Annotated in this window: 52 protein-coding genes (2 of these 52 running past the window's edge); 22 read left to right on the forward strand and 30 right to left on the reverse strand. The window is 72.1% G+C overall.

Features of this window, described 5'->3' with window-relative positions:
* On the reverse strand, positions 1 to 907 hold the 5' portion of the coding sequence (locus tag BMY97_RS36595; protein ID WP_091626599.1) for a phosphotransferase family protein. The gene continues 170 nt to the left of window position 1, outside the view; only the first 907 of its 1,077 coding nucleotides appear in the window; it begins with the start codon at positions 905 to 907; the stop codon falls past the left edge of the window.
* Positions 904 to 1,656 (reverse strand): SDR family oxidoreductase, encoded by a 753-nt coding sequence (locus BMY97_RS36600; protein WP_091626602.1) that lies wholly within the window; start codon positions 1,654 to 1,656, stop codon positions 904 to 906. The genes BMY97_RS36595 and BMY97_RS36600 overlap by 4 nt, the downstream gene beginning before the upstream one ends.
* Before the next feature lie 332 nt (positions 1,657 to 1,988).
* On the opposite strand from BMY97_RS36600, the gene BMY97_RS36605 reads away from it, so the two are divergent.
* Complete coding sequence (locus BMY97_RS36605; protein WP_091626605.1) at positions 1,989 to 2,924, forward strand: hypothetical protein; 936 nt, start codon at positions 1,989 to 1,991, stop codon at positions 2,922 to 2,924.
* 4 nt (positions 2,925 to 2,928) lie between these two features.
* Here the strand turns inward: BMY97_RS36605 and BMY97_RS36610 are convergent, their stop codons facing one another.
* A complete protein-coding gene (locus BMY97_RS36610) occupies positions 2,929 to 4,575 on the reverse strand; it encodes an acyl-CoA synthetase (protein ID WP_091626608.1) in 1,647 nt (548 codons plus the stop codon).
* A 165-nt stretch (positions 4,576 to 4,740) separates the two neighbouring features.
* Between BMY97_RS36610 and BMY97_RS36615 the strand changes: the two genes are divergently transcribed.
* Positions 4,741 to 6,450 (forward strand): bifunctional 3'-5' exonuclease/DNA polymerase, encoded by a 1,710-nt coding sequence (locus BMY97_RS36615; RefSeq protein WP_091626611.1) that lies wholly within the window; start codon positions 4,741 to 4,743, stop codon positions 6,448 to 6,450.
* Positions 6,451 to 6,473: 23 nt separating this feature from the next.
* Positions 6,474 to 6,863, forward strand: coding sequence for a hypothetical protein (locus BMY97_RS36620; protein ID WP_091626614.1), 390 nt, complete (start codon positions 6,474 to 6,476; stop codon positions 6,861 to 6,863).
* 50 nt (positions 6,864 to 6,913) lie between these two features.
* Here the strand turns inward: BMY97_RS36620 and BMY97_RS36625 are convergent, their stop codons facing one another.
* From BMY97_RS36625 to BMY97_RS36640, 4 genes are all read right to left on the reverse strand, one after another.
* Complete coding sequence (locus BMY97_RS36625) at positions 6,914 to 9,274, reverse strand: ricin-type beta-trefoil lectin domain protein (RefSeq protein WP_245787689.1); 2,361 nt, start codon at positions 9,272 to 9,274, stop codon at positions 6,914 to 6,916.
* Positions 9,275 to 9,454: 180 nt separating this feature from the next.
* The gene (gene hrpA, locus BMY97_RS36630; protein WP_425425384.1) at positions 9,455 to 13,282 is read right to left on the reverse strand and encodes an ATP-dependent RNA helicase HrpA; all 3,828 of its coding nucleotides are present in this window, start codon (positions 13,280 to 13,282) and stop codon (positions 9,455 to 9,457) included.
* A gap of 103 nt (positions 13,283 to 13,385) precedes the next feature.
* Complete coding sequence (locus BMY97_RS36635; RefSeq protein WP_091626619.1) at positions 13,386 to 14,579, reverse strand: cation:proton antiporter; 1,194 nt, start codon at positions 14,577 to 14,579, stop codon at positions 13,386 to 13,388.
* A gap of 43 nt (positions 14,580 to 14,622) precedes the next feature.
* Positions 14,623 to 14,955, reverse strand: coding sequence for a hypothetical protein (locus BMY97_RS36640; RefSeq protein ID WP_091626622.1), 333 nt, complete (start codon positions 14,953 to 14,955; stop codon positions 14,623 to 14,625).
* A 120-nt stretch (positions 14,956 to 15,075) separates the two neighbouring features.
* Between BMY97_RS36640 and BMY97_RS36645 the strand changes: the two genes are divergently transcribed.
* On the forward strand, positions 15,076 to 16,236 hold the full coding sequence (locus BMY97_RS36645; RefSeq protein ID WP_091626625.1) for a saccharopine dehydrogenase family protein: 1,161 nt from the start codon (positions 15,076 to 15,078) through the stop codon (positions 16,234 to 16,236).
* A gap of 102 nt (positions 16,237 to 16,338) precedes the next feature.
* On the opposite strand, the gene BMY97_RS36650 is transcribed toward BMY97_RS36645, so the two are convergent.
* On the reverse strand, positions 16,339 to 16,857 hold the full coding sequence (locus BMY97_RS36650; RefSeq protein ID WP_218156964.1) for an SDR family NAD(P)-dependent oxidoreductase: 519 nt from the start codon (positions 16,855 to 16,857) through the stop codon (positions 16,339 to 16,341).
* Positions 16,838 to 18,304 (reverse strand): flavin-containing monooxygenase, encoded by a 1,467-nt coding sequence (locus BMY97_RS36655; protein ID WP_091626628.1) that lies wholly within the window; start codon positions 18,302 to 18,304, stop codon positions 16,838 to 16,840. The genes BMY97_RS36650 and BMY97_RS36655 overlap by 20 nt, the downstream gene beginning before the upstream one ends.
* Before the next feature lie 66 nt (positions 18,305 to 18,370).
* On the opposite strand from BMY97_RS36655, the gene BMY97_RS36660 reads away from it, so the two are divergent.
* The 3 genes from BMY97_RS36660 to BMY97_RS36670 all read left to right on the forward strand — a co-directional run bounded on the left by BMY97_RS36660 (position 18,371) and on the right by BMY97_RS36670 (position 20,763).
* Positions 18,371 to 18,976 carry a TetR/AcrR family transcriptional regulator gene (locus tag BMY97_RS36660; RefSeq protein WP_091626630.1) on the forward strand — a complete coding sequence of 202 codons (606 nt, stop codon included), beginning with the start codon at positions 18,371 to 18,373 and terminating at the stop codon, positions 18,974 to 18,976.
* Positions 18,977 to 19,153: 177 nt separating this feature from the next.
* Positions 19,154 to 20,008 (forward strand): chitosanase, encoded by an 855-nt coding sequence (locus BMY97_RS36665; RefSeq protein WP_091626633.1) that lies wholly within the window; start codon positions 19,154 to 19,156, stop codon positions 20,006 to 20,008.
* A gap of 71 nt (positions 20,009 to 20,079) precedes the next feature.
* The gene (locus tag BMY97_RS36670; protein WP_143086382.1) at positions 20,080 to 20,763 is read left to right on the forward strand and encodes a L,D-transpeptidase family protein; all 684 of its coding nucleotides are present in this window, start codon (positions 20,080 to 20,082) and stop codon (positions 20,761 to 20,763) included.
* Between the two features lie 11 nt (positions 20,764 to 20,774).
* Here BMY97_RS36670 and BMY97_RS36675 read toward each other — a convergent pair whose 3' ends face one another.
* The 3 genes from BMY97_RS36675 to BMY97_RS36685 are packed head-to-tail and all read right to left on the reverse strand — an operon-like array spanning position 20,775 to position 22,955.
* Complete coding sequence (locus BMY97_RS36675) at positions 20,775 to 21,761, reverse strand: PHP domain-containing protein (protein WP_091626635.1); 987 nt, start codon at positions 21,759 to 21,761, stop codon at positions 20,775 to 20,777.
* Positions 21,762 to 21,780: 19 nt separating this feature from the next.
* Positions 21,781 to 22,284 (reverse strand): metallophosphoesterase family protein, encoded by a 504-nt coding sequence (locus tag BMY97_RS36680; RefSeq protein ID WP_091626855.1) that lies wholly within the window; start codon positions 22,282 to 22,284, stop codon positions 21,781 to 21,783.
* 5 nt (positions 22,285 to 22,289) lie between these two features.
* Positions 22,290 to 22,955, reverse strand: coding sequence for a GntR family transcriptional regulator (locus tag BMY97_RS36685; RefSeq protein ID WP_091626638.1), 666 nt, complete (start codon positions 22,953 to 22,955; stop codon positions 22,290 to 22,292).
* A gap of 231 nt (positions 22,956 to 23,186) precedes the next feature.
* On the opposite strand from BMY97_RS36685, the gene araD reads away from it, so the two are divergent.
* The 7 genes from araD to BMY97_RS36720 all read left to right on the forward strand — a co-directional run bounded on the left by araD (position 23,187) and on the right by BMY97_RS36720 (position 32,676).
* Complete coding sequence (gene araD / locus BMY97_RS36690) at positions 23,187 to 24,905, forward strand: L-arabinonate dehydratase (protein ID WP_091626857.1); 1,719 nt, start codon at positions 23,187 to 23,189, stop codon at positions 24,903 to 24,905.
* Positions 24,906 to 24,992: 87 nt separating this feature from the next.
* Positions 24,993 to 26,792 (forward strand): VanW family protein, encoded by a 1,800-nt coding sequence (locus tag BMY97_RS36695; protein WP_091626641.1) that lies wholly within the window; start codon positions 24,993 to 24,995, stop codon positions 26,790 to 26,792.
* Positions 26,793 to 26,852: 60 nt separating this feature from the next.
* Entirely contained in the window at positions 26,853 to 28,076 is a 1,224-nt protein-coding gene (locus tag BMY97_RS36700) for an MFS transporter (RefSeq protein ID WP_091626643.1), read from the forward strand.
* 325 nt (positions 28,077 to 28,401) lie between these two features.
* The gene (locus BMY97_RS36705) at positions 28,402 to 29,544 is read left to right on the forward strand and encodes a GGDEF domain-containing protein (protein WP_245787690.1); all 1,143 of its coding nucleotides are present in this window, start codon (positions 28,402 to 28,404) and stop codon (positions 29,542 to 29,544) included.
* A gap of 54 nt (positions 29,545 to 29,598) precedes the next feature.
* Positions 29,599 to 30,369 carry an ABC transporter ATP-binding protein gene (locus BMY97_RS36710; protein WP_091626646.1) on the forward strand — a complete coding sequence of 257 codons (771 nt, stop codon included), beginning with the start codon at positions 29,599 to 29,601 and terminating at the stop codon, positions 30,367 to 30,369.
* Positions 30,345 to 31,934 carry a hypothetical protein gene (locus BMY97_RS36715; RefSeq protein ID WP_091626649.1) on the forward strand — a complete coding sequence of 530 codons (1,590 nt, stop codon included), beginning with the start codon at positions 30,345 to 30,347 and terminating at the stop codon, positions 31,932 to 31,934. The genes BMY97_RS36710 and BMY97_RS36715 overlap by 25 nt, the downstream gene beginning before the upstream one ends.
* A 40-nt stretch (positions 31,935 to 31,974) precedes the next feature.
* The gene (locus tag BMY97_RS36720; protein WP_177231710.1) at positions 31,975 to 32,676 is read left to right on the forward strand and encodes a dienelactone hydrolase family protein; all 702 of its coding nucleotides are present in this window, start codon (positions 31,975 to 31,977) and stop codon (positions 32,674 to 32,676) included.
* An 87-nt stretch (positions 32,677 to 32,763) separates the two neighbouring features.
* On the opposite strand, the gene BMY97_RS36725 is transcribed toward BMY97_RS36720, so the two are convergent.
* Positions 32,764 to 33,312 carry a cupin domain-containing protein gene (locus BMY97_RS36725; RefSeq protein WP_091626651.1) on the reverse strand — a complete coding sequence of 183 codons (549 nt, stop codon included), beginning with the start codon at positions 33,310 to 33,312 and terminating at the stop codon, positions 32,764 to 32,766.
* Positions 33,313 to 33,400: 88 nt separating this feature from the next.
* Between BMY97_RS36725 and BMY97_RS36730 the strand changes: the two genes are divergently transcribed.
* Positions 33,401 to 33,964, forward strand: a complete 564-nt coding sequence (locus BMY97_RS36730; RefSeq protein WP_091626654.1) for a TetR/AcrR family transcriptional regulator — start codon at positions 33,401 to 33,403, stop codon at positions 33,962 to 33,964.
* A 4-nt stretch (positions 33,965 to 33,968) separates the two neighbouring features.
* Here the strand turns inward: BMY97_RS36730 and BMY97_RS36735 are convergent, their stop codons facing one another.
* Complete coding sequence (locus BMY97_RS36735; protein WP_091626656.1) at positions 33,969 to 34,517, reverse strand: GNAT family N-acetyltransferase; 549 nt, start codon at positions 34,515 to 34,517, stop codon at positions 33,969 to 33,971.
* Between the two features lie 76 nt (positions 34,518 to 34,593).
* Between BMY97_RS36735 and BMY97_RS36740 the strand changes: the two genes are divergently transcribed.
* The gene (locus BMY97_RS36740) at positions 34,594 to 35,544 is read left to right on the forward strand and encodes an NADP-dependent oxidoreductase (RefSeq protein ID WP_091626659.1); all 951 of its coding nucleotides are present in this window, start codon (positions 34,594 to 34,596) and stop codon (positions 35,542 to 35,544) included.
* Between the two features lie 12 nt (positions 35,545 to 35,556).
* Here the strand turns inward: BMY97_RS36740 and BMY97_RS36745 are convergent, their stop codons facing one another.
* Complete coding sequence (locus BMY97_RS36745; protein WP_091626661.1) at positions 35,557 to 36,117, reverse strand: ester cyclase; 561 nt, start codon at positions 36,115 to 36,117, stop codon at positions 35,557 to 35,559.
* Between the two features lie 122 nt (positions 36,118 to 36,239).
* Between BMY97_RS36745 and BMY97_RS36750 the strand changes: the two genes are divergently transcribed.
* The gene (locus BMY97_RS36750) at positions 36,240 to 36,914 is read left to right on the forward strand and encodes a TetR/AcrR family transcriptional regulator C-terminal domain-containing protein (RefSeq protein ID WP_091626663.1); all 675 of its coding nucleotides are present in this window, start codon (positions 36,240 to 36,242) and stop codon (positions 36,912 to 36,914) included.
* Positions 36,915 to 36,992: 78 nt separating this feature from the next.
* The gene (locus BMY97_RS48800; RefSeq protein WP_245787691.1) at positions 36,993 to 37,187 is read left to right on the forward strand and encodes an NADPH-dependent FMN reductase family protein; all 195 of its coding nucleotides are present in this window, start codon (positions 36,993 to 36,995) and stop codon (positions 37,185 to 37,187) included.
* 124 nt (positions 37,188 to 37,311) lie between these two features.
* On the opposite strand, the gene infA is transcribed toward BMY97_RS48800, so the two are convergent.
* Positions 37,312 to 37,533 carry a translation initiation factor IF-1 gene (gene infA / locus BMY97_RS36760; protein ID WP_091626666.1) on the reverse strand — a complete coding sequence of 74 codons (222 nt, stop codon included), beginning with the start codon at positions 37,531 to 37,533 and terminating at the stop codon, positions 37,312 to 37,314.
* Positions 37,533 to 38,327 (reverse strand): GNAT family N-acetyltransferase, encoded by a 795-nt coding sequence (locus BMY97_RS36765; protein WP_091626669.1) that lies wholly within the window; start codon positions 38,325 to 38,327, stop codon positions 37,533 to 37,535. The genes infA and BMY97_RS36765 overlap by 1 nt, the downstream gene beginning before the upstream one ends.
* A 238-nt stretch (positions 38,328 to 38,565) precedes the next feature.
* Between BMY97_RS36765 and BMY97_RS36770 the strand changes: the two genes are divergently transcribed.
* Positions 38,566 to 39,357 carry a PIG-L family deacetylase gene (locus tag BMY97_RS36770; protein ID WP_091626672.1) on the forward strand — a complete coding sequence of 264 codons (792 nt, stop codon included), beginning with the start codon at positions 38,566 to 38,568 and terminating at the stop codon, positions 39,355 to 39,357.
* A 114-nt stretch (positions 39,358 to 39,471) separates the two neighbouring features.
* Here the strand turns inward: BMY97_RS36770 and BMY97_RS36775 are convergent, their stop codons facing one another.
* Complete coding sequence (locus BMY97_RS36775; protein ID WP_091626865.1) at positions 39,472 to 39,870, reverse strand: RidA family protein; 399 nt, start codon at positions 39,868 to 39,870, stop codon at positions 39,472 to 39,474.
* Between the two features lie 862 nt (positions 39,871 to 40,732).
* Between BMY97_RS36775 and mtnA the strand changes: the two genes are divergently transcribed.
* Positions 40,733 to 41,719, forward strand: coding sequence for an S-methyl-5-thioribose-1-phosphate isomerase (gene mtnA, locus BMY97_RS36780; RefSeq protein WP_091626674.1), 987 nt, complete (start codon positions 40,733 to 40,735; stop codon positions 41,717 to 41,719).
* A 6-nt stretch (positions 41,720 to 41,725) separates the two neighbouring features.
* On the opposite strand, the gene BMY97_RS36785 is transcribed toward mtnA, so the two are convergent.
* The 11 genes from BMY97_RS36785 to BMY97_RS36835 form a co-directional block, all read right to left on the reverse strand.
* A complete protein-coding gene (locus tag BMY97_RS36785; RefSeq protein WP_091626677.1) occupies positions 41,726 to 42,154 on the reverse strand; it encodes a PPOX class F420-dependent oxidoreductase in 429 nt (142 codons plus the stop codon).
* A 32-nt stretch (positions 42,155 to 42,186) separates the two neighbouring features.
* Positions 42,187 to 43,266 (reverse strand): MSMEG_0565 family glycosyltransferase, encoded by a 1,080-nt coding sequence (locus tag BMY97_RS36790; protein ID WP_091626680.1) that lies wholly within the window; start codon positions 43,264 to 43,266, stop codon positions 42,187 to 42,189.
* 1 nt (position 43,267) lies between these two features.
* On the reverse strand, positions 43,268 to 44,098 hold the full coding sequence (locus tag BMY97_RS36795) for a carbon-nitrogen hydrolase family protein (protein WP_091626682.1): 831 nt from the start codon (positions 44,096 to 44,098) through the stop codon (positions 43,268 to 43,270).
* Positions 44,099 to 44,929 carry a carbon-nitrogen hydrolase family protein gene (locus BMY97_RS36800; protein ID WP_091626685.1) on the reverse strand — a complete coding sequence of 277 codons (831 nt, stop codon included), beginning with the start codon at positions 44,927 to 44,929 and terminating at the stop codon, positions 44,099 to 44,101. It abuts the gene before it with no gap.
* Positions 44,926 to 46,296 carry an MSMEG_0567/sll0787 family protein gene (locus BMY97_RS36805; protein ID WP_091626687.1) on the reverse strand — a complete coding sequence of 457 codons (1,371 nt, stop codon included), beginning with the start codon at positions 46,294 to 46,296 and terminating at the stop codon, positions 44,926 to 44,928. Before BMY97_RS36805 ends, BMY97_RS36800 begins: the two co-directional genes overlap by 4 nt.
* Before the next feature lies 1 nt (position 46,297).
* Positions 46,298 to 47,380 carry an MSMEG_0568 family radical SAM protein gene (locus tag BMY97_RS36810; protein ID WP_245787692.1) on the reverse strand — a complete coding sequence of 361 codons (1,083 nt, stop codon included), beginning with the start codon at positions 47,378 to 47,380 and terminating at the stop codon, positions 46,298 to 46,300.
* Positions 47,381 to 47,392: 12 nt separating this feature from the next.
* Positions 47,393 to 47,905: an MSMEG_0572/Sll0783 family nitrogen starvation response protein gene (locus tag BMY97_RS36815; protein WP_091626690.1), complete on the reverse strand. Its 513-nt coding sequence runs from the start codon at positions 47,903 to 47,905 to the stop codon at positions 47,393 to 47,395.
* A gap of 3 nt (positions 47,906 to 47,908) precedes the next feature.
* Complete coding sequence (locus BMY97_RS36820; protein ID WP_091626693.1) at positions 47,909 to 48,748, reverse strand: amidohydrolase family protein; 840 nt, start codon at positions 48,746 to 48,748, stop codon at positions 47,909 to 47,911.
* Positions 48,748 to 50,070, reverse strand: a complete 1,323-nt coding sequence (locus BMY97_RS36825) for an MSMEG_0569 family flavin-dependent oxidoreductase (RefSeq protein WP_177231711.1) — start codon at positions 50,068 to 50,070, stop codon at positions 48,748 to 48,750. The genes BMY97_RS36820 and BMY97_RS36825 overlap by 1 nt, the downstream gene beginning before the upstream one ends.
* Positions 50,071 to 50,242: 172 nt before the next feature.
* On the reverse strand, positions 50,243 to 50,458 hold the full coding sequence (locus BMY97_RS36830) for a ferredoxin (protein WP_091626696.1): 216 nt from the start codon (positions 50,456 to 50,458) through the stop codon (positions 50,243 to 50,245).
* Positions 50,459 to 50,462: 4 nt separating this feature from the next.
* Positions 50,463 to 51,653, reverse strand: coding sequence for a cytochrome P450 (locus tag BMY97_RS36835; protein ID WP_091626699.1), 1,191 nt, complete (start codon positions 51,651 to 51,653; stop codon positions 50,463 to 50,465).
* 130 nt (positions 51,654 to 51,783) lie between these two features.
* Between BMY97_RS36835 and BMY97_RS36840 the strand changes: the two genes are divergently transcribed.
* Positions 51,784 to 52,356: a TetR/AcrR family transcriptional regulator gene (locus tag BMY97_RS36840; protein ID WP_091626701.1), complete on the forward strand. Its 573-nt coding sequence runs from the start codon at positions 51,784 to 51,786 to the stop codon at positions 52,354 to 52,356.
* A gap of 40 nt (positions 52,357 to 52,396) precedes the next feature.
* Positions 52,397 to 53,329, forward strand: coding sequence for an aminoglycoside phosphotransferase family protein (locus BMY97_RS36845; RefSeq protein WP_091626704.1), 933 nt, complete (start codon positions 52,397 to 52,399; stop codon positions 53,327 to 53,329).
* Here BMY97_RS36845 and BMY97_RS36850 read toward each other — a convergent pair.
* Positions 53,326 to 55,946, reverse strand: the 3' portion of a protein-coding gene (locus BMY97_RS36850; protein ID WP_091626707.1) for an FAD-binding and (Fe-S)-binding domain-containing protein. Its footprint extends 175 nt past the window's final position; the window shows 2,621 of its 2,796 coding nt (coding positions 176–2,796); the start codon falls outside the window, past its right edge — the gene reads right to left on this strand; the stop codon is at positions 53,326 to 53,328. The two genes, BMY97_RS36845 and BMY97_RS36850, sit on opposite strands and share 4 nt — an antisense overlap.

The raw sequence follows: 55,946 nt of genomic DNA on the forward strand, positions 1-55,946 counted from the left end.
AATCGCCGACCTCGATGCCGGCGGCTTCGGCGTAGTGGGCGACGAACTCTTCGCGGGTGTACATGCCGGGCAGGTGCGTCGGCTGGCGCCGGCTGGCCTTCATCACGTCGTCGTCATCGGCCTGGACCCAGTAGGACAGGGTGCTGCCCAGCTCCATCAGCGGGTCGCCGAGGGTGGCCAGCTCCCAGTCCAGCACCCCGGTGACCTGAAGGGTCGCCGGGCCGTCGAGTACCAGGTTGTCGAGGCGGTAGTCGTTGTGCACCAAGCAGATCCGGGCCTCGCCGGGCTGGTTTTCCGTCAGCCAGCCGATCACCCCGGCGAAGTCGCCGACGTCGTCCGTGCGCGCCTTCCCGAAGCGCCCGGTCCAGCCGCGCACCTGGCGCTCGACGTAACCCGCGCCTTTGCCGAGGTCGGCCAGCCCGGCCGCGTCGACGTCCACCGAGTGCAGCTGCACCAGCCGGTCGACGACCCGGCCGGACAGCTCACGCGCCTGCCGCGGCGTCAGGTCGAGGCCCGCCGGCAGGTCGCCGCGCAGGATCAGGCCGCCGAGCCGCTCCATCACGTAGAAGTCGCCGCCCAGCGGGCCGTCTTCAGCCGTGCCGAACGCGAGCATCGCCGGCACGTACGGGAACACCGGCTTCAGCGCGCGCTGCACACGGTACTCACGCCGCATGTCGTGCGCCGAAACGGCTTTGCGGCCCGCGGGCGGGCGTCGCAGGATCAGCTCGCGGCCCGGGTACGCGAGCAGATACGTCAGATTGGACGCGCCACCGGGGAACTGCCGGACCACCGGCGGGCGGTCGCCGAGCCCCGATACGCGGCCGGACAGCCAGGCGTGCACGGCCGCGGCGTCGAAGGCGTCCTCGGCGCGGACGCCGACCGTTCCGTCGGCGTTTCCGGTGCTCACGCGAACCTCCTCAGCAGGCGCTCCGGGGCCAGCCGCACGGCCACCGCGAGCGGGACCCACGGCCACGACGGCACATACGCCAGCTTCGGCTCGGCCTCGACCGCTTTCGCCAGCGCGCGGGCACCGGCCTCCGCGGGAGTGGCCAGCGGGCTGCCGCCGGTCCGGTCGTACATCTCGGACTCGATGTAGCCGGGCCGGATCTCGGTGACCGCGATGCCCTTGCGGCGCAGTTCCGCCCGCGTGCCGGCCACAAACGCCGAGATGCCCGCTTTCGAGGCGGCGTACGCGGTGGAGTTCTTGGGCAGCCCGCGGATCGCCATGAACGAGGACAGCACCGCGAGGTGCCCTTCACGCTGCTCGCGGAAGATGCCGGCGGCGGCCTCGATCTGGGCGGCCGCGGCGACGAAGTTGGTCTCCAGCGTCTGCCGGTTGGCGTCGAACCGGCCGGTGCCGACCGGCCGGCCCTTGCCGAGGCCCGCGTTGACGATCACGCGGTCCAGCGAGCCGAGATCGGCGCGAAACCGGTCGAACACGGTGAAAACGCGGTCGTGCTCGTTCACGTCGAGGCTGCTGGTGAAGACCGTGATGCCCGGGTACGCCGCCCTGAGTTCGGCGGCCAGCGCGTCGAGCCGGTCGGTGCGCCGCGCGCAGAGCGCGAGGTTGCGGCCGCGGGCCGCGAACTGCCGGGCCATGCCCTCGCCGAGGCCCGAGCTGGCGCCGGTGATCAGGATGTTCTGCCGCAGGACCATGAAGCGGATCCTACCGGCTGGTAACCAAACCGGTGGCCCGGCGCTGGGGGCATCGCCGGGCCACCGGTACCAGGTACGGCCATCGGCGGTGCGCGGGGCGCGGTCCGGCAGCCGGGGCCGAAGAAGACGCCGCGCCGGGGGCCCGGGCGCGACGGGTACGAAGGCCATACAAACTCGACCGCCCAGGTCAGGGCAATGGTTCACAGTTGCCAGTACTAGGCCGTTCGCTCCAGCGACCGGGCCCTGAGCAGGGCGGGACCCTGCTAACGTCTGCGTGTCGGCTTGGGCACTCCAGGTGAACGGACCAGCGGCGGGGACGGTCGGATCAGGACATGGCGGGTGGAGCTGCGAACGGCGCCGGACCGGGCGCGGCGGACGCGCGGACCGCGTTCGCGACCGCGCTGCGGGCCGCCATCGCCACCAGCGGGCTCTCGCTCGACCGGATCCAGGCCCGGCTGCGGGCCCGCGGCACGGCGGTGAGCGTCACCGCGCTGAGCTACTGGCAGTCCGGCAAGCGCCAGCCCGAACGGTCCGGTTCCCTTTCGGCGGTGCGGGTGCTGGAGGAGATCCTCGGCGTGCCCACCGGTTCGCTGCTCGGCCTGCTGCCGCCGCCCCGGCCGCGGGGCAGCGCGGCGCGGCGGGACCGCGCCGGCGAGGAGCCGCTCACCTTCACCCGCGAGACGCTGCAGCCGCTGCTCGACCGCGTCGGCGCGCCGAACGCTTTGGACCAGCAGAACCAGCTGAAGCTCGTCGGCCTGCACGACCTGTGCGAGATCGCCGAGGACGGCGGCCAGCGCTCGGTCACCGCGCGGGCGGTGTTCCAGGCCGGCGCGGACGGCCAGGACCGCTGGCTTCTGGTGTACGCCCAAGGAGACGCGGCGACGGTGCCCGAGCTGCACGCGGTCCGCAACTGCCGCGTCGGCCGCGCCGAAGTGGACGACGCGCACGGAATCCTCGTCGCCGAGCTGCTCTTCGAGCGCAGCGTGGACCGCGGTGAGACGCATCTGATCGAGTACTCGCTGACCAATTCGGGCCCGCCGTACCCGGAATGCCGGAACACGCACTACCGCGAATTCCGGCGGCCCGTGCGCGAATACCTGCTGGAGGTCCGTTTCACGCCCGAAGCGGTGCCCGAGCGGTGCTGGCAGTACGCCCGCCCCAACGAGGGAACGCCGTCCCGCCGCCGTCTGGAACTCGACGGCGGGCACGGCGTCCACGCGGTGGCTTTGGACTTCGGGCCGGGCATCTACGGCATCGAATGGGAATGACGCCTCAGCTCAGCTTGGAGCGCAGGACCTTCCCGGTGGCGTTGCGCGGCAGCTCCTCCAGGAACTCGACGTCGCGCGGGACCTTGTAGCGGGCCAGGTTGGCCTTCACGTACTCGCGCACGCCCTCGACGTCCAGCGTCGATTCCCCGGTCCGCACGACAAAAGCCTTGAGGCGCTGGCCGAAGTCCGCGTCCTCGACGCCGATCACGGCCGCCTCCACGACGTCCTCGCGCTCGACGAGCAGGTTCTCCACCTCGATCGGGAACACGTTCTCGCCGCCGGAGACGATCATCTCGTCGTCGCGGCCGTCGATGAAGAGCAGGCCTTCTTCGTCGAAGTGGCCGACGTCGCCGCTGGAGAGCAGGCCGTCGATGATCTCCTTGTGCCGACCGTCGGTGTAGCCGCCGAAGCTGAGGCCGCTGCCGGCGAACACCCGCGCCGTCACGTGCGGTTCGGTGATCTTCTTGCCGGTCTCGTCATACAGCGCGACGCGGCAGCCCACCGGCGCGCGGCCGACCGTGCCGGGTGCGCGCTGCCAGTCCTCCGGCGTCGCGACGGTGACGACCGCGACCTCCGTGGAGCCGTACAGGTTGTGCACGACGGGGCCGAACTCCTCGTTCGCGCGGTTGCCGAGGTCCGGTGACAGCGCGGAGCCCGCGACGAAGATGATCCGCAGGCACGAGGTGTCGTACTTCGCGCGGGTCTGCGCGGGCAGGTCGACGATCCGCTGCAGCATCGTCGGCACCAGGACCAGCGCGGTGCAGCGGTGCTCGGCGATGCCCTTGAGCGCCTCCTCCGGGCTGAACTTCCGCCGCATCACCACGGTGCAGCCGAGCGCGAAGGACAGGATGAACTGCGAAAGCCCCGTGCCGTGGAACAGCGGAGCGCCCATGTACGTCGCTTCGCCGGCGCGCAGCGGGATGCGGTCCAGGAACTGGGCGGACGCCAGTGCCGAGGTGTGCGGCCGCGGCGCGCCCTTGGGCGTTCCGGTGGTCCCGCTGGTGAGCAGCACGAACCCGCCGGGCTTGACCGGTGAGGGCATCGGCCGGTCGTCGGTGCTGGCGATGATCTCGTCGAGCACCGGGATGGCCCGGCCGGCGTGGTCCTGGCCCTGGTCGACCCAGGCCAGGTACCGGTCGACCGACGGCGAGATCGCGTCCAGCAGGCCGGTGAACTCCTGGTCGTAGACGAGCGCCGTGACGCCTTCACGCTCCGCGACGTCGGCCAGCTGCGGCTTCGCGAACCCGGTGTTCATCAGCAGGAGGCGCGCGCCGAGCTTGCCGGACGCGGCCATGGTCAGCACCAGCCCGCGGTGGTCGCGGCACAGCGCGGCGATCACCGAGCCCGGGCCGAGGCCGCGCTCGGACCAGGCCCTGGCCAGCGCGTTCGACTGGTCGTCGAGCTGTTTGAAGGTGAGCGGGCCGAGCTCGTCGACGATCCCGACGGCCGTGGGGTCGCGGCGGGCGGCGATGTGGTTGGCCCCGGCGAACGGGCCGTACCGCCGGATGGCGACCAGCGACCGCACCCCCTCGTCGAGGCGGGGGAACGGCACCAGGCCGGCGCGGCGCATCACGTCGACGCTGCGGACGGTCTCCGTCACCTTGTCCGTGACCAGGCTGGCGAGCTCGGACACACCGGCCGGGTATCTCATCCGGGCACCTCCGTTGCTGCGGCGGGAGAGAGAGCCACACCGCCGTCGGCGTACCGGCGGTATGGGGGCTACTCGACAGTAGCCGAAGCCGGGCCGGGCCGCACCAGGCAGTCGCGGCCGGGTTCGGCGGCCGGAATTGTCGGTGCCTTCGCGCACAATGCGGGGGTGCAGGTGATCACCGGGCAGGAGGAGGACTCCGGCTACACGATCGACGACCCTTCGGGCCCGCTGACCGGGCTGTCCGAAGCCGAGTGGGTGGCCGAGGTGCGGCGGCGGGAGGCGGACGGGGCACCGCGGTGGGTGTTCCCGTCGGTGGCGGCGCTCTACCCGGTGCTGGTCGCGGCCGGGGTCCGGGTGCAGCGGTGCCACGACCTCAGCCTGGCCGAGGGACTGCTGCTGGCGTACGACGGAGAGGAGGGGCAGTCGCGGAGCCTGCGCGCGGCGTGGGCGCGGGCCAACAGGGAGGAGCCGCCGGACGACGGGCCCGCTTTCAGTGGCGGTGGCGCCGGCGAGGCGGCGCAGCCGACGCTGTTCTCACCGCGCGGGCCGGGGCTGCCGGCCGGGGTGACGGTGCTGGCTGCCACGCGGCGGGTGCTGGCGGAGCAGGAGAAGCGCGTCGCGGCCCTGCCCTCGCCCGGGCGGATGCGGCTGCTGCTGGCCGCGGAGTCCGCGAGCGCGCTGGCCGCGGAGGAGATGACGGCCGACGGGCTGCCGTGGCGGGCGGACCTGCACCTGGAGCTGCTCGAACGGCGGCTGGGGCCACGGGTCCCGGCCGGGCAGCGGCCGAAGGCGCTGGTGGACCTGGCCGCGCGGATCACCGAGGCGTTCGGCGGCCGGGCGGTGAACCCGGACTCGCCGCCGAGCGTGGTGCGGGCGCTGGCGCGCGAAGGCATCGAGGTGCCCTCGGCCCGCAAGCACTTCCTGCGAGAGATCGACCATCCCGCCGTGGAACCGTTGCTGGAGTACAAGGAGCTGTCCCGGCTGCACTCGGCCAACGGCTGGGCGTGGCTCGAGGAATGGGTCGGCGAAGGGCGTTTCCGGCCGCACTACATCGTGGGCGGCGTGGTGTCGGGGCGCTGGGCCACGCGCGGCGGCGGGGCGTTGCAGATCCCGAAGGTGCTGCGCACGTGTGTCCGGGCGGATCCGGGCTGGTCGCTCGTGGTGGCCGACGCGGCGCAACTGGAGCCGCGGGTGCTCACGGCGCTGTCCGGCGACCGCCGGCTCGCGGAGGTCGCCGCGGCCACGGACCTGTATGCCCGGCTGGGCGAGGCGCTGTTCTCCGGCGCGAGGTACGTGCCGGTGGTCGCCGGCGACACGCGTGACGACCGGTCGAAGGCGAAGATCGCGATGCTGTCGGCCATGTACGGCGGCACCTCGGGCGAGGCCGGTCCGCTGCTGGCGTTGCTGCGCCAGCGTTTCCCGGACGCCGTGTCCTATGTGGAGCATGCCGCGGCGGCGGGCGAACGCGGCGAGCGCGTGCGCTCCCGGCTGGGCCGCACCTCCCCCGCCCCGTCGGCCGCCTGGCGCGCGCTGACCGGCGGCGTCGCCGACGACGAGGCGGCGGAAACCCGCGCCCGCCGCGCGTCCCGGGGCTGGGGCCGGTTCACCCGCAACTTCGTCGTGCAGGCCAGCGCGGCGGACATGACCGCGGTGCTGCTCGCGACCCTGCGCCAGCGGCTCCCCGCCCCCGCCCACCTCGTGTTCTTCCAGCACGACGAGGTCATCGTGCACACCCCGGCCGCCCTCGCCGGCGAAGTGTCGGACCTCATCGAGGCCTGCGTGGCGGAAGCCGCCCGCCTCCTGTTCGGCGAGGCCTGCCCGGTCCGGTTCCCGATGCACATCGCCCCGGTGGAGACGTACGCGGACGCGAAGTAGGCGACCGCCGATCTGTTGGCAGAATGGTCACTCGGCCGACCTGGGGGGGGATCGATGGCGCGCACACCTTCCCGGACCGCGAACGCGCCCTGGACGGCCGTCCCGCTGTTGTTCGGGCTCCCCTGCTGGCTTACCTCGCGGGCGGCGCGCTCACGGCGGTCGGCGAAGTCCGGGAGCGGTGCGCGAAGGAGATCGTCCCCGCCAGTGCACCGCTCGATCACCTGGACGGCGGCTTCCTGCCCCTGCACTGGACCTGCGTCTTCCAGGACGGCACCACCTACGAGGGCGTCCCGTCCTGGACCAATCCACTGGTGTTCGGCGCGCTGGGCGGCATCGTGGCCTGCGTGGGGGCGAGCACCGCGCTGGATCGGCGTTTTCGGCGCAGGTCGGGAAAGCCTCCCACCGTGAAGTAGGCAGCCGGTGACGGTGCGGCGGGGAGGTCGTGCCTCCCCGCCGCACTGCCTCAGCTGGTCGGCAGGGCCCATTTCTGGCTGTCGGCCGCCGTGCAGGTGGTGATCACCAGTTGCTGCCCGTCACCCGGGTTGTCCAGGCATTTGCCGCTCTGCAAGGAAAGCAGTGTGCCGTCGGACTGCCCGAGCCAGGTCTGGTTCGGGCCGCCGTTGCAGTCCCACAGCTCGACCTTCGTCCCGTCGGCCGTGCCCTGCCCGAAGACATCGAGGCATTTGCCGCGTGAGGACACCGCGCCGTTGTCGACGGTCCAGGTCTGCTGGGCCGAGCCGGTGACACACGGGGCGGCCGTGACGGCGGCGCCGTTCGTCGCGGCGGGGCTGCCGTCGGCGCAGGCCGAGCCGGCGGTGATCGGCCCGGTCGGCGGGGTGGTCGACCCGCTGCCCGGGGTGACCGCGAAGTTGTCGAACTCCGCGGTCTGGTAACCGGTGAGCCCGATCCCGGCCTGGCCGCTGGTCCACCAGCCGTCGGTCGCGGAGCCGGCCGGCTTGCCGTCCACCGTGCCGGTGATCCGGTTGCCCTGGAAGGTGACCGAAAGGGTGTGCCACTGCCCGACGCCGATCGCCGTCGTCTGTCCACTCGCGATGGTGGTGTACGTGCCCTTGGTGTCACTGCGGACGATCGACCAGGCGCCGGCGTCGGAAACGCGGAACCAGTAGGCGTTCTGGTCGGCCTGCGGGCGGGACTGGGTGTTCGCCCGGCCGAGCAGCTCCGCGGTCCCCGGCTTCGCGAGCCGGACGTCGGCGGACACCGTGTAGTTGCCCCACTTCGGGTCGCCGATCATCGAGTACGCGTCGGAGTCGTCCTGCCAGATGATCGGCCGGATCGGCGCCATCTGCCGCAGGCAGCTGCCCGCGCGGCCGGTGCAGGGCTGGACCTCGTACGAGCCCTGCATGTCCGCGAAGTACTTGGCCTCCTTGCCCTTCGGGTAGCCGTTGAAGTCGTCCGCGTACGGCAGCTTCATGCCACCGGACGCCGGGCTGCTCGCGGTGCCCTTGCCCTGGCCCGTGGTGGTCGAGATCGTATAGACGGTGTTCGGCTGCAAGGTGAGCGAGAACCTGCCGTTGGCGGGACGGATGTCCTGCAGGTGCGCGAAGTCCGGGCCGGTGCCGAGATCGGTGGCCCAGACGTGCACGGTGCCGGTCGAGAGCCCGCCGGCGACGGTGAACGACGCCGTCTGCGCGGCGGTCGCGGTGGTGGTCTCGAGGATGGTCGAGTAATCGCGCCGGTTCGGCGACTTCAGGGTGACGTAACTGCCGTTGGCGCGGTCGCCGCCGAGGTAGCCGCTGGCGCTGTCGATGAAGGTCCAGCCCGGTTGCGTGAACTGCGTGACCTGCGCGGTGGCCCAGGTGCTCTTGCCGAGGCTGTACGCGCCGGACCACGGCTCGGGGGCGACGGCGAGCCCGACCGTGCTGTACGGCAGGTTCGGCGTGATCGCGGCGAGCAGCGGCCAGTTGAGGTAGGCGGTCATCTTCGCGTCGAGGTACCCGCGGGTGATCGACCGGATCAGCGCCGGTGTGCCCTGGCTGATGTCCTGCGAGCCGTTTTCACTGGCCCACAAGGGTTTTCCGGTCGCGGTGGCCGCGGGGGTGGTGGCGCAGGTGATCGCGTCGCCGCCGTCACCGCCGCTGCACGGGTAGTGCGCGCCGACGATGTCGACCGCCTTGGCCAGCGCCGGGTCCTTCACCATGTCGTCGGCGATGCCCCAGTCGGAGTCGGCGCCGACGACCTTGATCTTCGAGTGGCCGTTCGCGGCCAGCGCGGTGTGGAGCTTTTCGTACCACCCGGCGTCGTAACCGCGTTCGTTCCAGCCGCCGAGCAGGCTGATGTCCAGGTGGTGCTGCTTCGCGCAGCCGAGCCAGGTCATCAGGTAGCCGATGGTGTCCTGGGACCAGAAGTTGCCGCCGCCGAGCCAGCCGGGCGCGGTCCAGGCGAGGCCGTACAGCTCGATGCGCGGATTGCGTTTGACGGCCTGCTCGGCCAGCCACCATTCGTAACCGCCGTCGCAGTTCACCGCGCCCTTGGTGTGCTCGATCGAGGGCTCGGCGCCGTCGGTGGAGTTCGCGTCGCCGCCGATCTCGAGCTTCAGCAGCTGGAGGTCGGCGCCGTAACCGGGTTTGAACAGGTAGTCGAGGATCTGGCTGCGCTGCGGCTCGGGGTAGTCGATGAGCAGCCGCGAGTTGCCGCCGCCACCGCTGATCGCGCCGATTCCGTCGAACGTGCGGCCGCCTTGGGCTCCGTCGATCTTGACGGCGGTGGTGACGGCGGCCGGGCCGGTCCCGGTGGCGTCGGCGGGGGTCTGCACCGACGCGAGCATCAGCGACGCGGCCAGTAGAGCCAGGACTTTTCTGCGCATGAGGCTTCGTCTCCAGTCGTCCGACAACGTTGTCAACGGGACGTCCTCTTAGCGAAATACACCGGCGGGGTGGTGTCAACCCTCCGTGGGTCACCTTGCGACGAGCGGCCCGGAAGCCCGAAAACCCAGTCTTGTCAAGGGGTTCCGGCCATCCTGGCCACCAGTCTGGCCGGTGCCGGCCTACGCCTCGAGCGCGTCGTCCAAGGCCTTCGTGATGCGCTTCAGCGAGACCGGATGCGCGGTCCCCAGGGTCTGGGCGAAGAACGAAACCCGGAGTTCCTCGATCATCCAGCGCACCTCACGCAACGCCGGGGAAGACGTGCCCGGCGCCACGGCGGCCAGCGCCGCGCGGTACTCGCCGGTGATCCAGGCGACGTCGGCCGTGCGCTGGAGATCGCGGGTCGGCTCGGTGGGCAGCTTCTCCAGGCGGCGCTCGATGCCGCGCAGGTACCGGACCACGTGACGCAGCCGCGGCGCGCCGGTCTCGGTCACGAAACCCGCGTACACCAAGCCGTCCAGCTGCGCGCGGATGTCGGCCAGCGACTCCGCCGGGCCGCGCGCGTCCGGCAGCCGCGTCTCGACGTCGTTGGCGGCGCGCAGGATGCGCTCCACCTCCGTCAGCACGTCCAGCACGGCCGGGTTGAGGCCCGCGCGCACCTGCTCCAGCAGCTTCGCGAAACCGGCCTCGGCCCAGACCGGGCCGCCGGCCGCGGCCATCAGCGAGTCCACCGCGCAGTCGACGCAGTCCTCCAGCAGCGCGGCCACGCTGCCGTGCGGATTGCGGTTCAGCACCAGCTTCGAGGAGTTCGACAGCGAGCGGGTGATGAACTTCATCGGCGAGTTCAGGTTCAGCCGCAGCATCCGCCGCGTGCCGGCCCACATCGCGTGCTCCTGCTGCGCCGGGGTGTCCAGCAGCCGCACGGCCACGGACGCGCCCTCGTCCACCAGCGCCGGGTACGCCTTGACGTCGTGCCCGCGCTGCGTCGAAGCGAACACCTTCGGCAGCTCGCCGAACGCGGGCGCGGTCAGCCCGGCCTTCTCCAGGCTGTTCGCCGCCCGGGAGATCGTCTCGCGCACGCGCGGGGCCAGCCGCCGCTTGAGCTCCTCGACGTCCTTGTCCTCGGCGACCTTCTTGCCCCGCTCGTCGACGATCCGGAACGTCATCCGCAGGTGCTCCGGCGCCGCCGCGAGGTCCCACGCGGAATACGGCACCGCCACGCCACGCAGTGCCTCCAGCTCGTCCGACAGCACGTCGACCAGCGGACCGTCCGAAGGGGACACTCGCGAAAGGACGTACTTCGCGGTGTCCGGCGCCGGCACGAAGTTGCGCCGCAACGCTTTCGGCAGTGATTTGATCAGCTGCGTCGCCAGTTCCTCGCGCAGGCCGGGCACCTGCCAGTCGAAACCGTCGGCGGTCACCTGGTTCAGCACCGGCAGCGGGATGTGCACGGTGACGCCGTCCGCGTCCGCGCCCGGCTCGAACTGGTAGGTGAGCTTGAAGACCAGCGAGCCCTGCGTCCACGAGTCCGGGTAGTCCGACTCGCGCACCCCGCCCGCGGTTTCGTTGATCAGCATGGACTTCTCGAACGACAGCGCGTCCGGATCGTCGCGGCGGGCCTTCTTCCACCAGCTGTCGAAGTGCCGCACCGAAACCACGTCGGCCGGCACGCGCTGGTCGTAGAACTCGAACAGCGTCTCGTCGTCGACCAGGATGTCGCGGCGCCGCGCCCGGTTCTCCAGGTCCTCGACCTCGTCGAGCAATGCGCGGTTCTCGGCGAAGAACTTGTGGTTCGTCTGCCAGTCGCCCTCCACCAGCGCGTGGCGGATGAACAGCTCGCGCGAGAGCTCGGGGTCGATGCGGCCGTAGTTCACGCGCCGGTCCGCGATCAGCGGGACGCCGTACAGCGTCACCTTCTCCACCGCCATCACCGCGCCCTGCTTGCGCTCCCAGTGCGGCTCGGAGTAGTTGCGCTTGACCACGTGCGCGGCCAGCGGCTCGACCCACTCCGGCTCGATCCGCGCGTTGACCCGGCCCCACAGCCGCGAGGTCTCGACCAGCTCGGCCGACATCACCCAGCGCGGCTGCTTCTTGAACAGCGACGAGCCCGGGAACACGCCGAACCGCGCGCCGCGGGCGCCGAGGTAGTCGCCCTTCGCCGGGTCTTTGAGCCCGATGTGCGAAAGCAGCCCGGCGATCAGCGAGGTGTGCACCCGCTGCGGCTCGGCCGGCGTGGTGTTCAGCGCGATGCCCAGCGGCTTCGCGAGCTGACGGAGCTGGCTGAAGATGTCCTGCCACTCACGCACGCGCAGGTAGTTGAGGTACTCGCTGCGGCACAGCCGGCGGAACTGGTTGCCGGTCAGCGCCTTCTGCTGCTCGGCCAGGTAGTCCCAGAGCTTGAGGTAGGCCAGGAAGTCCGACGTGGGGTCGGCGAACCGGGCGTGCTGGGCGTCGGCCGCCTGCTGCTTCTCCGCCGGCCGCTCGCGCGGGTCCTGAATGGACAGTGCGGCGGCGATGATCATCACCTCGCGCACGCAGCCATTGCGCGAAGCCTCCAGCACCATGCGCGCCATCCGCGGGTCCACCGGCAGCAGCGCGAGCTGACGCCCGGTCTCGGTCAGGCGGGTGGTCTCGTTCGCGTCGAACGCGCCCAGCTCCTGCAGCAGCTGCACCCCGTCGGCGATCTGGCGGCGGTCCGGCGGCTCCACGAACGGGAACGCGGCCATGTCGCCGAGCCCGAGCGAGGTCATCTGCAGGATCACCGACGCCAGGTTGGTGCGCAGGATCTCCGGGTCGGTGAACTCGGGCCGGGCGTCGAAGTCGTCCTCGGAGTACAGCCGGATGCAGATGCCGTCCGAAGTACGGCCGCAGCGGCCCTTGCGCTGGTTGGCCGACGCCTGCGAGACGGGCTCGATCGGCAGCCGCTGCACCTTCGTGCGGTGGCTGTAGCGGGAGATGCGCGCGGTGCCCGGGTCGATCACGTACTTGATGCCCAGCACGGTCAGCGACGTCTCGGCGACGTTCGTGGCCAGCACGACGCGGCGGCCGGTGTGGCGCTGGAACACCCGGTGCTGATCCGCCGAGGAAAGCCGCGCGTACAGCGGCAGCACCTCGGTGTTGCGCAGGTCCATGCGGTTGAGCACATCCGCGGTGTCGCGGATCTCGCGCTCGCCGGAGAGGAACACCAGCACGTCGCCCGGGCCCTCGGCGCACAGCTCCTCGACGGCCTCGGCGATGGCCTGCGTCTGGTCGCGGTCCGGGTCGGCTTCGGGATCGTCCGGGTCGACGAGCGGCCGGTAGCGCACCTCGACCGGGTAGGTGCGGCCGGAGACCTCGACGATCGGCGCCTTGTCGAAGTGCTGGGAGAACCGCTCCGGGTCGATGGTCGCCGAGGTGATGATCACCTTGAGGTCGGGGCGGCGCGGCAGCAGCTGTTTGAGGTAGCCGAGGATGAAGTCGATGTTGAGGCTGCGCTCGTGGGCCTCGTCGATGATCAGCGTGTCGTACTGGCGCAGCATCGGGTCGGTCTGGATCTCGGCCAGCAGGATGCCGTCGGTCATCAGCTTGACCAGGGTGTCCTGTCCGGACTGGTCGGTGAAGCGGACCTTGTAGCCGACGGCCTCGCCCAGCTCGGTCTTCAGCTCGCCGGCGATCCGGTCGGCGACCGTGCGCGCGGCCAGCCGCCGCGGCTGGGTGTGCCCGATCTGGCCGCGGATGCCCCGGCCCAGCTCCAGGCAGATCTTCGGCAGCTGCGTGGTCTTGCCCGACCCGGTCTCCCCCGCGACGATCACCACCTGGTGGTCGCGGATCGTGTCGCCGATCTCGTCCTTCAACCGGCTGACCGGCAGCTCGGCCGGGTATTCGATCTTCGGCACGTTCTCGCGCCGCCGCCGCACGCGCAGCTCGGCGGTCTCGAAATCGGCCGCCAGCTTTTCGGCCACGGCGTGGGCGTCACGGGCCCGGCGGGCGCCGTCCAGCCGCCGCCGAAGCCGATGCTCGTCACGCGACATCAACTCGGGCAGCCGGGCGCGCAGCGCTTCGAGCGGGGATTGAGTGGACATACTTGTTACGAGGATAGCCGTGCGTGACGGACGGGGCTCCTGAATATGCCCCTCACGACAATGCCCGTGCGGACGCGGGCAGCAGACGCCGTGGCAGCAGCCAGGTCAGCCGGTCCGAGCGCAGCACCGCCAGCGGGCCGATCACCGCGAGGAGCAGGACGTAACCCGCGACGAACGGGGCCACCCGCTCGTCCAGGCCGGCCGTCGTGGCCATCGCCGCCAGCACCAGGGAGAACTCGCCCCGGGTCAGCACCGTCAGCCCGATGTTCACCCCCGCCTGCCGGTCGAACGAGTGCAGCCGGGCCGCGAAGGCGCCCGCGGCGAGGTTGAGCACCAGCGTCAGCGCGACGGCCGCGAGCACCGGCAGCACCACCGTCCCGACCGCCCGCGGGTCGATGGACAGGCCGAAGATGAAGAAGAACAGCGCGCCGAACGCGTCGCGCAGCGGCAGGACCAGCTTGTGCACGCGCGGGGCGACCTTCGAGCCGCCGAGCATCATGCCGACCATGAACGCGCCGATCGCGTCGGACACGCCGACCTCCTCGGCGACGGCGGCCCCGAGCACGGCGACGCCGACGAAGCAGACCGTCAGCAGCTCGTCGTCCGCCGAGCCGAAGAGCTTCGAGACCGCGCGGCCGCCCCAGCGGGCGAGCGCGGCCAGCACCAGGAGGAAGCCGAACGCCTTGCCGAAGTCGGCCAGGACCGCGCTGAAGCCGTCCGCCCCGCTGAGCACCGGCTGCAGCAAGGCCAGGTAGAGCGCCAGGAACAGGTCCTCCAGCACGATGATGCCCATGATCAGCCGGGACTCGGGGTTGTTCAGCCGCCGGGTTTCGAGCAGCAGTTTCGTGACGATCGCGGACGAGGAGATGCCGATGGCGCCGGCGATCACCAGCGCCTCGCGCGAGCCCCAGCCCAGCGTGAAGCCGAACGCGAGCCCGCCGCCGACGTTGAGCAGCAGGTAGCCCAGCCCGGCGCCGACGAGCCGTCTGCCGCCGCGCGCGAGGTCGTCGAGGGAGAATTCGAGGCCGAGGTAGAACAGCAGGAACACCAGGCCGAGGGCGGCCAGCACGCCGAGCTCGCCCGGGTTGTCCACAAGGGACAGACCGGGGGTGTTGGGGCCGAAGACGAAACCGGCCAGCATGAAGAGGGGGATCGTCGGCAGCCCGATGCGGGCGCCGAGGCGGGCAACGACTCCGGCGGCGAGGAACGCGCCGCCGACGGCCAGCAAAGCATGACCGTTGCTCATGGGGACTCCTCCGGAGCTTGAGTACGGGGCGGTCAGGGCGTACTCAGCTGAGCGGCGGACCGCGGGCCTCGGGCGCGCGCACCGGCCGGAAGGGGGCGGCCAGACGGGTTTCCGCGACGACCACGCCGACGGCCGGGCGCGGCGGCGGCACCACGGCGGGCGGTTCGGCGAATGGCAGCGGATGCGGCGCGTGCAGCGCCGGCCGGTGCCCCGGCACGGCCGCCGGGGCGGGCGCCGCGGCGCGTGCCGGGTGCGCCCCCGCAGAAGTATTCGAAACCGTTGCGGCGGAGGGGAAAGTGCCGCCCAGGACCAGGGCGAGCAGCATCAGCAGGAGGATGGACCGGTGCCGTGGCGCGGAGGCGACGGCAGCAGTCATCGTGCCACCACTTTACCATCTCTTTAACGTCCATTGTGGACCCGCTCGGCGAGAGATCGGTCACGTGCGGGAGCCGTTCCGGCGGTAGCATCGGCGCCACACCTACCGGGAGGCGGACCGATGGCCGACTACGACGTGGTCCTGTTCGGCGCCACGGGCTTCACCGGCGGTTTGACGGCGGAGCACCTGGCCCGCTCGGCCCCGCCCGGCTGCCGCTGGGCACTGGCGGGCCGCAACCCCGGCAAGCTGGAGGCGCTGCGCACCCGGCTCGCGGAGACCGACGACCGGCTCGGCGACCTGCCGCTGCTGACCGCGGACGTCACGGACGAGGCCTCGCTGCGGGCCGTCGCCGCGGCCGCGAAGGTCGTGATCACCACGGTCGGCCCGTACCTGGAATACGGCGAGCCGCTGGTCGCGGCGTGTGCCGCCGAGGGCACCGACTACGTCGACCTGACCGGCGAGCCCGAGTTCGTCGACCGGATGTACGTCGCCTACCACGCGAAGGCCGCCGAGACCGGCGCGCGGCTGGTCCACTGCTGCGGCTTCGACTCGATCCCGCACGACCTCGGCGCCCACTACACCGTCCGGCAGCTGCCCGAAGGCGTCCCGCTCCAGGTGGACGGCTACGTGCGCGTGGGCGCGCGGCCCTCGGGCGGCACCCTCCTGACGGCGATGACGTCGTTCGGGCGTTACCCGCAGATGACGCGCGCGGCCCGTGAACGCGCCGCGGCCGAGCCCGCGCTCGCCGGCCGAGCCGTCCACACGCCGGCGGGCACTCCGCACCGCGCACCCGGGACCGGGCACTGGGCCGTGCCGCTGCCCTCGATCGACCCGCAGATCGTGGGGCACTCGGCCCGCGCCTCCGAACGGTACGGGCCCGACTTCCGTTACCGGCACTTCGCCGCGTTCGCGCACCTGCCTTCGGTCGCCGCGGGTGCCGTCGGAATGGGCGCGCTCCTCGCGGCCTCCCAGGTGCCGCCGGCCCGCCGGGCGCTCTCGCGGCTGCTCGCACCCGGGCAGGGCCCGAGCCCGGAACGCCGGGCGCAGTCGTGGTTCTCGGTGCGCTTCGAGGGCACCGGCGGCGGTGAGCACGTGACCACGGAGGTCTCCGGCGGCGACCCCGGTTACGACGAGACGGCGAAGATGCTCGGCGAGTCCGCGCTGTGCCTCGCCTTCGACGAGCTGCCGGAGACCGCGGGCCAGGTCACCACCGCCACCGCGATGGGCGACGCGCTGATCGGGCGGCTCACCCGCGCCGGGATGACCTTCCGGACGCTGTGACCTGCGCGGCGACCCGGGTCGTGTAAGCGGACCGGGCCTCGGGGTCCAGCGCCCGGTCGTCACCGATCAGCGTGCGCGCGAGCGCCATCAGCGGCTCCGGCGTCAGCGCGGCGAGCAAGTCCCAGCCACCGACGTAACGCGGCACCGCGATCTCCGCGCGACGGCTGCGGCAGCTGCCGACCACGGCCTGCGCGACGTCCTCGGGTCCGCTGTGGGCAGTCCCCGGCCGAGCGGCACGCCGGAGGCCAGCCCGGTCCGGACGGCGCTCGGCAGGACCGCGCTCACGCTGACGCCGCTGGACGCGTACTCCCGGCGGACCGTGGCGGTGAGGCCCACCGCGGCGAACTTGCTCGCGTTGTACACCGCCATGCCGGGCAACGGGATCTTGCCCGCCATCGAGGCGACGTTCACGACGTGCCCGCGGCCGCGCGCGATCATGCCCGGCAGCACCAGCCGCAGGCCGAGCACCAGGCCCCAGACGTTCACGTCGAAGGTGGTGCGGCCCAGCTCGTCCGGCTCCTCCAGGAAATCGCCCAGCGGCATCACCCCCGGCCGCCGAACGCGGCCGCGGCCGGTCACGGCGACAACGCAGCGGCTCAGGTCAAGGACGGGGTAGTGCATCGGCAGGCTCCCCTTCGGACACCAGGTAGTCGGATTCGGCGAAGGCGCCGACCTCACCCCGCAGCCGCCCGGTGGAGAACGGCCAGCTGAAGCTGTTGCGCCCGTTGACATCCGTGTAGTAACTCGAGCACCCGCCCGACTGGTAAACGGTGCCCGGCAGCGCGGCCTGCACTTCGGCGTTGAAGCGGTCCTGCGCCTCGCGTCGCACTTCGAGGGTTCCCGAGCCAGTGCGCAGGACCGCCGCGACGACGTGCCGCAGCTGTGCCTCCATGATCATGAACGCCGAGGTGTGGCCCGTGCCGAGGCTGGGCCCGAGCAGCAGGTACAGATTCGGGAACCCGGCCACCGACGTCCCGCGATAAGCCTGCGGGCTGCCCTGCCAGTGATCGTCGAGCGAGCGGCCTTCGGCGTCGAAGACCCGGGCGGACACCGGCAGGTCGAGGATGTGGAAGCCGGTGCCGAAGATGATGGCGTCGACCTCGGCCGACGAACCGTCCGCCCCGATCACCCGTGAGCCCTCCACCGCGCGCACGGCCGTCGGGTGGACGTCCACAGTGGATCGGGTGAGCGCCCGGTAGTAGGTGTTGGACATCAGCAGCCGCTTGCAGCCCAGGGTGTAATCCGGGGTCAAAGCCCGGCGCAGCACGGGATCCCGCACGGTCAGCCGCAGGTGCGCGAGCCCGATCCGCTGCACCTGCCGCAGCAGCCACGGATGCCGGAAGCCGTAGCCGAGTGCCTCCATCAGCCCGTACTCGGTCGATCGCAGGGCCCGCCGCAGCGCCGGGAACTGCCGCAGCAGCAAGCGTTCCAGGCCCGGCACGACGTGGTCGGGCTTCGGCAGCACCCACTGCGCGGTGCGCTGGAACAGGTGCAGCCGCGCGAGGACCGGCGCGATTTCGGGCACGAACTGCACCGCCGACGCGCCGGTGCCGATCACCGCGACGCGCTTGCCGGCCAGCTCGTAATCGTGGTTCCAGCGGGCGGAGTGGAAGACCTCGCCCGGGAACGCGCCGAGCCCCGGCAGGTCCGGGATCCGCGGTTCGTGCCACGGGCCGGTGCCGGCCACCAGGATCCGCGCGGTGTAAGGACCGTCGGAGGTCTCCAGCTCCCAGCGGGCGCCGGTCCACTGCGCCCGCGTCACCTCGACCCCGAACCGGATGCGGCGGATCACGCCGAAGCGCTCGGCCGTTTCCCGCAGGTACGCGCGGATCTCGGCCTGGCCCGCGAACGCGCGGCTCCACTCCGGGTTCGGCGCGAACGAGTAGGAGTACAGCGCGGACGGGACGTCGCAGGCACAGCCGGGATAGGTGTTGTCGCGCCAGGTACCGCCCAGTTCATCGGCCTTCTCCAGCACCGCAAGGCTCTCCACGCCCGCCTGCGCCAGCCGGATCGCGGCGCCCAGCCCGGACGCCCCGGCGCCGATGACGAGCACTTCGCAGTCGCGCATTTTCGGAGACTAGCAGTATCTCAATACCGGTGGTACCCCGATTGGACGGACGTTTAGAGTGCTCCCATGGCCCGACTCACCCGCGCGGAAAGCCAGGCGCGCACCCGCGAGCAGCTCGTCGACACCGCGAAGGAGCTGTTCCTGCGCGACGGGTACTCGGTGACCTCGCTGGAGAAGGTCGCCGACGAGGCCGGGTACTCCAAGGGCGCCGTCTACTCGAACTTCCGCGGCAAGGACGAGCTGTGCCTGGCCGTGCTCGACCGGATCCACGACGAGCAGGTGAACCTCGTCGCGAGCGCGCTGGCGGGCGCCGAGGGGATGGAAGGCCTGCTCACGGCGTTCCAGGCCTGGGCGGAGCGCAGCATCGGCGACGAGGCGTGGACGGCGCTGGAGGTCGAGTTCGCCACCAACGCCCGCCGCGACCCGCACGTGCGCGCGGAGCTGGCGAGCCGCGACAAGGCCATCCGGGACACCATCGCCGGCCTGCTCGCCGGCTACGCGGAACGGTTCGGCATCACCCTGCCGATGCCGGCCGGCGACGCGGCGACGGCATTGCTCAGCCTGGGCATCGGCCTCGGCGTGCAGCGCGCGATCGACCCGGCCATCCCGGTGCACGTGCTGCCGGACGTCATCCGGCTGTTCGCGGGCGGCGGAGCGTCTACAAAGGACTGAACCGCGCCCGTCCGCCGAATTCCGTTTTGCCCCTTGCCGTCTGGGTCACGCTTGGTTATCGTAGCGCTACGCCGCAGCATCACCCGAAGCACCGTTTCCCCGGCCCGGCCAGGGAATTCGAGGCTTCGGCCGTCATGTCCACGTGTGCTTGACACTGCGGAAAGGGATCCCCAGCCCATGCGCAAGACGATGCGGCCTGTCCTCGTCACCGGCCTTTCGGTGGCCTCGGTCCTCGCTGTCGCGATCGCCACCCCCGCCCTGTCCTCGGCCGCCCCGGCGGCGCCGCCCGCGCTCTCGGCCGGCGCGTCGATCCTGGCCTCCGGCGGTGACCTCTCTTCGCCGGAGAAGAAGGAAATCGCGATGGAGCTGGTGTCGAGCGCGGAGAACTCCTCGCTCGACTGGAAGGCGCAGTACTCCTACATCGAGGACATCGGCGACGGCCGCGGCTACACCGCCGGCATCATCGGCTTCTGCTCCGGCACCGGCGACATGCTGGAGCTGGTGCGGGCGTACACCAACGCCGTGCCGGACAACCCGCTGGCGCAGTACCTGCCGGCGCTGGAGAAGGTGAACGGCTCCGATTCCCACGAAGGGCTCGGCTCGGCGTTCGAGAGCGCCTGGAAGGCGGCCGCGGGGACCTCGGAGTTCCAGGCCGCGCAGGACAGCGAGCGGGACCGCGTGTACTTCGACCCGGCCGTGAACCAGGGCAAGTCGGACGGGCTCGGCGCGCTCGGCCAGTTCATCTACTACGACGCCATCGTGATGCACGGCCCCGGCGACAGCTCCGACAGCTTCGGCGGCATCCGTAATTCCGCGCTCCAGCAGGCGAAACCGCCCTCCCAGGGCGGCGACGAGACCGCCTACCTCAAGGCGTTCCTCGACGCCCGCAAGGTGGTCATGAAGCAGGAGGAGGCGCACGCGGACACCTCGCGCGTCGACACCGAGCAGCTGGTTTTCCTCAACGACGGCAACCTGGACCTGCACACTCCGCTGAAGTGGCAGGTCTACGGCGACCCGTACGAGATCAACTGACGCCGCGGAAGGCCCGGGATTACTCCGCTCGGGCCTTCCGCGTCCGGCTGCCACCCCTAAGATCGCCGGGTATGAGGCGACTCCTGGTGGTGCTGCTGTGTGCCGCGGCCGCCGCGATCTTCGGCGCGGACGGGCTTTCCGACGCCGCACCGGGCGTCACCGCCGAACACCCGCCGCCGGCCTACCGCGGGCCTGCCGGGCAAGTGGTAACCGTGGTGGCCGCTTCGCCGTCTTCGACCACGGCTGTGCTGACGGCCTGGCAGAAGTCCGGCGGCCGCTGGGTGCGGGCGCTCGGGCCGTACCCGGCGTTCGTGGGCGCCGACGGCATCGGGACGGCCGGCGAGTCCACTTCGCACACACCCGCCGGGGTGTTCACGCTGACCGAGGCGTTCGGGATCCAGCCCGGCAACGGGACCCGGCTCCCGTACCGGCAGGTCGGCCGCTCGGACTGGTGGGTCTCCGACGTGCGGTCGCCGTTCTACAACCAGCACCGCTCCTGCGCCACGGGCCACTGCCCCTTCGACGAGTCGGCCGGCGAGAACCTCGGCGCGGCGGGCCCGGTCTACGACCACGCGACGGTGATCGACTACAACCGGAACCCGGTCGTCCCCGGCGCCGGATCGGCGTTTTTCCTGCACGTCTCCGCGGGCAAGCCCACCGCCGGCTGCGTCGCGATCGCGGGCGCGGACCTGGACGCCGTGATGCGGTGGCTGGACCCGGCGGCCCGGCCGGTGATCAGCATCGGGCTGGCCTGAAGACTCGGGAGTCACCGGGCGAGCAGGTCTTCCGCCGTGCGGGTGTTGATGATCCGGTCCGCGGCCAGCCCGGCCTGCTCGGCCCGGACACAGCCGTAGACCTGCCAGTCCAGCTGGCCGGGGGCGTGCGCGTCGCTGTCGATGGCGAAGTCGCAGCCGAGTTCGGCGGCCAGGCGCAGCAGGCGCATGGGCGGGTCGAGGCGTTCCGGGCGTGAGTTGATCTCGACGGCGACGCCGTTTTCGCGGCACGCCGTGAAAACCTTCTCCGCGTCGAAGGCCGACTCCGGGCGCCCCTGGCCGCGGACGAGGCGGCCCGTGCAGTGCCCGAGGACCCGGACGTGCGGGTTGGCCACCGCGTCCAGCAGGCGCGGCGTCATCTCGCGCGCCGGCATGCGCAGTTTCGAGTGGACGCTCGCCACCACGAAGTCCAGCCGGGACAGCAGCGCCTCGGTCTGGTCAAGGCCGCCGTCCAGCAGGATGTCGACCTCGATGCCGTGCAGCAGCCGGAACGGGGCCACCGCCTCGTTCACGCGCGCGACCTCGTCCATCTGGCTGCGCAGCCGCTCGGCGGAAAGCCCGTGCGCGACGGTGAGCCGCGGCGAATGATCGGTGAGGACCATCCATTCGTGGCCCAGCGCGCGGCCCGCCTCCGCCATCTCCAGGATCGGGCTGCCGCCGTCGGACCAGTCGGAATGGGTGTGGCAGTCGCCGCGGAGAGCGGCGCGAAGCGGGCCGCCATCGGGCAAATCCGCTTCGCTGACCTTCGCCGCGTACGCCGGGACGCGGCCCATCCAGGCGTCCTCGATCACGCCGGCCGTCGCCTTGCCGATGCCCTTCAACGCCTGAAGCGTGCCGGCCCGGACGCGGCTCTCCAGCTCCTCGGCCGAAAGCCGGTCGACGACCCCCGCGGCCTGCCGGAAGGCGCGGACGCGGTAGGTCGGCTCACCCGCGCGCTCCAGCTGGAACGCGATGTCGCGTAATGCCCGGGCCGGATCCATGGGTCCTGTTCTACCCCCGTCAACCACGCGGTGGCAGCTCGTGCAGCTCGACGTCCACCAGTTCGCCGTCGCGGATCTCGGCGGTCTGGTAGGTGCAGAACGGCTGGCGCCGCCGGTCCGTGGGCGAGCCCGGGTTGAGCAGCCGCAGGCCGCCGGGGGTCACCGAGTCCCACGGGATGTGGCTGTGGCCGAAGACGAGCACGTCGGCGTCCGGGTAGAGCGCGTCGCAGCGCTGCTCGCGGCCCTTGGCGTCGCCCGTCTCGTGCACCACGGCCAGCCGGATGCCGCCGACGTTCAGCCGCGCCACCTCGGGCAGCCAGGCCCGCAGCTCCGGGCCGTCGTTGTTGCCGTACACGGCGACCAGCCGCTTGCTCGCCACCGCGAGCTGGTCGAAGGTGTCCAGGTCGACCCAGTCGCCGGCGTGCACGACGACGTCGGCGAGCGCCACTTCGGCCCAGACCTCGTCAGGCAGCTCCTTCGCCCGTTTCGGCAGATGGGTGTCCGCCACGAGCAGCAGCCGCACGCCGGTCATGTTTCCTCGTCCCCGATCGCGTCGAGCACCCGTTCGAGGAACGAGCCGATGTGCTTGCGCAGCAAGTCTTCCGCGCCCGCGGCGTCGCCCTTCTTCGCGGCGTTCAGCACGGCCTTGTGCTCCGCCCACTCCTTGCGCCAGCTCGGGCTCGCGTCCCAGCCGACCACGGTGATCAGCGCGGCCCGGTCCTTGAGGTCGTCCAGGATGGACACCAGCAGCGGGTTGCCGCAGCCGAGGTAGAGGGCCCGGTGGAACCGGCGGTTGAGCAGGCTCAACGCGGCGTGGTCCTTGTCGGCGAGCGCGGCCGAGGCCTCTTTCAGCGCCTCCGCGGCGTCCTCGAACAGCGACGGGTCCCGAAGCTCCACCGAGCGCCGGACGGCCTCGGGTTCGAGCACCATCCGCACGTCGTAGACCGATTTCGCCAGTGCCGCGTCGACCACGCACACCGAAGCGCCCTTGTACGGGCTGAACGTGACGAGCCCCGAGTTCGAAAGCACCTTCAGCGCCTCGCGCACCGGTGTCTTCGACACGCCCAGCCGCTGCGCCAGCTCGGCCTCGACCAGCGGCTGCCCCGGCCGCAGCTCCCGGGTGAGGATGCCGCGCCGGATCTCCTCCAGCACCACTTCGGTCCGGGAGGCGGGCAGGCTGAACGTCGGTGGCATCGGGCGCTCCAGGCTCTCGCGAGATCTTGGCCTGACAAAAAGGCCGGAAGCAAGCCGCCCGGGGGAGCCGCCGACAACCGCGAACTGCTTGCTTTCGGCCGGTTTGGCATCTACCAACACAGTAACCAAGCGACCGGCGTGGTGAGCCGCGGCGCGCTGAGTGTGGATGATCGTATATCAGATGCCATACTCGGTGGGACGAGGAAAGGCGAGGTGGGAACGACCGTGGCCATCAGGAAACCCGAGGACCTCCGCAGCCACCGCTGGTTCGGCGGCGACGAGCTGCGCAGCTTCAGCCACCGGGCGCGGGCCCGCCAGCTGGGCTATCTCCCCGAGGAGCACCTCGGCAAGCCGGTGATCGCGATCCTCAACACCTGGAGCGACATCAACCCGTGCCACATGCACCTGCGGGAACGCGCCGAGCAGGTGAAGCGCGGCGTCTGGCAGGCGGGCGGCTTCCCGCTGGAGTTCCCCGTGGCGACGCTCTCGGAGACCTACCAGAAGCCCACGCCGATGCTCTACCGCAACCTGCTGGCGATGGAGACCGAGGAGATCCTGCGGTCCTACCCGGTCGACGGCGCGGTGCTGATGGGCGGCTGCGACAAGACCACCCCGGCCCTGCTGATGGGCGCCGCCAGCGCCGGGCTGCCCGCGATCTTCGTGCCCGCCGGGCCGATGCTGCGCGGGCATTGGCGGGACCAGACCCTCGGCAGCGGCACCGACATGTGGAAGTACTGGGACGAGCGGCGCGCCGGGCTGATCGGCGACGCGGAGCTGGCCGAGCTGGAGCGCGGCCTGGCCCGCTCCCCCGGCCACTGCATGACGATGGGCACGGCGTCCACCATGACCTCGGCCGCCGAGGTGCTGGGGCTGACGCTGCCGGGCGCGGCGTCGATCCCCGCCGTCGACTCCGCGCACCACCGGATGGCCGCGGCGAGCGGCGCGCGGATCGTCGGCCAGGTGTGGGAGGACCTGACCATCACGAAGATCCTCGACCGGTCCGCTTACTCCGACGCGATCACCACCGTGCTCGCGCTCGGCGGTTCGACCAACGCGCTGATCCACCTGATCGCGATGGCCGGGCGCAGCGGGATCGGCCTGACCCCCGCCGATTTCGACGCGCTCGCCCGGCGCGTCCCGGTGCTGGCGAACATCCGCCCCGGCGGCGCCTGGCTGATGGAGGACTTCTACTACGCCGGCGGCCTGCCCGGCCTGCTCTCGCGGCTGACCGACCTGCTGCACGTCGACCGCGTCACCGTCAGCGGGCAGACGCTCGGCGAGACGCTGGCCGAGGCGCGCGTGCACAACGACGACGTGATCCGGCCGCGGGACAACCCGCTCGCGGCCGAGGGCGGAATCGCCGTGCTGCGGGGGAATCTGGCGCCTTCGGGCGCGGTGATCAAGCACATCGCGGCGGCGCCGGAGCTGCTCGCGCACACCGGCCCCGCGGTGGTGTTCGACGACTACCGCGACCTGAAGAAGCGGATCAACGACCCGTCGCTGGGCATCACCGCGGACTCGGTGCTGGTGCTGCGCGGCTCCGGCCCGCTCGGCGGCCCCGGCATGCCGGAGTACGGCATGCTGCCGATCCCGGATCACCTGCTGGCCCAGGGCGTGCGGGACATGGTGCGGATCTCCGACGCCCGGATGAGCGGCACCAGCTACGGCGCCTGTGTGCTGCACGTGGCGCCGGAATCGCACGTCGGCGGCCCGCTCGCGCTGGTCCGCGACGGCGACCTGATCACCCTCGACGTGCCCGGCCGCGTCCTGCGGCTGGAGGTCGGCGACGCCGAGCTGGACCGCCGTCGAGCGCAGTGGACCGCCCCGCCGCCGCGGTACGAACGGGGCTACGGCGCGCTGTACTCCGACCACATCACGCAGGCGGACGAGGGCTGCGACTTCGACTTCCTCGCCCGCTCCGGCGCCACCCCGGAGCCCGACCCGCGCTGACCGGTTTGTGCCATGAGGGGCACTAGTCCGCCATGTCCGGCTCTGCCCGTACCCTGTAGCGCGGGACGCTGCAGGAGAGGTGGACAGTTGCCGTACGAACCGCGTTGGCCGGAACCCGAGGGCGAGCAGACGGTGGTCCTGCCCGTGGTGATGCCCGGCGACGTGCCACCGGGCCCGGTCCCCGAGCCGGCACCGTCCCGGCGACATCCGCGCCTGCGCCGGGCCGGCTGGGTGGCCGGCGGGGTGTTCGGCGTCCTGCTGGTCGCGTACCTGATCGACCTGCTGACCAGCCAGGGCAGTGTGCCGCGCGGGGTCACCGTGGCGGGCGTCGACGTCGGCGGGCTCGACCGGCCGGTGGCCGAGCGCGAGCTGCGCAGCCTGATCGAGCCGCGGCTCACCCAGCCGCTCACGGTGACCGCCGGCGAGGCCCGCTCCACCCTGTCGCCGACGCTGGCGGGGCTGCGCCTGGACTGGTCGGCCACCCTGGACCAGGCCGGCGACCAGCCGGTGAACCCGTTCACCCGGCTGTCCTCCTTCTTCACCAGCCACGAGATCGGCGTCGTCTCGCAAGCCGAGGCGGACAAACTCGACCCGGCGCTGGAAGACCTGCGCGGCCGCGTCGACCACGACGCGGTGGAAGGCACCGTGCGCTTCGAAGGCGCCACGCCCGTCGCGGTGCCGCCGCAGGCGGGGCAGAAGCTGGACGTCGCGGCGGCCAAGCAGGCGGTGCTCGCCGGGTGGGCGAGCGGGCGGGAACTGGCGCTGCCGGTCGTCCCGGCACCCGTGCGGACCACCGCGGAAGGCGTGCGGACCGCCCTCGAGCAGTTCGCGAAGCCCGCCGTGGCCACACCGGTGACGATCAGGGGCGAGGGCGCCGACGCGACGCTGCAGCCCAAGGACATCGCCGCCGCGCTGTCGTTCGAGCCGGCCGATGGCGGCGGGCTGACGCCGAAGATCGACCCGAAGAAGATCACCGACGTCGCCGGGCCTCAGCTCAAGGCGTCGGAGAAGGAAGGCAAGGAGGCCGCCGTCGCCTTCTCCGGCGGAAAGCCCGTCGTCGAGCCCTCGGTGGACGGCAAGGCCGTGGACTGGGAGCCCAGCCTCAAGCCGCTGCCCGACGTGCTCAAGCGCGCGGACCAGCGTGAGCTGAAGGCCGTGTACAAGAACAGCCCCGCGAAGGTGACCACCGAGCAGGCGAACCGGCTGGGTGTCAAAGAGGTCGTCGGCGAGTTCACCACCGGCGGCTTCGCGGCCGACTCCGGCGTCAACATCAAAGTGGTGGCGCAGAAGGTGAACGGCGCCATCGTGAAGCCGGGCGAGACCTTCAGCCTCAACGGGTTCACCGGACCGCGCGGGAAGCCCCAGGGTTACGTCGAGGCGGGCGTGATCGAAAACGGCGCCCCGGCGCGCGAGGTCGGCGGCGGCATCTCGCAGTTCGCCACGACGCTGTACAACGCGTCGTACTTCGCCGGCATGAAGGACGCCGGGCACCGCGAGCACAGCTACTACATCAGCCGCTACCCCGCCGCGCGCGAGGCCACGGTGTTCCAGAACCCCGACGGCGCCAGCGTGATCGACCTGAAGTTCACCAACGACTCCGACACCGGCATCGCGATCCAGACGATCTGGTCGCCGTCCTCGCTGACGGTGAAGCTGTGGGGCACCAAGCGGTACACCGTCGAATCGGTGCCGGGAAGCCGGTCGAGCCCGACCGACCCGCCGACGAAACCAGGCCCGGCCGAGAACTGCCACGCCTCGAACGGCGCCCCGGGCTTCACCACCACCGACACCCGGGTGCTGAAGGACGTCTCCAGCGGACGCGAGGTCTCCCGCCACACCCGGACCGTCCGCTACAACCCCCAGCCCAAGATCACCTGCGGCGCTTGAGCTTCACGCTCCGCGCCGGAGCGGGTACTCTGTGCGTCCTGCATCGATCGGGGGACGTCGATGGGCACCACGGACGGGAGTACCGCGCGGTTCCGCGAAATCCTCGCTGTCCGGGAGTTCCGCGCGATCTGGCTGGCCGAGCTCCAGTCCGTGCTGGGCGACCAGCTCGCCCGGGTCGCGTTGTCCGTGCTGGTGTTCCAGCGGACGGACTCGGCGGCCTGGCCGGCGCTGACGTACGCGCTGACCTACCTGCCGGACCTCGTCGGCGGCCCGCTGCTCGGCGGGCTGGCCGACCGGTTCCCGCGCCGCGCCGTGATGGTCACGGCGGACCTGCTGCGCGCGCTCCTGGTGGCGGTGCTGGCGATCCCGGGCCTGCCGCTGCCCGCGCTCGCCGTGGTGCTCGTGGTGGTGCAGCTGGCGAACGCCCCGTTTTCCTCGGCGCAGGCGGCGATGGTCCCGGTGCTGCTCGACGGGTCCCGGTACGTGCTCGGCCAGTCGCTGCTGAAGATGACCAACCAGCTGGGCCAGCTCGCCGGGTTCGCGCTGGGCGGGGCGGTCATCGCCCTGATCGGGCCGGGACCGGGGCTGGCCGCCGACGCGGTGACGTTCGGCGTGTCGGCTTTGGTGCTGGCGCTCGGCGTGAGCTCGCGGCCGGCCGCCGACGTCCGCGTGGACCGCGTTTCGACCGTGCGCCGGCTCGCCGCCGGTGCGGGCACGATCTGGCGTGACCCGCGGCTGCGGGTGCTGGTGGGGCTCGCCTGGCTGGCGGGGTTCGTGATCGTGCCGGAGGGGCTGGCCGTGCCGTACGCGGCGGAGATCGGCGGCGGCGCGGCGACGGCGGGGCTGCTGCTCGCGGCCCACCCGGCGGGCATCGTGCTCGGGGTCTTCGCGCTCGGCCGGTGGGTGCCGGACGCCGTGCGGCTGCGGCTGGTCGGCCCGCTCGCGGCGGGCGCCGTGGTGCCGTTGCTGGGATACGCGTTCGCACCCGGCCTTGGCGTGACTGTGGTGCTGCTGCTGGTTTCCGGCGCCTGCGCCGCCTACCAGGTCACGGCGAGCACGACGTTCATGCGGCTGGTCCCGGACGCCGAGCGCGGCCAGGCGTTCGGGCTCGCCGGCTCGGGGCTGATCGCCGTGCAGGGGATCGGGCTGATCGCCGGCGGGGTGGTGGTGGCCCGCCTCGGCTCACCCTCGGTGACCATCGCGGTGATCGCGGCGGCAGGGGTGGTCACCGCGGTCCCGATCGCGCTCGCCTGGCGGCGGACGTACCGCAGCGTGACGAGCTGAGCGGGAGCCGCGGCCCACGCTTCGTTTCACCAGTTCTGCCCGCGCATGTGCGCCACCCCCTCTCCCGGTCGGGCACGGTCGCCGATCACTGTAGGTGCATCAACCGACACCATCCGCACCCGGACAGCCGAGTGACAGCGAGTATCCAGGTAGCTACGGTGCTCTGGTGGCCGGGGGCGCACCTCTTGACGGAAACCCACGGACGGACCAGGACAGTCCGTACGAAGTTCACCATGCCAGGATCACCGGAGCAGGCCGCTGGGCACTATGGCGGTTACCGAACCGAGGCCTGATCGCCTTCGTTCTGGTCGCCGACGCGGCCGCAGTGGCCGGCGCGGTCTGGACCATTTGGGGGAACCTGCCCGGCCGGGCCGAGTTGTTCCCCGCGTTGGCACTGATCGGCTGCGTCCTGCTGCACACCGAGCTTTCCCGTCCGGTGGAGCAGCTGCGCGAGCGGTTCGCCGGGACGCCGCACATCAGCCTCGACACCGTGTGGACGTTCGCCGCGGTGCTGTTGCTCCATCCGGCCCTGGCGGCACTGGTCATCACGATCTCGTTCCTCTACCGCTGGCTCCGCGGGCGGCCGGCCCCGCTGTTCCGCCGCGTGTTCTCGGCCGCGGCCACCGTGCTGTCCGGTTACGCCGCCGCGGCGGCGCTGGCCCTGCTGACCACGGTCCCGTTCGCCTCGGCGGCGCGCGACGTGGCGGAGTTCGGCGGGATCGTGGTGGCCGGGCTGGTGTTCCTGGTGGTCAACACGGCGCTGATGACGGTGGCCGTCTACTTCGGCACCCCGCACGAGCGAGTGCGCGACGCGCTCGCCGGACCGGAGGAGTACGGGCTCGAGGCCGCGACGATCGGGCTGGGCGTGCTGCTCGCGTGGGCGCTGGCGGACTGGCCGGTCGCGCTGCTGCTGGTCGTCGGGATCACCTTGGCCCTGCACCGGAACGTGCTCATCCGCCAGCTGCGCCGCCAAGCCCGCAGCGACGCGAAAACCGGCCTGCTGAACGTCGCCGCCTGGCGCGCGGCCGCGACCGGGGAACTGGTGCGCGCCAAGCGGGCCGGGCGCACGACCAGTGTGCTGATGCTGGACCTGGACCGCTTCAAGCTGGTCAACGACCGGCACGGGCACCTGGTCGGCGACCGCTGCCTGCTGGCCGTCGCGGACACCCTGCGCACCGAGGTCCGCGCGGGCGACCTCACCGGCCGGTTCGGCGGCGAGGAGTTCGTGGTCCTGCTGCCCGGCACCGCGCCGGTCCACGCCCACGCCATCGCCGAGCGCATCCGCGGCCACATCGCCGCGCAGACCGGCGGCCTGCCGGAGCCGATCACCGTCTCGATCGGGCTCGCCTCGGCCCCGCCCGCGGCCACGGCGGACGTCGACGCCCTGCTCGAAGCCGCCGACAGTGCCCTGTACGAGGCCAAACACGCGGGCCGCAACCGGACGGCGGGACACCAGCTGGCCGGATGACCACGGGACCGGCCGGCGCCGGGTAGTCTCCCGACCCTACGGAAGGGGGACGCGGTGGCGGACGAACCGGCAATGGGCCTGTACGGGCTGACGAAGCGCTTCGGGACCACGCTCGCGGTGGACGACGTACGGCTGGAAGTGCCGAAGGGGTCGTTTTTCGGGCTGGTGGGGCCGAACGGCGCGGGCAAGACGACCTCGCTGTCGATGGCGGTCGGGCTGCTGCGCCCCGACGCAGGCCAGGCGCACGTGTTCGGCGTCGACGTGTGGCGGGAGCCGGAGCGGGCCAAGGCCCTGATCGGCGTGCTGCCCGACGGACTGTCCATTCCGGAGCGGCTGACCGGGCGGGAACTGCTGACGTACATGGGACTCCTGCGCGGTCTCGCGCCGGACACGGTGGCGGAGCGGGCGCAGGAGCTGCTCGGCGTGCTGGAACTGCTGGAGGCCGAGCGGACGCTGGTCATCGACTACTCCGCGGGCATGCGCAAGAAGATCGGCCTCGCCATGGCGCTGCTGCACGGCCCGCGCCTGCTGGTGCTCGACGAGCCGTTCGAGGCCGTCGACCCGGTTTCGGCCTCGACCATCCGCACCATCCTGCAGCGGTTCGTCGGCTCGGGCGGCGCGGTGGTGCTGTCCAGCCACGTGATGGCGCTGGTCGAACAGCTCTGCAGCCACGTCGCGGTGATCACGCGCGGCCGGGTGGTGGCCGCGGGCGCCGTCGACGAGGTCCGCGGTGAGGGCAGCCTGGAGGACGCGTTCGTGCACATCGTGGGCGGGCGCACCGGCGGAGCGGAAGGACTGTCGTGGTTGGCGTCCTCGTCCGACTGAAGCTGCGCGTCCTGCGCAATTCCCTGAGGGGCCGCCAGGTCGCCGGCATGCTCGTCGGCGGGGTGTTCGGCCTGCTCGGCGCCGCGGGGACCCTCGTGCTGGCGATCGTGCCGATCCACGGGCCGCAGGTGACGGTCGACCTGCTGACCTCGGTGTACGCGGTGTGGGTGCTCGGCTGGGTGCTCGCGCCGGTGGCCACCGGCGGCGGGGACGACACGCTGCGGCCGGAGCACTTCGCGCTGCTGCCGATCGGACGCCGCAAGCTCGCCGTCGGCCTGCTGGCCGCGAGTTTCGTGGGCGTGGCGGCGGTGGTCAGCCTGCTCGCGTTCCTCGGCCTGTTCGTCTACGGCCTGCGCCTCGGCGTCGGCCCGGCGGTGGTCGGGCTCGTGTTCACGGTGCTGCAGCTGGCTTTCGCCGTGTTGCTCTACCGCGTGGTGATGGCGGCGCTCGGCGCGCTGCTGACCTCGCGCAAGGGCAAGGAGCTGGGCATCGTCCTGGTCGCGCTCACCGGGCTTTCCGGGGTGGCGCTGAACTTCGCGCTCAACAGCCTGGGCCCGGCGATCGTGAACGGCACGGTGCCCGGCTTCGTCGGCGTGGTGCACGTGCTGCCGTCCGGCTGGGGCACGCTCGCCGTGCGCGCGGCGGGCGACGGCTCGTGGGGCACGGCCTTCGGCCTGCTCGCGGCGATGGTCGCGCTGCTCGCCGTGCTCGTCGCCGCGTGGGGCGCGTTGCTGACGAAGCGGGTGACCAGCCCGTCTTTCAACGGCTCCTCGCGGACCCGGGTGAAGGAGCCGGGCTCGCGGACCCGGCGGAGCCTGCTGCCGGCGACGCCCGTGGGAGCGGTGGCGCGCAAGGAACTCTGGACGTGGCGGCGGGACGCACGCCGCCGGGTCGCGCTGCTCTCGACGCTGCTGATCGGCATCGTCGTCACCGTGGTGCCGGCGCTGTCGGGCGGCAGCCGCCCGGTGCTGGTGCCCTACCTCGGCGTCGTGGTGATCCTGTTCTCCTGCATGCAATCGGGCAACCTCTACGGCTTCGACGGCAGCTCGCTGTGGCACACGCTGATCGTGCCGGGCGCCGAGCGCGCCGACATCCGCGGGCGGCAGCTCGCGTGGGCGCTGATCGTCGCGCCGGTCGCCGTGCTGCTGGCCGCCGTGCTGCCTGGCGCGGTGGGCAAGCCGGGCGCGTACCCGTGGGTGCTCGGCCTGGTGCCGGCGTTGCTGGGCGCGGGCGCGGGGGTGCTGATGCTGCAGTCGGTGTTCCTGGCGTTCCCGCTGCCGGACCAGCGGCGCACCTCGAGCCCGTGGTCGTCCGGCGGCCGCCCCGGCTGCGCCCGCCTGCTGATGATGTTCGCGACGATGCTGCTCATGGTCGTCGGCGTGCTGCCGGTACTGGTGCTGGGACTGGTCGGCGCGCTGGCGGACCTGCCGGTGCTGCAGTGGATCGGCGTGCCGGCCGGCATCGTCACCGGGGCGCTGCTCGCGTGGTGGTGGGGCGGCGTCGCCCAGCGGCGGCTGGTCAGCCATGGGCCGGAGCTGCTGGCCACGGTGAGCAAGGAACGCTGACACCGTCCACTATGGACACTTAACGACTCGGGAGGCCCCCTTGCCCACGCGTACCGACCAGCTCCGCCTGGACGACGGCACAGCCGGCCTGCCGGTCTGGCTGCCCGCATCCGGCCGTGGCCCGGGACTCGTGCTGATCCAGGAGATCTTCGGCCTCGACGCGTATCTCGCCGGGGTCGCCGAAGACCTCGCAGCGCTCGGTTACGTGGTCGCCGTGCCGGAACTGTTCCGGCGATTCGCCCCCGGCTGGTCCTCGGCGCACGACGAGGCCGGCGTGACCCGGGCGATGGAGGTCTCCGGCGCGTTCGACCCGGCGCGGGGACTCTCGGACGTCCTCGCGACACTCGCCCACCTGCGCGCCCTCCCGGAAGTGACCACCGGTGCCGGTGTCCTGGGTTTCTGCCTCGGCGGCTCCCTGGCCTTCTCCGCCGCCGCGGCCGGAACCCCGGACATCGCGATCTCCTTCTACGGCTCGACGGTGGCCTCGGACCTGGCGTCACTGGCCGAGGTGACCTGCCCGCTCCAGTTCCACTTCGGCGGGCAGGACCCGTTCATCCCGCGCTCGGACGTGCGCGCCGTCGAGGAGGCCGTGGCTTCCCATCCCGGAGCGGAAATCCACGTGCAGGAAGACGCGGGGCACGCGTTCCACAACAACGTGGCCCCGATGTTCCACAATCCGGAGGCCGCCGCCCGAGCCTGGGAGCTGACCACCGGGTTCCTGCGGCGGGCCTTGCCGGCCTGAAGCCTGCACGATCGCGGAAACCACCACCGCGATGATCGACAGGATCCGGGCGCAGACCTCCCTCGGCCGGTGCGCGCCGTTCCGGTGCTACACGCGCCGAGTGCGGTCCGCGCCGATGGCGACGCCGACGATCGTGCAGGTTCCGGTGCCGTGATTGCGCCAAGCGTGCCGCGTGCCGTTCTGGACGACCGCGTCGCCGGCCCGCAGCACCACCTGCTCGCCCTCGTCGAGTTCCAGCGTGACTTCACCCGAAACGACGAGGACGTAGTCGATGCTGTCGGTGGTGTGCATCCCGGGAACGCCGGGCTCCATGACGGCCGGCGCACCCGGCATCTGCCGTTCCAGCTCGGCCATGGCCTCGACCGGGTCGAGATCCGGAGACGGGACCAGCTCGCCCGGCGGAATCGTGTTGATCATGAACCGGGAGCCGTCCCGGGGCGGGTACCACGCCTCGGCGCTCCCCGGTGAGCCGTCGTCCGGGAAGGTCGGCCGCTCGTCACGGCCCCACAGCCGGTACGCCGCGCAGCCGGGCATCAGCCCGGAAGTGATGGGCCGGACGGCACTGTCGTCGACCACCCGGGCCCTGCCTTCGGAGTCGTGCCCGGTGACGACCCGGCGAATCTTCTGGTGGTCCATCAGCGCTCCTTGATACGGCGGCGTATGGATACGCCACCGTATCCCGCAGGCGGTGAACTCGTCAATACGGTGACGTATCCTGCTGCCCGTGGTGAACGAGTCGAGCCGCCTGTCCGCCCGGGATTGGGCGCGGGCCGCGCTGAAGGCGATCGCAGACGGCGGGCTGGCCGCGGTCGCGGTCGAACCGCTGGCGCGGACGCTCGGCGTGACCAAGGGCAGTTTCTACGCCCACTACCGGAATCGGGACGAGCTGATCACGGCGGCGCTCGAGGAATGGGGACGCAGCCACGGCACCGAGGGACTCACCGAGTTCGCGGCCATCACCGATCCGGCCGAGCGGTTGCGCGAGCTGCTCACCACTGTCGTGCGAGCCGTCCAGCCGCTGGCGCCGTCGGTGCACCTGAGCCTGCTCGGCGACCGCAACGACGCCCGGGTCCGGAACGCGGTTCACCAGGTGAACCAGGCCCGGCTGGAACTGCTGGCGCGGACCTACCGCGAGCTCGGCCTGCCGCCGAGCCGCGCCGAGTCCCGGGCGCGGGTCGCCTACGCGGCCATCCTCGGACTGTCACAGCTGGCCCAAACCGATCCGGACGCCCCGCGCTCCGCGGTACTCGCCGAGGAGGCCGCCGCGCTCTTCCTGACGCTCGGGTAGACCCTCAACCGGACGGCTCGGCCGGGGACCACACGCCGAACCACTGCTCGGCGCCGTACTCCTCGAACCGTTCCACCTCGGTGAATCCCAGCTTGGCCGCGAGGCGCAGGGAACGGTCGTTGGCGGTCTGGGTGCAGAGCACCACCGGCTCGCCCGGAATCGCGGCGGCGAACCAGCCGAGGGCCGCCGCGCAGGCCTCGGCGGCGTACCCGAGTCCCCACGTCTCCGGGAGGAAGAGGTAGCCGAGTTCGGCCTCCCCCGCGTCGGGGCCGAGGTGGCCCAGGCGCCCGGCGTCGCGCCGGCCGAGGGTGACCACACCGATCGCCGCCCCGTCGAGAGCGGCCACGAAAAGGCCGGGGCGCCGCCTGGGCGCCCCGGGCATCGCGCGCTCGAACTCGGCCCGCGGCCGCGGACCGCCGATATAGGTGCCCACCTCAGGCGAGGTGAACAGCTCGATGACCGCCGCGCGGTCCCGCGCCTCGGGCTCGCGGAGCACGAGACGCTCGGTCCTGATCGGGCCCGGCGGCCACGCGACGGAGCCAAGGTCAGCCACAGATGCAGGCTAACAACAGCCGCCGATCAATCGTGGTAGGCAGGGAGGCGATCGTCATCGCGAGGAGGCAAGAGCTGTGCGAGCCATCGGCCTGACCGAATTCGGCGGACCCGAGGTGCTGCGGGTCATCGAGCTGCCCGATCCCGTGCCGGGCCGCGGCGAGGTGCGCGTCCGGGTGCACGCGGCCTCGGTCAACCCCACCGACACGCTGTTCCGTTCCGGCGCCACGCGCGCTCGGTTCAACGGCCGCCCCGGGCCGTACGTGCCGGGGATGGACGCGGCGGGCGTGGTCGACGCGATCGGGCCGGACACCGACACCCCGCTCCGGCCGGGCGACGCGGTGATCGCGATCGTCCGCCCGTACGAGCCGCGTGGTGGCGCGTACGCGGAGCTGGTCGTGGTGCCCGCCGCGTCGGTCGTGCCGATTCCGTCCGATGTGGACTTCCCGGCCGCGTCGACGCTGCTGATGAACGCGCTCACCGCCCGGATGGGGCTGGACCTGCTCGCCGTGCCGGCCGGTGGCACCGTCGCCGTGACCGGGGCGGCCGGGGCCTTCGGCGGGTACGCGGTGCAGCTGGCCAAGAGCGACGGGCTGCGCGTGCTGGCCGACGCCTCGCCGTCCGACACGGACCTGGTGGCGGCTCTGGGCGCCGACGAGGTGGTGCCACGCGGTGACGACGTCGCCGAGCGGTTCCGCGCGCTCACGCCGGGCGGGGTGGACGGCGTGCTCGACGGGGCGATGCTGCACGAGCTGATCGTCCCGGCGATCCGGGACGGCGGCGGGATCGCCGTCATCCGGGGCTGGGACGGCCCGGCCGGTCGCGGGATCCGGATCCGCCCGGTCTGGGTCAACGAGGGCGCCACCGACCACGCCCGGCTGCTCCGGCTGCGGGACCAGGCCGAGGCGGGCGAACTGACCCTGCGCGTGGCCGGGGTGCTGCCCGCCGGCGAGGCGGTCCAGGCACACCGGCGGCTGGCCGAGGGCGGCCTGCGCGGGCGTCTCGTGCTGGACTTCACCGCCGTCTAGCGGCTCTTTCCCTCAGACGGACAGGTCCGGCGGGGTGGTGTCGAGCAGCCGCGGATCCGGCTCTTCGCCGGACATGGCCAGCAGCCCGATCACGGCGCGGCCGAGCGTGAGCAGGTCGCGGGGGTTCTTCTTGTCCAGGCCGCCGATGAGCTGCTTGAGCACCGTCAGCTGGTCGAAGTAGATGCGCTCGGTGACGAGGTGCTCGTTCTCGTCGAAGAGGAAGTAGGCCGTCATCCTGGTGCGGTGCTTGGCTTTCGTCGGCGGGATCTTGCCGAGGTGGCCGAGATGGGTGCCCCTGAGCCAGAACTCCACGATCACGGCGTCGTGGCTGTGCCGGAGCGCGATGATCTCGTGGTCCTGGTCGGGGAAGGCGACGCGGGTGTCGTGGTAGTAGCCCCGCACCTCGCCGTCGCCGTCGTGGACGGTCATCGACGCGATCAGCTCGTAGTGCGGGTGCGGGAACGTGGACAGGGTCTGGTCCCAGTCCTGCCGGACCTCGTCGGTGAAGTGGTCGAGGACCAGTTTCTGCCGGGCCCGCAGGACTTCTTCGGACGGAAAAGCGAAGGTGGACAAGGGTTCTCCCCGATCAGGCGGGACAGGAAACCTACACTGTAGGAATATGCGGGTGACTGTATCCCTACGGTGTAGGATTTGTCCACCGCCGCCACCGGGGAGCGGAACGTAGGGAGGCGCAGATGGCCGACGGCAAGCCGCGGCGCGGTCGCCCGGCGGGCGGCAAACCGGTCCTCACCGGGGAGCGCATCGTCGCCGAGGCGCTGGTGATGGTCGAGCAGGAGGGCCTCGACGCGGTCACCATGCGGGGGCTCGCCCGGCGGCTGGGCGTCGACGCGATGAGCCTGTACCACCACATCGACAACCGGGAAACGCTGCTCAACCGGATCGCCGAACTCGTGCTCGCCGGCATCGATTTGCCGCCCGCCACCGGAGTGTTCCGCGACGACGTGCACGCGATGGCCCAGGCGTTCCGCCGCGTCGCACTCCGGCACCCGCACTGCGCGCCGCTGGTTCTCACCCGTCAGCTCGGGTCGTTCGCGGCGCTGGCCCCGGTCGAGGCGGTGCTGTCCATCCTCCGCGACGCGGGTTTTCCGCCCGGCTCGGCCGTGCACGCCACGCGTTCGGTGCTGGCCTTCGTGATCGGCAGCCTGCTGCGCGAGGTCTCCGCCGGCCCCACCTTCAGCGGCGACGACCTGGGCGGCGTCGAACGGCGCTTGGCCGAACTGCGGGCCTCGTCCCTGCCGCACGTCGTCGAAGCGGCGCCGGACCTGGCCGTCTGCGAGCACGAGGCGGAGTTCGAGTTCGGGCTCGACCTGCTGATCGTGGCGTTGGAGCGGCAATTGCAGCGGCGGTGACCACATTCCCCCGATGTCACCTTCGCCGTCCCGGCGGTGTCCTGGAGGAGTGGGTCAGGAGAGCGAAGGGACATCGTCATGAAGGCTGTCATCGTGTGCACCTCCGTTTCACACGGCAACACCAGGAGGATCGCCGACGTCATGGGCCAGGTCCTGGCGGCGCCGGTCGCCACCCCGGAGCAGGTCGATCCGGCCGGGCTCGCCGCCTGCGACCTCGTGGGATTCGGCTCGGGGACCTTCCTGGGGTCCTTCCACGCTTCTCCCGCCCGATGATCCACTCGGCGGGATCCGGAAGGGGCGACCCGATGCCGCCGATCTGCAGGCGGCGCGCGAGTTCGCCGAAGGGCTGCGCTCCCGGCTGCCGCCAAGCCCCGAACCTGGCGACAGCCGGTGACAGCTAGTTGCGGTACCGGAAGAGGATCCGGCCGCGCGTGAGGTCGTACGGGCTCAGCTCCACCAGAACGCGGTCATACGGCAGGATCTTGATGTAGTTCCGCCGGATCTTCCCGCTGATGTGCGCCAGCACGTTGTGCCCGTTCTCCAGTTCCACCCGGAATTTGGCGTCGCGCAGGCATTCGACGACGGTGCCCTCGATTTCGATGGCCGGTGTGGCCGCCATCAGCGAAGCACCAGTTCCAGGTTGCTGCCCGCGCGGCGAGCGCCGACGCCCTCGAACAGCGCCACGGCCGCCGCGTTGGATTCGTTCACGTCGGCCGACGCCGTGGGCTGCCCGGAACGGTGCAGCGAACCCAAAACCTCGGCCAGCAATGCCCGGGCGACACCCCGGCGGCGGCGGTCGGAGCGGACAGCGATCAGCCCGATCCGCGGCTGCCGGAAGGTCACCACCCGCGCCAGCCCGACGTACCCGTCGGTTTGGGCGGCCGCCGCGTACTTCGACGGGTCGACCACGGTGTCCCCGTCCGGGCGGACCAGGATCTCGGTCGGCATCTCGTGCCATCCGACGGCGGCCTCGACCTCGTCGCGGATCACGCGGTCCACCGCGCGCAGTGGGGCCTCTTCCGCTTCGCCGACGGCCAGCACCTTCACGCCCGGCGGCGGAAGCACCGAGCCGAGGCCCGTCACCCCGGGATCGGTCGGCACGAGGTATTCCCATTCACGGCGCCGGATCGTGAAGCCGGCTCGCTCCCATTGGGCCGTCAAGTCGACATCGGCCTCGTCGACCACGGTGTGCAACGGCTTGGGCAGGCCGGGCAGCATCGCCTCGGCGAGCTGGTCGAAAACCTCGCGGTGCCACGCGTCGATGCTGAGGAAGACCCGCCCGTCGGGCCGGTGCGTGGCCTCGCCGCGGCCGACCACGCGGTCGTCCTCCAGCGCGTGCCAGTGCCGCTGCGCGACCCGCGTGATCAGCACGGCGCGCTCGCCCGTGCTTGAAGAGAAATGCAGTGATTCCATGGGATGACGCCTTTCGGGAGTGCCTGATCGAGGCGCTCCCGGCGACAGCTACGTCAATCGCCCGACCGTGACGGCGACAGGGAGCACCCATGCAGATGCAGCGTTCATGGGTCTCACCTCCTCGGCCGGTGTCACGGTCTCCGGCAAGGTATCGAGGCGTGTGCCGTCCCGTCCAGCCATTTTCGCCGGACCCGCGCGCGAGCGGTTTTTGTCGGTGGGTGCCGGTACCTTCGGGGACATGGCAACACTGGTGACGTTCCACGCCCACCCGGACGACGAGTGCATCGTCACGGGCGGCGTGATGCGCAAGGCCGCCGACGAGGGGCACCGCGTCGTGCTCGTCGTGGCGACGCGGGGCGAGGTGGGCGAAGTGCCCGAGGGCTTCCTCGCCGACGGTGAAGAGCTGTGGGAGCGGCGGGTCCGGGAGGTCCACGCCGCGGCGGAGGTGCTCGGCGTGAAGCGCGTGGAGTTCCTGGGCTACCGCGACTCCGGGATGATGGGCGAGCCGACGAACGACGCGCCGGGCACGTTCTGGACCGCGCCGGTGGAGGAGGCCGCCGAGCGGCTGGCCACCATCCTGCGCGAGGAGTCCGCCGACGTGCTCACGGTGTACGACGACTACGGCAACTACGGTCACCCGGACCACATCCAGGTCCACCGCGTCGGCGTGCGGGCCGCCGAGCTGGCCGGGGTCGGGCGCGTCTACCAGGCGACGTCGAACCGTGACTACATGCGCCGCGGCATCGAGGAAGCCGTCAACCGCGGCGACATCCCCGCCGAGGCGCTGCCGGACCCCGACGACCAGCGGATGGGCAAGCCCGAAGCCGAGCTCACCGCCTCGGTCGACGTCACCGCCTACCTGGACACCAAACGCGCCGCGATGCGCGCCCACCCGAGCCAGATCAGCGAGGACTCGTTCTTCCTGGCCATGCCGGAAGAGGCTTTCCGGTTCGCCTTCGGCACGGAGTGGTTCATCCGGGAGGGCCAGGGCCCGGGGATCACGGAGACGGATCTGATGGCCGGTCTGTGACGAGCCCCCGTGCGGCGGAGGACCTTGGGGCACTCTGCGGTGCGGAGGCCGCCGTCTCAGGGCAGAGTCGGAGAGGCAGGTGACCGCAGCGGGTTTCGGAGGTGAGCGACGGCTTCAGCCGAGCGCGGCGGTCACGTCCAGCTCCACCAGCTGCCCCGGATACCCCAGCTGCGCGACGCCCAGCAACGTGCTCGCCGTGGTGAACGCGGCGGCGATGTCGGAGGTGGTGAACCGCTCCCAGACGGCCGACAAGGTGGTGCGGTCGGACGTGACCACGTAGACGACCGTGCGCACCACGTCACCCGGAGTGGCGCCGGCCGCGGTGAGGGCGGCGCCGGTGTTGGCGACGACCTGATCCACTTGCGCGAGCACGTCCCCGGGCACCACGGTGGCGTCCTGGGCCAGCGGACACTGGCCGGCGAGATACACGGTGCGCCGGGCATCGGCGATGGTCACGTGGTGGTAGCCGGGCGTCGCATGCAGCGCGGGCGGGTTCTGCCGGTGGATCGTCACGACCGGCATCCTGGCCGAACCGGCCGGGTCCGGACCACCGGTTAACCGAGCCGCCCGTTACGTCCGGACCTACCCGCCAGCCCAACCCGCCCGGCCCAGCAGCCCTACTCCGCCAGCCCAACCCGCCCGGCCCAGCAGCCCTACTCCGCCAGCCCAACCCGCCCGACCCAGCAAACCCGCTCCGCCAGCCCAACCCGCCCGACCCAGCAAACCCGCTCCGCCGAGCCACCCACCCGGCCCAGCAAACCCGCTCCGCCAGACCAACACACCCGACCCAGCAAACCCGCTCCGCCGAGCCACCCACCCGGCCCAGCAGCCCCGCTCCGCCAGACCAACACACCCGACCCAACAGACCTGCTCAGCCAGACCAACACACCCGGCCCAGCAGACCCACTCCGCCAGCCCAACCCGCCCGACCCAACAGACCTGCTCAGCCAGACCAACACACCCGGCCCAGCAGACCCACTCCGCCAGCCAAACCGCCCGGCCTGACAGACCCTCTCCGCCGAGCCAACCCACTCGACCAGACCAACCCGCCGACAACCCGCCACCCAAGCCGCCCGCCTCGGCCGACAAGGCCGACCCAACCCCAATCCGACCGGCGCGGCCATGCCCAAGCCGCTCAGCCGTACTGACCCGCCGCCAAGGCGGCCGGCCAGGTGCCCGCCCCGACCCGGGCCGAGGGCCCGCCAGCCAACCCGGCCGCCGGGCCCGGCCGGTCCGGCCAGGACAGGCCAGGCCATGACAGGCCAGGCCAGGACAGGACAGGCACGGCACCCGGAAGCGGCCGGGCCACAAGCGAACCGAGCCGAGCCGCCCGACAAACCACTGGCCCAAGGGCCACCCGATCACCGGAGGAACGATGCGCCGCACAGTCGACTGGGCCGAAGGGGCCGTCGAGATCATCGATCAGGTCGCGCTGCCCGGTGAGTACCGGACGCTGCGGTTGCGGACCGTCGACGAGCTCGTTGACGCTGTCCGGCGGTTGGCCGTTCGCGGAGCGCCTGCGCTGGGTGGGGCGGGGGCGCTCGGGGTGGCGCTCGCGGCGTTCGCCGGCGGGGATGTGCGGGCCGAGGCCAAGCGGGTGGCCGAGGCGCGGCCCACTGCGGTCAACCTCAGCTGGGGTGTTGCCCGCGCGCTGGCGAAGCTCGACGACGGGCCCGAGGCCGTGCTCGCCGAGGCGCTGGCCGTGCTGGACGAGGACGAGCGGCTCAACCGCGCCGCGTCCGCGCACGCGGCGGAAGTGGTGCTCGGCGCTTCCCAGCGGCGTCCATTGCGGCTGCTCAGCCACTGCAACGCCGGGCACCTCGCCACCGTCGCCTGGGGCACGGCCCTCGGCGTCGTCTGGCATCTGCACGAGCGGGGCCTCGTGGAGTCGGTGCTGGTCGACGAGACCCGGCCGCTGCTGCAGGGCGCCCGGCTCACCGCGTGGGAGCTGGCGCAGGCCGGAGTGCCCTACCGCATCCAGCCGGACGGGGCGGCCGCCGCCGCGATGGCGCGCGGGCTGGTCGACTGCGTGCTCGTGGGCGCCGACCGCATCACCGCGAACGGCGACGTCGCCAACAAGATCGGCACCTACGGCCTCGCCATCGCCGCCGCGCACCACGGGGTGCCGTTCGTGGTCGTCGCGCCGTCGTCCACTGTGGACGAATCGCTGCCCACCGGCGCGGACATCGTGATCGAGGAGCGCGCCGCGGGCGAGCTGACGGACTTCGGTGGCCTTCGCGTGGCGCCCGAGGGCGCCGCCGTGTTCAACCCGGCCTTCGACGTCACGCCCGCCGCCCTGATCACCGCGGTCGTCACCGAACACGGCGTCCGCACGCCGTCAGCCGAAGCAGCACACCCGTGACCGGCCTCAGATGGGCGCCGAGCTGTTGTGGACGGCTCGCCTCGACTCGTACCAGGTGTCGCCGGCGGGCTCGCCGGCCAGGTTCCAGCTCCAGGAGACGGCCGGCGTGATCCGCGTGTAGACGCCCGGCCCGACCAGGCCCACCCGCTCGACCGGCGGCTCGGCGTGGCCGTAGACCCGGATCCCCCTGGCGATGAAGGGATTCAGTGACACGAGGTCGTCGATCACCAGGGAGAGCTGGTGCCGGCCGGCCCCGATGTTGCGGAACTTGCGCGTGTCCAGGACCGTCGCGCCGGAGCCGCCGACCCAGAAGAACGTCCTGTCGAACTCGAACGCGAGCGGGACCACGTCGGGCTGCCCGTCCGCGCCCACGGTCGCCACCCGCGCCAGCGGCTGCGACCGCAGGTAGGCGACCTCTTCGTCAGTGAACGACACGACATCCCCTCCCCGTACGGCGCCACACCGGCTCAGGATAAGCCCGGCCGGGCACCGGCGACCGACCGGTAAAACTCCCGATGCGCCTCGGCCGCCGCGGGCCACGTGTAACGGTGGGCCAACGCCAGCCCCGCCTCCCGAAGGTCTTCCGGGCCCGCGGAAAGCGCCAGCCGCAGGGCGTCCGCGAACTCGGACGGCGTCGAGGCGAAGCGGGCGACGCCGTCGAAGACCTCGCGCAGGACGGGCAGGTCGCGGGTCACCACGGGGACTCCCGCGGCCAGCGCTTCCATCGCGGCCAGGCCGAAGCCCTCCTTCGTCGACGGGAAGGCGAACACCGCCGCCGAACGCATCAGCGATGGCAGCTCGTCGTGCGCGACCGGGCCGAGCACCACCGGGGCCACGCCCAGTGCGGCGGCGCGCTTTTCCCACTGCGCCCGGTAATCGCGGTAGTCGAACAGGGTCTCGCCGCCCGCGACGACCAGGCCCAGGTCTGGCTCGTCGAGCCGGGCGAACGCCTCCAGCAGGTCCAGCGAGCCCTTCCGCGGCTCGATGCCGCCGACAGCCAGCACATAACGGCCCAGCCGCGAGCGCCAGTCGCCGTAGGGCGCCGAAGCGAATCGCGAAGCGTCCACGCCGTTGGGGATCACCGTGGCCCGGATCCCCCAGCCCGCCTCGACTTCCGCGGCCACCGAAGCCGAAACGCACACGTGCGCGAACGGCCGGACGATCGCCCGCTCGTGACACGCCGCCAGCTCCGGCGTGGTGAACGTGTCGAGGTGGTGCACCGTCCGCACGCACCGATCCACGGCGTTGGCCGAGATGCAGTCCTGCGCGTGCACGACGTCGTACGCCTCGGGTGTGAAAGCCGCCCGCAGCACCGAAATCGACCGCAAGATGCGCGAACCCACCGACTCGTCCACAACGTCCGGGAACGGCACGATCGACAGCCGCACACGCGGGTCCACCGGCCGGAAGAAACCGCTGTCGCCACCGCGGCCCAGCGTCCACACCGTGACGTCCTCGCCGAGCGCGGCCAGCGCCTCCGCGAGCGCCAGGGTGTGCACGACCCCGCCACGCGGCTTCGTCGAGTAGCTCAGCAAAGCGATCCGCACTTCAAGCCTCCCGGTAAACCGCCGGTTTCCGCTCCCCCAGGTGATGCAGCACGCGCCGGGCGTTCGCGATCTCCTGCGCCACGTCCAGCTCGGCCACCGCGATGCCCGCCTTCGACCAGGTGCGCGCCAGGATCTCGCCGCCCGGCCCGACCACCTTCGCCTGGCCGAGGAACCGCATCCCGCCCATCGCGCCGGTCTGGTTGGACGACACCAGCACCACCTGGTTCTCCGCCGCGCGGGCGCAGTCGTAGAGGTCGAACAGCCGTGACTGCCGGTCCTGCGCCATCCGCTGCGCGCGGTTGGTGATGCTGGTCGGCCAGGCCGAAAGGCAGGCGACGACCTCCGCGCCGTCCACCGCGAGCGAGCGCGCCGACTCGGGGAACGTCTTGTCGTAGTCGATCAGCATGCCGACCCGGCCCACTGGCGTGTCGAACGCGGTGAAGGAGTCACCCGCCTCGTACGCGATGCTCTCCCCCGGCGGCTGGTGCACCTTCCGGTGCCGCCCCAGCACGCCGTCGCCGGTCACGCAGGCCGCCGCGTTGTAGCGCCGCGGCCCGTCGGCCTCGCAGTAGCCGACGCACACGGTCATCTCCCCGGCGAGCGACTGGATCGTCTTCAGCTCCGGGCCGTCCGGGTCGAGCGCGGGCGGCAGGGCCTCGGGGTCCGGATGCCGCAGGTCGGCGAGGTAACCGCCGAGCGCCGCGTCCGGCAGCACCAGCAGGGCCGCGCCGGACTGGCGGGCGTGGTCGATCAGCGTCGCGATGCGCCGCACGTCGAACTCGAGGTCGCGGCCGAAGTGCGCGGCCACCGCGGCGATCCGGATCTGCCCCATTCACGCGACACTATCCGGGTACGCGGCGGGCCGTCGGTCGGCCAGGTGCGCCATCGACCGGCGTGCCGTGGCCAGCGCCCGCTCGACGTCCAGCCCGGCGATCGCCAAGCCCTCGCCGACGCCGGTGTCGGCCAGCACCTCGCCGCCCGGGTCGACCACCTTGGCGCCCGCGACGAACCGCAGGTCGCCGAAGGCGCCCGACTGGTTCGCCGACAGCCAGACGATCTGGTTCTCGAGCGCGCGGGCCCGGTCGAACAGGTCGAACCGGCGTTTCCAGCGGTCCTCGGCGAGGTCCGCGCTCGGGTTGGTGCGGCTGCCCGGCCAGGCGGACAGGCAGATCCCGATCTGCGCGCCGTCGAGGGCGAGCGCCCGCGCCGATTCGGGGAACGCCTTGTCGTAGCAGATCATCATGCCGAGCCGGCCGACCGGCGTGTCGAACGCGGCGAACCCTTGCCCCGCACCGTAACTGGCGTTCTCCGACAGCGGCTGGTGCACTTTGCGGTGGTGGCCGAGCACGCCGTCGCCGCTGACGCAGACGGCCGAGTTGTAGCGGCGGTCCCCTTCGCGCTCGCAATAGCCCGCCGTCACCACCAGGTCGCCGGCGATCGCGGCGAGCCGCCGGATCTCCGGGCCGCCGGGGTCCAGCGCGGGCGGCCCTTCGGCGCCGCCGTCGAGGTTCACCAGGTACCCGCCCAGCGCCGCCTCGGGCAGCGCGAGCAGTCCCACGCCCTCGGCACGGGCCTCGGCGACCAGCTTCTCGATCCGGGCGAAGTCGCCTTCGACGTCCCGGTCGAACGGGGCCGCCGCCGCGGCCATCCGCAACACGCTCATGACTCTCCCAATCCGGTGACCCCGCCGGTGACGGCCGGGGTCAGCTCACCGTCCGGCCAGCGCAGCAGCACGCCGGAGCCGGGCACCAGCTCGCCGCAGGGCGCGGTCACCGCCGCGCTCGCCGGGGCGGGCGCGCCCGCGGTCAGCATCGCGAACCCCGGGAAGCAGGTGAACCAGTCGCCCACCGTCGCGCCGGCCGGGCGGGGCACGCTCGCGACGTCCAGCACCGCGCCGCAGCCCGAGGCCTCGGCGAGCATGCCGAGCGAGCCGGCGATCCCGGCCATGGACACGTCCTTCGCCGCCGCCGGACGGGCCCGCGCGACCGCGCCCAGCTGGTCCCGCAGCTCCGCCGGGCAGCGGCCGCTGGTGGAGTCCCACTGACGGCCGGTGTAGCCGGGACGCCAGCGTCCGCCCAGGTCCGCGGTGAGCCAGACCCGTTGTCCGGCAACGCCTCCGCCACCGGGCACCGGATGCTCGGCCCGGCCCAGCGCGGTGACCGAAAGCGACGCGGGCACGCCGAACTGCGTGTGCCCGCCCAGCACCGGCACGCCGTACGCGGTGCTCGCCCGCTTCAGTCCGGAAAGGACTCGCGAGGCGAACGACGCGTCGCGCGCGCCGAGCGCGTCCAGCAGCCCGACGGGTTCGGCGCCCATCGCGGCCAGGTCGTTCACGTTCACCAGCACCGAGCACCAGCCCGCCCACTCCGGGTCGCGCTCGACCATCGACGGGACGATCGCGTCGCACGCCGCCACGAGGTCGCTGCCCGGCACCGGCACCCCGTCGTCGCCGACGAAGCCCGGCACGCCGGTGAGCCCGTGCAGCAACGGGCCCAGCGCGCTTTTGGCCGAACGGGCCAGCGCGGCGATCCGGTCGATCGGCCAGCGCATCAGCACGTGGCCGGTGCCCGCGACGGTGACCGGCCGGACGGCTGACCAGCCGATGCGGCCGAACAGCCGCTCGTAACGCGCCTGCACGGTCGCCTCGAACCGCAGCGCGCCCGCCGACTCCGCGCGTGCGCAGGCCGCCCGCACCAGCGCCGTCCCGGTGCCGTGTGGGCTGCCCGGCGCGACGACCAGCCGGCCGCCCTGCCACCAGCCCAGGTCCGGCCCGTCGTCGACCGGGCCGAGCCGGACGCCGCCGAGCACGGTGCCCGCGGCGTCGCGCGCGAGGAGGACCACCGTGCGCGGGTCCGTGTCGCGGTCGTCCAGGTCGTGCCGGTCGAACAGGCACTGGCGATCGACAAACGCCTCGTGGCGAAGCGCGTGGTACTCCGTCAATCCGCCGGAATCCGCCGGCTCGACGCGGAAGCCGGGCCGGGCGGCGACGCTGCGGACATCGCCCAGCAGCGCGAGGATGTCGTGGTCCATCTCAGCCTCCCGCCGCGCTGAGCACACTGCACGCCCCGCAGGCCGCGCAGCCCGCGCCCTGATCGGCGCCGGTCATCCCGGCCGCGCGCAGCAGCGCCGCGACGCGCCCGGTCACGTCCCGCACCAGCGAGGTGGACGGCGCCACCGCCCCGTCCCGCCGGGCCAGCGTGCCGAGCATCGGCCGCATCGGCACCACAAACGGGTAGACGCCCCGCTCGATCAGCCGGGCGGCGCCCGCGACCAGCTCGTCCGGGTCCTCGCCCAGCCCGATCAGCAGGTACGTCGACACGTGGTTGCGGCCGAACACGCGTACGGCCTCGTCCCACGCCGCCTCGTACTCGGCCATCGGCACGGTCGACTTGCCCGGCATCCAGCGCCGCCGGACGTCGTCGTCGAGCGACTCCACGTGGATGCCGATCGCCGTCGCGCCTGCCTCTTTCAGGTCAGTGAGCACGCCGAGTTCACCCGGCGGCTCGATCTGCACCTGGATCGGCAGGCCCGGCACCGCCGCCAGCACCGCGCGCACGCAGCGGACGAGATGCCGCGCGCCGCGGTCCGGGCCGGAGGTGGTGCCGGTGGTCAGCACCAGCTGCCGGACGCCGTCGAGCCGCACCGCCGCCTCCGCCACCTCGGCGAGCTGCGCCGGGGTCTTGGCGGCCACGGTGGCCCCGGCGCGCAGGGACTCCTCGATGGTGCAGAACCGGCAGCGCTGGTCCTCGCCGTACCGGATACACGTCTGCACGACCGTGCTCGCGAGCACGTCCTTCCCGTGCAGCAGCGCGATCTTCCGGTACGGCACACCATCCTTTGTGGACAGGTCGTAGAACCTCGGCCGGGCGACCGGTGCCACCGACAGCCCGAGGTCGAGCGGGCCGCGGAAGATCCGCCCGTCCCGCACGGAGTACGGGCTCTGGTCGTTCAAGGGCAGGGCGGCGTTGGCACCGTCGACGACCAGGTGCCCGTCGTCGCTCGGCCCGGCGCCCTTGCTGCGCCGCACGGGTGCGTCCATGCGCACCCCGCGGACGGCGATGTCGGCGCGGGTGTCCAGGTCGGTTTCAGGATCGTCTCGGGTGCCGGCGCGCACAGGCCCGCCCTCCTAGAACATGTACGTGGAGTTGATGATCGCGCCCTTGCGCGCGTAGTGGATCAGCGCGTCCTGCACGTCCAACGGGTGCGTCGGGATGACGCCCTCGATGAGGTCTTCTTCGCGCGCGCCGTGCAGCGAAAGGCCGAAGCGGCAGCAGAAGACCTTTCCGCCCTCGCCGATGAACGTCTTCAGCTGGTCGTTGATGTTCATCTCGCCCGGGAACGCGGCGTTGCCGGTGGTCGGGAATCCGCGGGTGGCCAGGCAGTTCAGCGAGCCGGGGCCGTAGAAGTAGATCGCGGTCTCGAAGCCCTTCCGCAGTGCGCGCGTGGCCTGCAGGATCGCGACGAAGCTCACCGAGGACTCGTGCGCGATGCCGTGCACCAGGGTGAAGTAGGTTTCGCCGTGCTCCGCCTGGTAGTCCGGGAAGACCTTGGTCCCGCCGTAGAGGTTCGATCCCTGCGGCAGCGACGGGTGCGGGATCTCGTCGAGGCTGGTCTTCTCGGTGTCGGTCAGCTCTGCCATCGGTCATTTCCCTTTCTTCGGTCCGTAAAGCACTTCGAACGTGCTCCGGAAAACGTGGCCGGCCAGCTCGCCGTCGCCGACCACCGCGGTCAGCTTGGCGAGTTCGCCGGAGTGGTCGCCCCACGGCTCGTCGGAGGCGAAGAGCACGCGGTCGTGCCCGATCCCGCGCCGGGAGACCTCCTCGGCCAGCCAGCGCGGGGTGAAGCCGATCGCCCAGGAAAGGTCGGTGTAGACCTGTTTCCCGGCGGCGATCCAGTCGAAGAAGCGGCCTCCGGCGAGTTTGATGTGCCCGCTCATGCCCCCGCCGAAGTGCACGAGGTGCAGCTTGACGTCGTCGGCATAGGCCTCGACGAGCTTGCCCACCTCGTCGATGTCCGACGCGGCGCCGGGTGAGGTGTGCACGTGGACCACGAGGTCGTTTTCCCTTGCGGTGGCGAAGATCCGGTCCAGCTGCGGCTTGCACGCCGGGTCGCTCGCGCGGCCGCCGAGCAGGAAGCTCAGCTTGAGCGCCCGCACCCCGGGTTCACCGGCGAGCTTCAACGCCGCGTCGGTCAGCGCGGCGTCCTCGGGCCGCGGCGAAACCCACAGCGCGGCGCTGATCCGGTCGTCCTTGCCGGCCGCTTCGACGCACAACTCGTTGAAGGAGAAGGCGATCGCCGGGTCGGGCACCCCGTAGTTCGGGATCACCAGCGCCCGTTCGGTGCGCTCGCGGTCCAGGTCGGCCAGCAGCTCGCCGATCGTCGCGCGCGAGCCGATGGCCGGCGCGACCGGCGGGCCGCCGTAGAAGGGATACGCGGGCAGCACCCCGAGGTGGCGGTGCGCGTCGGTGATCCAGCCACCCATCACGCCACCGTCCTCGGCGCGACCCAGTCCTCGTCGCGGGGATAGGTGGCGACGGGCGTGCCGGAGATCCAGCGGACGTCGGCCGCGCGCTCCCCCGCGAGGATGCGCCGGGCCAGGTACTCCGCGTCCGCGGCGACGCCGCAGAACCGGCCGGAGCCCCAAGTGTGCTGCCAAGGGAGGCCGAGGAAGAACAGGCCCGGGCAGCTCGTGACGCCGCGCCGGTGCGTCGGATAGCCCTTGCCGTCGAACACCGGGACGTCGATCCAGCGGTGGTCACGGCCGTAGCCGGTGCTCCAGACGACGGCGGAGATCCGCGCCGCGTCAAGGGTTCGCGGTCCTTCCGGTGGCGACCAGACCGGGACGTACCGAGCTTCCTCCGGCGCGTCCAGGCCCTGGGCGGCGATGTACTGGTCGACGGAGTCCTTGATGCCCTCGGACACGGCGTCGGCGGCGTCGAGGTTGCGGCGCAGGTCGTCGGCGAAGGCCAGCTCGCCCCGGCGGACCTCGGTGAGCCGGCCGTAGAGCTGCATCCCGTCGCGGGCGAAGGCACGCAGGTCGAGGTCGTGCCCGCCGTCGCGGCCGGTGACGTAATGGTTGGCACGGAAGCGAACCGCGTCCGCGTCGGCGAACTCCTCGATGCCCCGGGCGTAATAGCCCATGTCGTCCAGCCACGCCACCACGTCCCGGCCGCGGTACCGGCGCGCGACCCGCGGCGCGGACCCGACCGCGAGGTGCACCCGCCGCCCGGCCAGGTGCAGGTCCTCCGCGATCTGACAGCCGGACTGCCCGGTGCCGACCACCAGCACCTCGCCCTCGGGCAGCTGCGCCGGGTTGCGGTACGCCGAAGAATGCAGCTGCACGACGTCGTCCGGCAGCCGCTCGGCCAGGCGCGGGGTCAGCGGCACCTGGTACGGGCCGGTGGCCAGCACGACGTGGTCGGCGGTCAGCTCGCCCGCCGTGGTGGTGAGCCGGAAACCGCCGCCCGGCAGCTGCCGCAGCCGGGTCGCCTCGACGCCCTCGGCCAGCGGCACGTCGAACGAGCGCACGTACTCCTGGAGGTACGCGACGATCTCGTCCCGCACCATGAAGCCCTCGGGATCCTCGCCCCGATAGGGGAAACCGGGCAGCCGGCATTGCCAATTGGGGGTCACCAGGCAGAAGCTGTCCCAGCGGCGGGCACGCCATTCGTGCCCGGCGCGCTCGCGTTCGAGCACCAGGTGCCCGACCCCGGCTTCGGTCAGGCAGCGGGACATCGAAAGCCCCGCCTGGCCGCCGCCGACCACGATCACCGGCCGGTGCAGGCCGTCCAGCTGGAAATTCATGGGACCCAGTGCACCGGCGGACGATGTCCGATCCGTTTCATCCGGAACACCGCGGTGTTACCAGACTCGCCCCGGGTAACGCTTGGCCACACCCGGCGTTAACACCAGTTCCGTTGCCAGGCGCCAAAAAGGGCCCCTCCGCGGCGGCGGAGGGGCCCTTCGAGGGGGTTGCCTACGGGCGGGGGCCGACGACCTCCTTGCCCGCGGTGACCGTGATCGCCATCGCCGGGCAGGAGTCCGCGGCGTCGAGCACCGTCTCGTCCGGCTCGACGGTTTCGGCGCGGGTGCGCGCGGTCGCGCCCTCCAGCTCGAAGATCTCGGGCATCAGCGACGCGCACATCCCGGAACCGATGCAGGTGTGTTCGTCGACCTCCACGTGCCAAGCCATCGTGTCACCATCCGATCGGCATCGACCGCGCTCCGCGGACGAGCATCTGGGTTTTCCACACGATATCGCCTGCCACGCGCAGGCCCGGCATTTCGCGGGTGAGCGCCTTGAGCGCCTCCTGGAGTTCCAGCCGGGCGAGCGGCGCGCCGAGGCAGTGGTGCACGCCGTGGCCGAAGCCGAGGTGGCGGTTGTCCTCGCGGGCGAGCACCAGCCCCTCGGCGTCGGTGAACTGGAGCCGGTCGCGGTTCGCCGCGCCCATCGCGACGAGCACCGGCTCGCCCGCCCGCACCAGGACGTCGCCGACCTGGACGTCCTCGGTGGCGTACCGGGCGAACCCGGCGCCGGCGCCGAGCGGCACGAACCGCAGCAGCTCCTCGACGGCCGACGGGATCAGCTCCGGCTCGGCGCACAGCCGCGCCCACTGCCCGGGCTCGTCCAGCAGCGCGTACACGAAGTTCGGGATCTGGCTCGCGGTGGTCTCGTGCCCGGCCACCAGGATGCCGACGCACATGTCCACCAGCTCCAGCTCGCTGAGCCGGTCCTTCTCGTCGCGCGCCGAGATGAGCGCGGACATCAGGTCGTCCTGCGGCTCGGCGCGGTGCTCCGCGATCAGCCCGGCCATGTACGCGCGCAGCTCCTCGCGGTTGCGCTCGGCTTCCTCCGCCGTGAGCCCGCTGGTGGTCAGCGCCGCGTCGCTCCACACGCGGAAGCGCGGCCGGTCGGCGGCCGGGACGCCGAGCAGCTCGCAGATCACGGCGACCGGGATCGGCAGCGCGTAGAGGTCGACCAGGTCGGCCGGCTGCCCGGCGGCCTTCATGTCCTCGACCAGGCCCTGGGCCAGCTCGGCCACCCGCGGGCGCAGCAGCTCGACGCGGCGCATGGTGAACGCCTTCGCCACCAGCGTGCGCAGCCGGGTGTGGTCCGGCGGGTCCATCATCAGGATGCCGCCGGTGCGCCGGTGCGCGGCCATCCGCGGCTCGTCCTTGTGCTCGGCCATCGCGCGGGAGAACCGGCGGTCGCCCAGCACCAGGCGGGCGTCGGCGTACCTCGTGGCCAGCCAGGAGTCCTCGCCGTGCGGCATGCGGACCCGGACCATGCCGTCGGCTTCGCGGGCGGCCGCGTAGGCCTCGTTGAGGGCCAGGCCCTCTTCCTCGTTGAACGGGTAGGCGAGCGGTTCGGTGGATGTGGTGGTCATGCGGAGAACTCCCGATCTGCTGGAAAGTCCGGTTTGTAAGCGCCTGCTTACAACGCTACCGATGGTGACGCAGCGCGTCAATGCGCACACCGTCCGCACGCCGGTTAACCTCGTCGCGGACGGAGGCGGTATGACCGGAGAACAGCAGGCCCGCAAGCGGGACGCCGCGGCGACGAAGGCCGCCCTGCTGGACGCGGCCGAGGAGCTGTTCGCCGAGCGCGGCTTCGATCGCACGACCGTGCGGGACATCGCGGCGCAGGCGGGGGTGAACCAGGCACTGCTGTTCCGCTACTTCGGCTCCAAGGAGTCCTTGTTCGGCGTCGTGATGGCCCGGGGCGGGCTGGCCAAACTGGAGACGACACCGCCGGAGCAGCTCTTCGAAACGACGTTGCGGACGTTGCTCGAACCGCCCCGCGACGGCAGCCCCCGCCGTTCCCTGGAGACCTACCTGCGCTCGACCGGCAGCAGCGGCGCCGCCACCACGATGCGCGAACACGTCGGCGAGGAGTACGCCCGGGTCCTGACCACCCTCACCGACCAGCCGGACGCGGAACTGCGCGCGGACCTCGTCCTGGCCTGGCTGCTGGGCATCGGCCTGGTCCGCTCGGTGACCGGCAAGGAGCCGCTGGCCGGCGCCGACCCCGACGACATCGTCCGGCTGATCCGGCCGGCCGTGCGGACCCTGCTGGAGCGCAACGGATAATCCGTTGGCGGACGACCACCGCGGCCCTAACGTCCCGGGCATGACGCCGTTCCCGCCCGCCGCCACCGAGGCCGAGTTCGCCCGGCTGACCCGTGCCGGGCTGCTCCCCCCGGTCCGGACGCTGCTGGGTTCCCTCGGCGTCCGCGGTGAGCCGGAACCGTTCGCCGACGGTTCGCTGCCGGTGTACGCCGTGGGTGCGGACCTGGTGCTGAAGCTGTTCCCGCCCGTGCACCTCGGCGAGCTGCCCACCGAGCGCACGATGCTCGAGGCCCTGCACGGACGCCTGCCCATCCCGACCCCGCGCGTCGTCCAGGCGGGCGAGCACGAGGGCTGGGGCTACGTGCTGATGGACCGGCTCCCCGGCGTCACGCTCAAGGAGGCCTGGCCACAGCTGTCCACGGAGGACAAAGCCGCGCTCGCCCCGCGGCTCGGCGAGGCGCTGGCCGCGCTACACGGCCTGGACGACCCCGCTTTGACGGTCCTCGGCCCAGCGAACTGGAGCGCTTTCCTTACCGGCCAACGCGATCGGGCGCTCGACCACCATCGCGCCACAAATCTGGACGAACACTGGCTGGCGCAGATCCCGGCGTTCCTCGACGCGGTGGACCTCGGCGAGCCCGCGACCGTCCCGCTGCACACCGAGTTCATGCGCGACCACCTGATGGTCACCCCCGGCAGCGGGGAGCCCACCGGCCTGTTCGACTTCGAACCCGCCATGCGTGGCGCCGCCGAATACGAGTTCGTGGCCGTCGGCCTGTTCGTCTCCGGCGGCGACGCGGCCTTCCTGCACCGGCTGCTCCTGGCGTACGGCTACCACCCGGCCGACCTCGGCGAGGAGTTCGCCCGCCGGTGCCTGGCGTACGCGCTGCTACACGTGTACAGCGACTTCCGCTGGTACCTCGACGCCCTGCCCGCCCCACCCGAGCCGACGCTGGACGCGCTCGCCACCGCCTGGTGGGGCACTGCCGGCTAGCGGTGCAGCCCGCGCCGCAACAGCTCGGCCAGGTGCACGGCGCGCCGGCCCGACTCCTGCTCGATCTGCGTACGGCAGCTGAACCCGTCCGACAGCACCACAGTGGAGTCCGGCGCCGCCCGCAGCGCGGGCAGCATCCGGTCCTCGGCAACGGCCTTCGAAACGTCGTAATGCCCGCGCTCGAAGCCGAAGTTGCCCGCCAGCCCGCAGCAGCCGGCGTCCAGCGTCGTGTTGCGGACGCCCGCGGCGGCCATCGCGGCCTCGTCGGCGGCGAAGCCGAGCACGGCGTGCTGGTGGCAGTGCACCTGCGTAACCGTCTCGACGTCCAGCGACGCTTCGAGCGGCTTCGGCGCGTCGGCAAGCAGTTCGGCGAACGTCCGGGTGCGGGAGGCCAGCAGTTCCGCCGTCGCGTCGCCCGGCAGCAGCGCGGCCAGGTCGCCGCGGAACAGCGCGGTGCAGCTGGGTTCCAGGCCGGCGACCTCGTACCCGGCTTCGAGGTACGGCCGCAGCACCTCGAGCGTCCGCCGCAGCACCCGCTTGGCCGTGTCCAGCTGGCCGGTGGAGACCCAAGTCAGTCCACAACAGACACCGCGGTCCGGCAGCACCACGTCGTAGCCCGCGGCGGTGAGCACCTCCGTGGCGGCGTCGAGCACGGCCGGGGTCAGGTAGTTGTTGAACGAATCCGGCCACAGCACCACCGGCCGCGGGCCACTGGCCCACCGTCGCAAGTCCTTGCGCGCCTTGGTGAACGGCACCGTCGCGAATTCCGGCAGCGCCCGTTCCGCCGCGATCCCGCCGGCCCGCTTCAACGCGGCGGCCGCCCAGCGTCGACGCGAGAAGAAGTTCGCCACCCGCGGCGCGAGCGCGGCCCCGCGCAGCCACAGCGGCAGCCAGCCCATCGAATAGTGCGAAGCCGGGCGGACGCGGCCGCGGTAGTGCTGGTGCAGGAACTCCGCCTTGTAGGTGGCCATGTCGACGTCCACCGGGCAGTCCGAAAGGCAGCCCTTGCAGGACAGGCACAAGTCCAGCGCCTCCGCCACTTCTTCGGAACGCCAGCCGTCCTTGATCACCTCGCCGTTGACCATCTCGGCGAGCAGGTGCGCTCGCCCGCGGGTGGAGTGCTGCTCCTCGCGGGTGGCCCGGTAGCTCGGGCACATCACGCCGCCGCCGCTGGTGTTGCGGCACTTCCCGACGCCGACGCAGCGGCGCATCGCCTGCCCGAATCTGCCCTGGTCCTCGGGGTAGCCGAGCACCGTCACGTCTTCGAGCGCGAGCGGCGCGCGCCGCACCCGCAGGTCGGCGTCCACCGGCCGCGGGTCGACCAGGATGCCCGGGTTCATCCGGCCGTCCGGATCGAAGATCGCCTTGAACCGGCCGAACAGCGCCATCATCTCCGGGCTGTACATCCGCGACAGCAACTCGGAACGGGCCTGCCCGTCGCCGTGCTCGCCGGAAAGCGAGCCGCCGTGCGCCGCGACGAGGTCGGCGGCCTCCTCGACGAACCCGCGGAAGTCCGTGATGCCGGGCGGTGAAAGCAGGTCGAAGTCGAGGCGCAGGTGCAGGCAGCCCTCGCCGTAGTGGCCGTAGACCACGCTCTGGCGGCCGTAACGCGCCATGAGTTCCTTGAAACCACGCAGGTACGAGCCCAGCCGCTCGGGTGGCACCGCCGCGTCTTCCCAGCCGGGCCAGGCCTCCGAGCCGTCCGCGAGGCGGGTCGCCAGTCCCGCGCCCTCCTCGCGGATGCGCCAGAGCCGGCGTTGCGCCGCCGGGTCGTCGAGCACCACCGAGCCGGTCACCACCGAGTCCAGTGAAGCCGCCAGCTCACGCGCCCGCGCGGCGGCCTCGGCCGGGGACTCCCCCGCCAGCTCGACGAACAGCCACGCGCCGCCCGGCGGCAGGCCGTCCGCGCGGCCCGGCTCCAACAACGCGACGAGCTGGGCGTCCACTCCCTCGACGGTCAGCGGCGACCACGGCAGGATCTCCGGCACCGCGTCGGCCGCCGCGATGTCCGAGGCGAAACCGAGCACGGCGAGTACCCGATGCCGCGGCAGCTCGGCGAGCGCGACGGTCGCCTCCAGCACCGTCACGCAGGTGCCCTCGCTGCCGACCAGTGCCTTGGCGACGTCGAAACCGTTCTCCGGCAACAGGTGTTCCAGGCCGTAGCCGGACACTCGGCGCGGCCAGGTCGACAGTTCCTTGCGCAGCAACGCGAGGTTGTCGCGCACCAGCGCGCGCAGTTCGGTGAACACCCGGCCCTCGCTGCCCGGGCGCGCCGCTCTTTCGTCCACTTCGGACGGTGTCGTGGGACCCACCGTGAGCCGCGTGCCGTCGTAGAGCAGCACGTCCAGCTCACGCACCACGTCGACGGTGCGGCCCCAGGCCACGGAGTGCGAGCCGCAGGCGTTGTTCCCGATCATGCCGCCGAGCGTGCAGCGACTGTGGGTGGACGGGTCGGGCCCGAACCGCAGGCCGTGCGGCGCGGCGAGCGCCTGCAGGTCGTCGAGCACCGTGCCGGGCGCGACCCGGGCGAGCCGGGCGGCGGGATCGAGCCAGCGGACACCGTGCACGTGCCGGGAGGTGTCCACCACGATGCCCGGCCCGCACGAATTGCCCGCGA

Origin of the sequence: Amycolatopsis saalfeldensis (assembly GCF_900110575.1) — a bacterium.
Lineage (GTDB): Bacteria > Actinomycetota > Actinomycetes > Mycobacteriales > Pseudonocardiaceae > Amycolatopsis > Amycolatopsis saalfeldensis.

What these genes read in the sequence shown, in the direction of transcription:
- BMY97_RS36665 (WP_091626633.1), top strand. Translation starts at nt 19,154, where the DNA reads ATGCGCAAGACGATGCGGCCTGTCCTCGTCACCGGCCTTTCGGTGGCC.
- BMY97_RS36660 (WP_091626630.1), top strand. Translation starts at nt 18,371, where the DNA reads ATGGCCCGACTCACCCGCGCGGAAAGCCAGGCGCGCACCCGCGAGCAG.
- BMY97_RS36605 (WP_091626605.1), top strand. Translation starts at nt 1,989, where the DNA reads ATGGCGGGTGGAGCTGCGAACGGCGCCGGACCGGGCGCGGCGGACGCG.
- BMY97_RS36800 (WP_091626685.1), bottom strand. Translation starts at nt 44,929, where the DNA reads ATGAGCGTGTTGCGGATGGCCGCGGCGGCGGCCCCGTTCGACCGGGAC.
- BMY97_RS36815 (WP_091626690.1), bottom strand. Translation starts at nt 47,905, where the DNA reads ATGGCAGAGCTGACCGACACCGAGAAGACCAGCCTCGACGAGATCCCG.
- BMY97_RS36825 (WP_177231711.1), bottom strand. Translation starts at nt 50,070, where the DNA reads ATGAATTTCCAGCTGGACGGCCTGCACCGGCCGGTGATCGTGGTCGGC.
- BMY97_RS36610 (WP_091626608.1), bottom strand. Translation starts at nt 4,575, where the DNA reads ATGAGATACCCGGCCGGTGTGTCCGAGCTCGCCAGCCTGGTCACGGAC.
- BMY97_RS36835 (WP_091626699.1), bottom strand. Translation starts at nt 51,653, where the DNA reads ATGACCACCACATCCACCGAACCGCTCGCCTACCCGTTCAACGAGGAA.
- BMY97_RS36625 (WP_245787689.1), bottom strand. Translation starts at nt 9,274, where the DNA reads ATGCGCAGAAAAGTCCTGGCTCTACTGGCCGCGTCGCTGATGCTCGCG.
- BMY97_RS36805 (WP_091626687.1), bottom strand. Translation starts at nt 46,296, where the DNA reads ATGGACCACGACATCCTCGCGCTGCTGGGCGATGTCCGCAGCGTCGCC.
- BMY97_RS36640 (WP_091626622.1), bottom strand. Translation starts at nt 14,955, where the DNA reads ATGACTGCTGCCGTCGCCTCCGCGCCACGGCACCGGTCCATCCTCCTG.
- BMY97_RS36600 (WP_091626602.1), bottom strand. Translation starts at nt 1,656, where the DNA reads ATGGTCCTGCGGCAGAACATCCTGATCACCGGCGCCAGCTCGGGCCTC.
- BMY97_RS36700 (WP_091626643.1), top strand. Translation starts at nt 26,853, where the DNA reads ATGGGCACCACGGACGGGAGTACCGCGCGGTTCCGCGAAATCCTCGCT.
- BMY97_RS36645 (WP_091626625.1), top strand. Translation starts at nt 15,076, where the DNA reads ATGGCCGACTACGACGTGGTCCTGTTCGGCGCCACGGGCTTCACCGGC.
- BMY97_RS36765 (WP_091626669.1), bottom strand. Translation starts at nt 38,327, where the DNA reads ATGGAATCACTGCATTTCTCTTCAAGCACGGGCGAGCGCGCCGTGCTG.
- BMY97_RS36795 (WP_091626682.1), bottom strand. Translation starts at nt 44,098, where the DNA reads ATGGGGCAGATCCGGATCGCCGCGGTGGCCGCGCACTTCGGCCGCGAC.
- BMY97_RS36725 (WP_091626651.1), bottom strand. Translation starts at nt 33,312, where the DNA reads ATGGACCACCAGAAGATTCGCCGGGTCGTCACCGGGCACGACTCCGAA.
- BMY97_RS36620 (WP_091626614.1), top strand. Translation starts at nt 6,474, where the DNA reads ATGGTCACTCGGCCGACCTGGGGGGGGATCGATGGCGCGCACACCTTC.
- BMY97_RS48800 (WP_245787691.1), top strand. Translation starts at nt 36,993, where the DNA reads ATGAAGGCTGTCATCGTGTGCACCTCCGTTTCACACGGCAACACCAGG.
- infA (WP_091626666.1), bottom strand. Translation starts at nt 37,533, where the DNA reads ATGGCGGCCACACCGGCCATCGAAATCGAGGGCACCGTCGTCGAATGC.
- mtnA (WP_091626674.1), top strand. Translation starts at nt 40,733, where the DNA reads ATGCGCCGCACAGTCGACTGGGCCGAAGGGGCCGTCGAGATCATCGAT.
- BMY97_RS36635 (WP_091626619.1), bottom strand. Translation starts at nt 14,579, where the DNA reads ATGAGCAACGGTCATGCTTTGCTGGCCGTCGGCGGCGCGTTCCTCGCC.
- BMY97_RS36845 (WP_091626704.1), top strand. Translation starts at nt 52,397, where the DNA reads ATGACGCCGTTCCCGCCCGCCGCCACCGAGGCCGAGTTCGCCCGGCTG.
- BMY97_RS36675 (WP_091626635.1), bottom strand. Translation starts at nt 21,761, where the DNA reads ATGGATCCGGCCCGGGCATTACGCGACATCGCGTTCCAGCTGGAGCGC.
- BMY97_RS36750 (WP_091626663.1), top strand. Translation starts at nt 36,240, where the DNA reads ATGGCCGACGGCAAGCCGCGGCGCGGTCGCCCGGCGGGCGGCAAACCG.
- BMY97_RS36820 (WP_091626693.1), bottom strand. Translation starts at nt 48,748, where the DNA reads ATGGGTGGCTGGATCACCGACGCGCACCGCCACCTCGGGGTGCTGCCC.
- hrpA (WP_425425384.1), bottom strand. Translation starts at nt 13,282, where the DNA reads ATGTCGCGTGACGAGCATCGGCTTCGGCGGCGGCTGGACGGCGCCCGC.
- BMY97_RS36655 (WP_091626628.1), bottom strand. Translation starts at nt 18,304, where the DNA reads ATGCGCGACTGCGAAGTGCTCGTCATCGGCGCCGGGGCGTCCGGGCTG.
- BMY97_RS36840 (WP_091626701.1), top strand. Translation starts at nt 51,784, where the DNA reads ATGACCGGAGAACAGCAGGCCCGCAAGCGGGACGCCGCGGCGACGAAG.
- BMY97_RS36830 (WP_091626696.1), bottom strand. Translation starts at nt 50,458, where the DNA reads ATGGCTTGGCACGTGGAGGTCGACGAACACACCTGCATCGGTTCCGGG.
- BMY97_RS36670 (WP_143086382.1), top strand. Translation starts at nt 20,080, where the DNA reads ATGAGGCGACTCCTGGTGGTGCTGCTGTGTGCCGCGGCCGCCGCGATC.
- BMY97_RS36685 (WP_091626638.1), bottom strand. Translation starts at nt 22,955, where the DNA reads ATGCCACCGACGTTCAGCCTGCCCGCCTCCCGGACCGAAGTGGTGCTG.
- BMY97_RS36650 (WP_218156964.1), bottom strand. Translation starts at nt 16,857, where the DNA reads ATGCACTACCCCGTCCTTGACCTGAGCCGCTGCGTTGTCGCCGTGACC.
- BMY97_RS36770 (WP_091626672.1), top strand. Translation starts at nt 38,566, where the DNA reads ATGGCAACACTGGTGACGTTCCACGCCCACCCGGACGACGAGTGCATC.